Annotated in this window: 48 protein-coding genes (1 of these 48 cut by a window edge); 25 read left to right on the top strand and 23 right to left on the bottom strand. The window is 68.5% G+C overall.

Annotated features, from left to right (window positions below):
- Positions 1-180: 180 nt before the first annotated feature.
- The gene (locus WS46_RS08900) at positions 181-348 is read right to left on the bottom strand and encodes a DUF1427 family protein (RefSeq protein ID WP_059534375.1); all 168 of its coding nucleotides are present in this window, start codon (positions 346-348) and stop codon (positions 181-183) included.
- Between the two features lie 169 nt (positions 349-517).
- Positions 518-1,204 (bottom strand): hydrolase, encoded by a 687-nt coding sequence (locus tag WS46_RS08905; RefSeq protein ID WP_059534377.1) that lies wholly within the window; start codon positions 1,202-1,204, stop codon positions 518-520.
- Between the two features lie 308 nt (positions 1,205-1,512).
- Between WS46_RS08905 and WS46_RS08910 the strand changes: the two genes are divergently transcribed.
- Complete coding sequence (locus tag WS46_RS08910; protein WP_059690238.1) at positions 1,513-1,794, top strand: XapX domain-containing protein; 282 nt, start codon at positions 1,513-1,515, stop codon at positions 1,792-1,794.
- 154 nt (positions 1,795-1,948) lie between these two features.
- Positions 1,949-2,857, top strand: coding sequence for a LysR family transcriptional regulator (locus WS46_RS08915; protein WP_059690239.1), 909 nt, complete (start codon positions 1,949-1,951; stop codon positions 2,855-2,857).
- A 28-nt stretch (positions 2,858-2,885) separates the two neighbouring features.
- Here WS46_RS08915 and WS46_RS08920 read toward each other — a convergent pair whose 3' ends face one another.
- From WS46_RS08920 to WS46_RS35165, 3 genes are all read right to left on the bottom strand, one after another.
- Complete coding sequence (locus WS46_RS08920; RefSeq protein WP_059690240.1) at positions 2,886-4,349, bottom strand: mechanosensitive ion channel family protein; 1,464 nt, start codon at positions 4,347-4,349, stop codon at positions 2,886-2,888.
- Between the two features lie 173 nt (positions 4,350-4,522).
- Positions 4,523-6,316 carry a winged helix-turn-helix domain-containing protein gene (locus WS46_RS08925; RefSeq protein WP_059690241.1) on the bottom strand — a complete coding sequence of 598 codons (1,794 nt, stop codon included), beginning with the start codon at positions 6,314-6,316 and terminating at the stop codon, positions 4,523-4,525.
- Positions 6,317-6,509: 193 nt separating this feature from the next.
- A complete protein-coding gene (locus WS46_RS35165; protein WP_156443104.1) occupies positions 6,510-6,815 on the bottom strand; it encodes a hypothetical protein in 306 nt (101 codons plus the stop codon).
- On the opposite strand from WS46_RS35165, the gene WS46_RS08930 reads away from it, so the two are divergent.
- Positions 6,814-7,455, top strand: a complete 642-nt coding sequence (locus WS46_RS08930; protein WP_059690242.1) for an HD domain-containing protein — start codon at positions 6,814-6,816, stop codon at positions 7,453-7,455. The genes WS46_RS35165 and WS46_RS08930 overlap by 2 nt on opposite strands.
- 25 nt (positions 7,456-7,480) lie before the next feature.
- On the opposite strand, the gene WS46_RS08935 is transcribed toward WS46_RS08930, so the two are convergent.
- Positions 7,481-7,906 carry a DUF3331 domain-containing protein gene (locus WS46_RS08935; protein ID WP_059690243.1) on the bottom strand — a complete coding sequence of 142 codons (426 nt, stop codon included), beginning with the start codon at positions 7,904-7,906 and terminating at the stop codon, positions 7,481-7,483.
- Positions 7,907-8,463: 557 nt separating this feature from the next.
- Here WS46_RS08935 and WS46_RS08940 point away from each other — a divergent pair.
- The gene (locus WS46_RS08940) at positions 8,464-9,285 is read left to right on the top strand and encodes an alpha/beta fold hydrolase (RefSeq protein ID WP_179949138.1); all 822 of its coding nucleotides are present in this window, start codon (positions 8,464-8,466) and stop codon (positions 9,283-9,285) included.
- A gap of 132 nt (positions 9,286-9,417) precedes the next feature.
- On the opposite strand, the gene WS46_RS08945 is transcribed toward WS46_RS08940, so the two are convergent.
- Positions 9,418-10,998: an MFS transporter gene (locus WS46_RS08945; RefSeq protein ID WP_059690291.1), complete on the bottom strand. Its 1,581-nt coding sequence runs from the start codon at positions 10,996-10,998 to the stop codon at positions 9,418-9,420.
- Between the two features lie 83 nt (positions 10,999-11,081).
- Here WS46_RS08945 and WS46_RS08950 point away from each other — a divergent pair, with 83 nt between their 5' ends.
- The gene (locus WS46_RS08950) at positions 11,082-12,110 is read left to right on the top strand and encodes an HlyD family secretion protein (RefSeq protein WP_059690244.1); all 1,029 of its coding nucleotides are present in this window, start codon (positions 11,082-11,084) and stop codon (positions 12,108-12,110) included.
- Positions 12,107-13,531, top strand: coding sequence for an efflux transporter outer membrane subunit (locus tag WS46_RS08955; RefSeq protein WP_059690245.1), 1,425 nt, complete (start codon positions 12,107-12,109; stop codon positions 13,529-13,531). Before WS46_RS08950 ends, WS46_RS08955 begins: the two co-directional genes overlap by 4 nt.
- 74 nt (positions 13,532-13,605) lie before the next feature.
- On the opposite strand, the gene WS46_RS08960 is transcribed toward WS46_RS08955, so the two are convergent.
- From WS46_RS08960 to WS46_RS35170, 3 genes are all read right to left on the bottom strand, one after another.
- A complete protein-coding gene (locus WS46_RS08960; protein WP_257129939.1) occupies positions 13,606-14,262 on the bottom strand; it encodes a response regulator transcription factor in 657 nt (218 codons plus the stop codon).
- A gap of 118 nt (positions 14,263-14,380) precedes the next feature.
- Entirely contained in the window at positions 14,381-14,752 is a 372-nt protein-coding gene (locus tag WS46_RS08965; RefSeq protein ID WP_059690247.1) for a response regulator transcription factor, read from the bottom strand.
- Between the two features lie 55 nt (positions 14,753-14,807).
- Entirely contained in the window at positions 14,808-16,295 is a 1,488-nt protein-coding gene (locus WS46_RS35170; protein ID WP_059690248.1) for a winged helix-turn-helix domain-containing protein, read from the bottom strand.
- A 346-nt stretch (positions 16,296-16,641) separates the two neighbouring features.
- On the opposite strand from WS46_RS35170, the gene WS46_RS08975 reads away from it, so the two are divergent.
- On the top strand, positions 16,642-21,726 hold the full coding sequence (locus WS46_RS08975) for an ATP-binding sensor histidine kinase (protein WP_059690249.1): 5,085 nt from the start codon (positions 16,642-16,644) through the stop codon (positions 21,724-21,726).
- 32 nt (positions 21,727-21,758) lie between these two features.
- On the opposite strand, the gene WS46_RS08980 is transcribed toward WS46_RS08975, so the two are convergent.
- Positions 21,759-23,030 carry an NAD(P)/FAD-dependent oxidoreductase gene (locus WS46_RS08980; RefSeq protein WP_059690250.1) on the bottom strand — a complete coding sequence of 424 codons (1,272 nt, stop codon included), beginning with the start codon at positions 23,028-23,030 and terminating at the stop codon, positions 21,759-21,761.
- 208 nt (positions 23,031-23,238) lie between these two features.
- Here WS46_RS08980 and WS46_RS08985 point away from each other — a divergent pair, with 208 nt between their 5' ends.
- From WS46_RS08985 to WS46_RS09035, 11 genes are all read left to right on the top strand, one after another.
- The gene (locus WS46_RS08985) at positions 23,239-23,517 is read left to right on the top strand and encodes a ubiquitin carboxyl-terminal hydrolase 14 (protein WP_059690251.1); all 279 of its coding nucleotides are present in this window, start codon (positions 23,239-23,241) and stop codon (positions 23,515-23,517) included.
- Between the two features lie 134 nt (positions 23,518-23,651).
- Complete coding sequence (locus tag WS46_RS08990) at positions 23,652-24,134, top strand: VOC family protein (protein WP_059690252.1); 483 nt, start codon at positions 23,652-23,654, stop codon at positions 24,132-24,134.
- 1 nt (position 24,135) lies between these two features.
- Positions 24,136-25,362 (top strand): FAD binding domain-containing protein, encoded by a 1,227-nt coding sequence (locus tag WS46_RS08995; RefSeq protein WP_059690253.1) that lies wholly within the window; start codon positions 24,136-24,138, stop codon positions 25,360-25,362.
- 81 nt (positions 25,363-25,443) lie between these two features.
- The gene (locus tag WS46_RS09000) at positions 25,444-25,803 is read left to right on the top strand and encodes a DUF485 domain-containing protein (protein WP_059690254.1); all 360 of its coding nucleotides are present in this window, start codon (positions 25,444-25,446) and stop codon (positions 25,801-25,803) included.
- On the top strand, positions 25,800-27,479 hold the full coding sequence (gene actP / locus WS46_RS09005) for a cation/acetate symporter ActP (protein WP_059690255.1): 1,680 nt from the start codon (positions 25,800-25,802) through the stop codon (positions 27,477-27,479). The genes WS46_RS09000 and actP overlap by 4 nt, the downstream gene beginning before the upstream one ends.
- Complete coding sequence (locus WS46_RS09010; RefSeq protein ID WP_082725290.1) at positions 27,476-28,621, top strand: amidohydrolase family protein; 1,146 nt, start codon at positions 27,476-27,478, stop codon at positions 28,619-28,621. The genes actP and WS46_RS09010 overlap by 4 nt, the downstream gene beginning before the upstream one ends.
- A 167-nt stretch (positions 28,622-28,788) precedes the next feature.
- Positions 28,789-29,913, top strand: coding sequence for an FAD-dependent monooxygenase (locus tag WS46_RS09015; RefSeq protein WP_059690292.1), 1,125 nt, complete (start codon positions 28,789-28,791; stop codon positions 29,911-29,913).
- Positions 29,914-30,365: 452 nt separating this feature from the next.
- Complete coding sequence (locus WS46_RS09020; protein WP_059690257.1) at positions 30,366-31,646, top strand: c-type cytochrome; 1,281 nt, start codon at positions 30,366-30,368, stop codon at positions 31,644-31,646.
- Positions 31,643-32,143 carry a (2Fe-2S)-binding protein gene (locus WS46_RS09025; RefSeq protein WP_059690258.1) on the top strand — a complete coding sequence of 167 codons (501 nt, stop codon included), beginning with the start codon at positions 31,643-31,645 and terminating at the stop codon, positions 32,141-32,143. Before WS46_RS09020 ends, WS46_RS09025 begins: the two co-directional genes overlap by 4 nt.
- Positions 32,143-34,404, top strand: a complete 2,262-nt coding sequence (locus WS46_RS09030; RefSeq protein WP_059690259.1) for a molybdopterin cofactor-binding domain-containing protein — start codon at positions 32,143-32,145, stop codon at positions 34,402-34,404. Before WS46_RS09025 ends, WS46_RS09030 begins: the two co-directional genes overlap by 1 nt.
- 70 nt (positions 34,405-34,474) lie before the next feature.
- Positions 34,475-35,392, top strand: a complete 918-nt coding sequence (locus WS46_RS09035) for a LysR family transcriptional regulator (RefSeq protein ID WP_059690260.1) — start codon at positions 34,475-34,477, stop codon at positions 35,390-35,392.
- 130 nt (positions 35,393-35,522) lie between these two features.
- Here the strand turns inward: WS46_RS09035 and WS46_RS35175 are convergent, their stop codons facing one another.
- Positions 35,523-35,738, bottom strand: a complete 216-nt coding sequence (locus WS46_RS35175) for a hypothetical protein (protein WP_156443107.1) — start codon at positions 35,736-35,738, stop codon at positions 35,523-35,525.
- Here WS46_RS35175 and WS46_RS09040 point away from each other — a divergent pair.
- Together WS46_RS09040 and WS46_RS09045 are read left to right on the top strand one after the other, a co-directional pair.
- On the top strand, positions 35,737-36,954 hold the full coding sequence (locus WS46_RS09040) for an MFS transporter (RefSeq protein ID WP_059534411.1): 1,218 nt from the start codon (positions 35,737-35,739) through the stop codon (positions 36,952-36,954). The two genes, WS46_RS35175 and WS46_RS09040, sit on opposite strands and share 2 nt — an antisense overlap.
- A 161-nt stretch (positions 36,955-37,115) precedes the next feature.
- On the top strand, positions 37,116-38,228 hold the full coding sequence (locus tag WS46_RS09045; protein ID WP_059690261.1) for an alkene reductase: 1,113 nt from the start codon (positions 37,116-37,118) through the stop codon (positions 38,226-38,228).
- 77 nt (positions 38,229-38,305) lie between these two features.
- Here the strand turns inward: WS46_RS09045 and WS46_RS09050 are convergent, their stop codons facing one another.
- The 3 genes from WS46_RS09050 to WS46_RS09060 all read right to left on the bottom strand — a co-directional run bounded on the left by WS46_RS09050 (position 38,306) and on the right by WS46_RS09060 (position 43,974).
- Complete coding sequence (locus tag WS46_RS09050; RefSeq protein ID WP_059690262.1) at positions 38,306-38,977, bottom strand: hypothetical protein; 672 nt, start codon at positions 38,975-38,977, stop codon at positions 38,306-38,308.
- 95 nt (positions 38,978-39,072) lie between these two features.
- A complete protein-coding gene (locus tag WS46_RS09055; RefSeq protein ID WP_059690263.1) occupies positions 39,073-40,953 on the bottom strand; it encodes an amidohydrolase in 1,881 nt (626 codons plus the stop codon).
- Between the two features lie 120 nt (positions 40,954-41,073).
- Positions 41,074-43,974: a winged helix-turn-helix domain-containing protein gene (locus tag WS46_RS09060; protein ID WP_059690293.1), complete on the bottom strand. Its 2,901-nt coding sequence runs from the start codon at positions 43,972-43,974 to the stop codon at positions 41,074-41,076.
- A 417-nt stretch (positions 43,975-44,391) separates the two neighbouring features.
- On the opposite strand from WS46_RS09060, the gene WS46_RS09065 reads away from it, so the two are divergent.
- Complete coding sequence (locus WS46_RS09065) at positions 44,392-45,300, top strand: AraC family transcriptional regulator (protein ID WP_059534419.1); 909 nt, start codon at positions 44,392-44,394, stop codon at positions 45,298-45,300.
- A 272-nt stretch (positions 45,301-45,572) separates the two neighbouring features.
- Here WS46_RS09065 and WS46_RS09070 read toward each other — a convergent pair whose 3' ends face one another.
- Positions 45,573-46,223: a DsbA family oxidoreductase gene (locus tag WS46_RS09070; protein WP_059690264.1), complete on the bottom strand. Its 651-nt coding sequence runs from the start codon at positions 46,221-46,223 to the stop codon at positions 45,573-45,575.
- 104 nt (positions 46,224-46,327) lie between these two features.
- On the opposite strand from WS46_RS09070, the gene WS46_RS09075 reads away from it, so the two are divergent.
- Positions 46,328-47,233, top strand: a complete 906-nt coding sequence (locus WS46_RS09075; RefSeq protein WP_059534422.1) for a LysR family transcriptional regulator — start codon at positions 46,328-46,330, stop codon at positions 47,231-47,233.
- A gap of 18 nt (positions 47,234-47,251) precedes the next feature.
- On the opposite strand, the gene WS46_RS09080 is transcribed toward WS46_RS09075, so the two are convergent.
- Genes WS46_RS09080 through WS46_RS09090 form a run of 3 tightly spaced genes read right to left on the bottom strand, consistent with a single transcriptional unit; the run spans position 47,252 to position 50,425 of the window.
- On the bottom strand, positions 47,252-48,694 hold the full coding sequence (locus WS46_RS09080) for an alginate export family protein (RefSeq protein ID WP_059690294.1): 1,443 nt from the start codon (positions 48,692-48,694) through the stop codon (positions 47,252-47,254).
- 14 nt (positions 48,695-48,708) lie between these two features.
- Complete coding sequence (locus tag WS46_RS09085; RefSeq protein ID WP_059534424.1) at positions 48,709-49,650, bottom strand: hypothetical protein; 942 nt, start codon at positions 49,648-49,650, stop codon at positions 48,709-48,711.
- 49 nt (positions 49,651-49,699) lie between these two features.
- Positions 49,700-50,425, bottom strand: a complete 726-nt coding sequence (locus WS46_RS09090) for a YoaK family protein (RefSeq protein ID WP_059534426.1) — start codon at positions 50,423-50,425, stop codon at positions 49,700-49,702.
- Positions 50,426-50,791: 366 nt separating this feature from the next.
- Between WS46_RS09090 and WS46_RS09095 the strand changes: the two genes are divergently transcribed.
- The 3 genes from WS46_RS09095 to WS46_RS09100 all read left to right on the top strand — a co-directional run bounded on the left by WS46_RS09095 (position 50,792) and on the right by WS46_RS09100 (position 52,942).
- The gene (locus tag WS46_RS09095) at positions 50,792-51,511 is read left to right on the top strand and encodes a TetR/AcrR family transcriptional regulator (RefSeq protein ID WP_059690265.1); all 720 of its coding nucleotides are present in this window, start codon (positions 50,792-50,794) and stop codon (positions 51,509-51,511) included.
- Between the two features lie 128 nt (positions 51,512-51,639).
- Positions 51,640-51,762, top strand: a complete 123-nt coding sequence (locus WS46_RS36395; protein WP_257129940.1) for a hypothetical protein — start codon at positions 51,640-51,642, stop codon at positions 51,760-51,762.
- Positions 51,763-51,799: 37 nt separating this feature from the next.
- Positions 51,800-52,942, top strand: a complete 1,143-nt coding sequence (locus tag WS46_RS09100; RefSeq protein WP_059690266.1) for an FAD binding domain-containing protein — start codon at positions 51,800-51,802, stop codon at positions 52,940-52,942.
- Positions 52,943-52,965: 23 nt separating this feature from the next.
- Here WS46_RS09100 and WS46_RS09105 read toward each other — a convergent pair whose 3' ends face one another.
- The 4 genes from WS46_RS09105 to cblC all read right to left on the bottom strand — a co-directional run.
- Entirely contained in the window at positions 52,966-54,135 is a 1,170-nt protein-coding gene (locus WS46_RS09105; RefSeq protein ID WP_059690267.1) for a CfaE/CblD family pilus tip adhesin, read from the bottom strand.
- 276 nt (positions 54,136-54,411) lie between these two features.
- A complete protein-coding gene (locus WS46_RS36400; RefSeq protein WP_059690268.1) occupies positions 54,412-54,594 on the bottom strand; it encodes a CS1 type fimbrial major subunit in 183 nt (60 codons plus the stop codon).
- Complete coding sequence (locus WS46_RS09115) at positions 54,594-55,760, bottom strand: CfaE/CblD family pilus tip adhesin (protein ID WP_059690269.1); 1,167 nt, start codon at positions 55,758-55,760, stop codon at positions 54,594-54,596. Before WS46_RS09115 ends, WS46_RS36400 begins: the two co-directional genes overlap by 1 nt.
- Before the next feature lie 75 nt (positions 55,761-55,835).
- Positions 55,836-57,454: the 3' portion of a cable pilus usher protein CblC gene (gene cblC, locus WS46_RS09120; RefSeq protein WP_059690270.1), read on the bottom strand. 1,084 nt of this gene lie beyond the right edge of the window; the window shows 1,619 of its 2,703 coding nt (coding positions 1,085-2,703); the start codon falls outside the window, past its right edge; the stop codon is at positions 55,836-55,838.

Here is a 57,454-nt window from a genome sequence, read left to right on the forward strand (position 1 = left end):
GTCGCGCGGCCCGCGAGCGGCATCACGTCCGCGTCGTGGCCGACCGCGACGAAGCGGCCATCCTTGATCGCGACGGAAGTCGCGACGGGGTTCGTGCGGTCGAGGGTCGTGAATCTTCCGTTATGGAGGATCAGATCCGGTTGGGTCCCGGTTGCGGTCATGTGCATCACCTCGCTTCGATCAGAAGCCAAAGAGCTGTTTGAGGGTGGGGATGGCCTGCACGCCGATCACCATGCCGAGCAACCCGACCAGTGCAATCAGCGGCGGCGCGGGAGAGCGGACCTTGATTGCGCTGTAGATGACACCAATCAGCACGCCCGCACCAAGGGAAACCAGATAAGGTTCCATACGATCAATCTCCCGGACAAGTTGAAATGCAGGCCCTATGTCCTGGCAAACGCCGGGCGGACGGCATCGTGAATCATCACGGTTCGCCGTCCGCGTCGACGTATCGCCGAAGCGGCGCGTCCGGATCGGACACGCCGCTTCGGCATCGACAGTCGTGGACTGTCCGCGCTTACTTCGCCGGGACGGCCGGGATCGACTCGTGCGGCGTCGCGGTGCGCTGCGCGGCCTTGTGGACCATCGTGTACGCGTAGTCGACGCCCATGCCGTACGCGCCCGAATGCTCCTTCGCGATCGCCATCACGGCGTCGTACGTCTCGCGGTGCGCCCAGTCGCGCTGCCATTCGAGCAGCACTTGCTGCCAGGTGACCGGCACGACGCCCGCCTGCACCATCCGCTGCATCGCGAAGTCGTGCGCGGCCTGCGTCGTGCCGCCCGATGCGTCGGCGACCATGTAGATCTCGTAGTCGCCTTCGAGCATCGCGCAGAGCGCGAACGTCGTGTTGCAGACTTCCGTCCACAGGCCCGACACGACCACCTTCTTGCGGCCGTTCGCGGCCAGCGCGTCGCGCACCTTCTGGTCGTCCCACGAGTTCATCGACGTGCGTTCGAGCGTCTTCTGGTTCGGGAACACGTCGAGCAGTTCGGGATAGGTGTGACCCGAGAAGCTGTCGCTTTCGACGGTCGTGATCGTGGTCGGGATGTTGAATACCTTCGCGGCCTTCGCGAGACCGACGACGTTGTTCTTCAGCGTCTGGCGATCGATCGACTGAACGCCGAACGCCATCTGCGGCTGCTGGTCGATGAAGATCAGCTGGCTGTTGTGCGGAGTGAGTACTTCAAGCTTCGGGTTGCTCATGGCGGTGATGTCCTTTGACGCGGAGAAAAATGAGGCTCGCCTCGCCGACGAATCCGCGAGGCGTCCGATGCGCTGTGTCGGGAGGTTCGACAGCCGGCCCGCATCATTCAATACGCAAATTCGCGATCGCGCCAATTAATCGTTCTGATCATCGCGATCCTCGAAATTCAGGCTTAAGAGATCTGAATCTGGTTGAATCGACACGCGACGAACGCACAGACCTGCTAGGCTGAACCGAGACTTTCGGATCGACGCCAGATCGGTAGTTATCCAGATTTTTCACCCGGTCGTCACTCCATTCCAATTCCATGAAACCGTACACTGCTTCGCTTTTCGCCGGCATGCTCGCCGGCATCGTCTACGCGCTGATCGGCGTGCAATCGCCGGCGCCGCCGACCGTCGCCCTGATTGGCCTGCTCGGCATTCTGGTCGGCGAACAGATTCTTCCCGTCGCGCGGCGGATGGTCGGCGGAATCCGCCTCGGAACCGCGTGGAGCGACGCGAAGTGCAGCCAGCACATGTTCGGCGCGCTGCCCGGCGCGCACGCGTCCGACGCTGGCGCGAAGCGCCGCGAATCGACGCCGACCTGACCGGCATGCGTTGACCGGATGCGGCAACGCGCGTCGGCGCGCACGCGTGCGCGTTCCCGGCACGCCGTGCGATGCCTCGCCCCGATCCGTATTGGATTCGGTGCCGCTTGACGCTAACATGACAGCCCGATGCCCTTCCCCCGTGGAATTCGCCATGAAGCTGTCCTTCGAAGCGCTCGAAGCACTGGACGCGATCGACCGCACCGGTACGTTCGCCGAAGCCGCGGAACTGCTGCACCGCGTACCGTCCGCGCTGACTTACCTCGTACAAAAGCTCGAGAGCGACCTCGACGTCGCCTTGTTCGACCGCAGCGGACGCCGGGCGCGGCTCACGCACGCGGGCCGCGTCGTCGTCGAGGAAGGCCGTCGGCTTCTGCATGCCGCCGAGCAGCTCGAACGCAAGGCGCAGCGCGCGCAGCAAGGCTGGGAAACCGAGGTCCGCATCTGCGTCGACGAGATCCTGCCCTTCGACGCGATGTGGCCGTACGTGCATGCGTTCTACGGTCTCGAGATGGACACGCGGCTGCGACTCTCCACCGAAGTGCTCGGCGGCACCTGGGACGCGCTGATTTCGCGCCGCGCCGATCTGGTCGTCGGCGCGTCGGGCGAACCGCCGGAGCTGCCCGACATCGTGACGCGGCCGATCGGCACGCTCAGGCACGTGTTCGCGGTCGCCCCCGACCATCCGCTCGCAGCGCTGCCGGAACCGTTGTCGATGGCGTCGGTCGTCGAGCATCGCGGCGCGGTGATCTCCGATACCTCCCGCGAACTGCAGCCGCGTTCGGTCGCCGTCGATGCCGGGCAACCGTATCTCGCGGTGCCGACGCTCGCCGCGAAACTGGCCGCGCAATGCGAGGGACTCGCGGTGGGCACGCTCCCGGACTGCATCGCGGCACGCGCGATCGCCCAAGGCAGACTCGTCGCGCGCCAGGTGACCGGCATGCGCGACACGACCCATTGCTACATCGCGTGGCGCGGCGACGAAGCCGGACGCGCGCTGCACTGGTGGGTCGAGCAACTCGATCGCCCCGACCTCGTCGACCGGTTCACCGCGCTTGCCTGATTAGCCGGCCGCACGCCATGAAACCGCGTCAACCGAACGCATCGTGCAGGCGCTTCATCTCCTTCTCGAGCCACTCGATCAGATTGAACGACGCGTGAGCCTTCGCGGCCGGCGGGATCAGCATCCTTTCCTCGGTCGCGATGTGCTCGGTCAGCGATTCGCACATCAGCCTTCCCAGTTCAGGCTTCCTGGCGATCAGCGGCGACAGATCGCGGCTGCTCAATTGATAGGCCGTCACGGCGGTCACCGCGTAGACGCTCGCATGAAGCCGCGTGCCGGCGAGCACGACGGACTGGCCGATCGCATCGCCCGGCGCCATGCGCCTGACTTCGATGTCGCCGGCCGCGCCCGGCACGAACACCGACGCGACGCCGCTGCCGACGATGGTCAGCAGCCGCGCATCGGCATTCGACGCGTAGATCACCTCGCCCTTGTGGAACACGCGTGACGCCAGCGCGTCGGCCAGCACCGCCAGATCCGCGTCGTCGAGCTGCCGGAAGAGTTCGACCGCGCGCAACAGGCGCTGCCCCCGCGAAACCGCGCGATGCTCCGCGACGGTCCCGGCAAGCGGGCGCAACGCGACGTCCGCGGCGGCCAGGTGCCGATGGGTCAGATCGTAGAGGCGGTTGCGGACCTCGATCTTCTTCTGCAACGTGTCGACGTAACAGATGAGCTCGTATTCGATCGAGTTGGTCCTGAACGCCTTGACGACCGAAACCGGCGCGGGGCGCGTCAGCACGTCGAGCGAACTGGCGGCGGCGCGATCGAGCGCATCGACGACCACGGCGGGCCGCACGCCGGGATCGATCTCGATCGTCAGCGTCACGCCGTGCACGCTCGCGGGCTCGCTCAGGTTGACGATCGTCGCCTTGGCCGCCGCGCTGTTCGGCACGACGACCAGATTGCCGAGACCGTTGATCATCTTGGTCGCGCGCCAGTTGCTTTCGACGATGCGACCTTCGAGCTCGCCGATCGATACCGTGTCGCCGAGGCGAAACGGCTGCGTGGTGTTCAGGACCAGGCCCGAGAACACGTCGTTCAGCGTGTTCTGGAGCGCGAGGCCGAGGATGACCGCCACGGCGCCCGACGTCGCGACCACCCCGCTCAGCGGCAACCCGAGGACGTAGCCCAGCGCCGCGACGGCCGCGGCACCGAACACGGCGCCCGCCGCGATGTCGTGAAACAGCCGCTGGTTGCGCCACGCACGCGGCAGCAGCAGATGATCGAGCATCAGACTGAACACCAGCGCGCACTGCAGCCACCACGCGACGGCGATCGCCTGGATCGCAAGGCGATCGAGGCGGTCGGGCGACGACGGCACCGCGAGCGGGCTCACGCCGGTCGAGAACAGCGCATAAGTCAACGCGGCGAACGACGCGCAGCGCCAGATCGCCTTCGTCGTCGAACGGCCGGCCCCAAGCAGCCGCCAGGCAATCAGATCGGCAAGAACGATCGGCGCGCCGTAGGCGACCGTGTCGGACAGGTTCGGCATGCTGGAATGGGCTGAGGGCGCGCTTCGCGACGGGCGGGGACCCTGCGCCGGCAGTCAGTGGCGTCGCGACAGCGATGAGCGGACAGTCCCCGCGCATGCAATGTAGACGCGCCGGCCGGCCAGGTCCTGTATTCGGTCTGAAATGTTCTGAATGTGCCGTCGGCACACGGGCGCTACGCGTCGCGCGGCGACACCTCGGCCTCGCCCGCCTCGAACCCGAGCGCATGCACGGCCGACCATGCGTCGTGCGCGACCTGCGTCGGCCGCGACGTATGGGCGAGCGCGGCCGCATACGCGGCCAGCAGCCGCACGCGCGCGTCGGCGTGCTCCGGCGTGTCGTCGAGATCGCGCATCGCGTCGAGCGCCGTGCGCGCCCGTTCGCGACATTCGTCCACGAGCGACAGGTCGAACAGGCACGGAACCGCGACCGCCGCCAGCGCGATGCCGACCCGCACGTCGCCGTTCGGAGAAAACGCCCAGTCGAGCGCCGCGCGCAGATTGCCGAGCTCGCGCCGGATCACGTCGAGCCGCGATTCGGCGAGCTGCCCGCCATCGTCGATGGGCGCGAGCCTGAACAGCGTGTGGAAGTAGTTCGCATGCGCAAGCGCCGCGGCCGCGCATTCGCCGTTGTTCTCGAGTTGCTGCAGCGCATAGGCGCGCGTCGTCGTCAGCAGCCGGTAGCGCGGCGTGCCGTGCGCGCCCTCCAGGCTCAGCAGCGATTTCGACACCAGGCCGGCGATCGTGTCGAGCAGGTCTGCGCCGGCCAGTCCCTTCGTGCCGACGATCTCCCGCACCGCGTCGATCGAGAAGCCGTCCCGGAACACGCCGAGCCAGCGCAACAGCAGACGTTCCGCGTCGCCGAGCAGGCGGTAGCTCCAGTCATACATCGCCTGCAACGTCTGATGACGCGGCAACGCCGTGCGAAAACCGCCGGTCAGCAACCGGAAATGATCGTCGAGATGCGCGGCGAGCACGTCGATGCCGAGCACGGCCGCGCGGGCCGCGGCCAGTTCGATCGCGAGCGGCAGGCCGTCGAGACGCCGGCAGACCGACGCCATCAGCGTCAGGCTGCGTTCGTCGAGCGGAAAGCGCGGGTCGGCGGCGCGGGCGCGCGCCGAAAACAGCTGCACGGCGCTCGCGCCCACGATCGCGCGTTCGTCCGCGCCCTCGTCGGGCACCTCGAGCGGCAAAACCGGACACAGTCGCTCGCCCTGGATGCGCAGCGCCTCGCGGCTCGTCGCGAGCACGCGAAGGCCGGCATCCGCCTCGGTCAGCGCGGTCGCGATCCGCGCCGCGGCGTCGAGCAGATGTTCGCAATTGTCGAGCACCAGCAACATCCGCCGATGTGCGACGCTGGCGAGCACCGCCTCGAGCGTCAGCGATCCCGCCGGCTGCGCGAGCTCGAATGCGCCGGCCAGCGCGTCGGGCACGAACTGCGGGCACGCCACCGTGGCGAGCGACACGAACGCGGCGCCGTCCGGAAAGCTCGCCTCGGCGCGCATGGCCGCTTCCAGCGCAACCCGCGTCTTGCCGATGCCGCCGGCGCCGACCAGCGTCACGACGCGTGCGGTGTCGAGCGCGGCCAGGACCTCGGCGACCGTCTGTTCCCGGCCGATGAGTTCCGTCGGCGCCTGCGCGAGCCGCGACGTCGCGGGACGCACGGGCGCCGCGCGCTCGGCTTGCCCGCCCACCAGCCGGTAGCCGCGCCCCGGCACCGTGACGATCAGGTTCCGGTCGCCGCCCAGCGCCTTGCGCAACGCGGCGACATGCACCTGCAGGTTGTTTTCCTCCACGACCGTGTGCGGCCACACGCGCTGCATGATCTCGTCCTTCGACACCAATGCGCCGTTCGCCCGAATCAGGAGTTCGAGAATTTCGAATGCGCGACTGCCGATTCTCAGCAGTTTGCCGTTCGAGCGAATTTCACGTCTGTCGAGAAAGACGTGAAGCGTTCCAATCCGGATCATGTGAATTCTTAATCGTTTCCATTCGTCGATGCCCTGTCGGAAATGACACCGCTACCGTGCCAATGCTACGGCATTCGCTTCGAACAATGATTCAAATTATCAGAACACAATGAACAAATTTTTTGAATCGATGAAATTCGCGAACGCCGCCGACGGGACGGCCTTTGTTCTCGCACCCGCGCAGGGTCGCGCATCACGGCGTCCGGCGGCACCGCCGATACGCGAAATAGTGATTTACCGATGAATTCTTTTCGGGCAGCAAAACCCGGTTATTCCGGCTTCGCTTTGGCAACCCGTCGTTTGCCGTGGCGAATCGAATGAATTGCGTTAATGTTCCGGAAAAGATGACTCGCGGCATTTTGGTGAAACCGATTCCCATCCCGCCGGTCGGGCGATTTTTCCTTTCAGAATGATTCAGGCCGCGCTCAAGACAATCGGCGGCGCGGCGCGAGACGATGGGCACCGGACAACCACCGTCACGCCGCGAGGAGGCGACCATGGGCCACCGTATCGCCGGCATCCTGATTCCCGACAGCGCGATCGCGCGCGAAGCCGCCGCGATCGTGCGGGCCGGCGAGCCTGAACTCCTGTTCCGGCATGCGATGCGCGTGTTTGCCTTTGCATCGGTCATCGGCACGCGTCGCGGCATCGCCTTCGATGCCGAGCTCCTGTACGTCGCCGCGCTATTCCACGACATCGGACTGACCGAAGGCCACCGCGACTCGCACCGGCGCTACGAAATCGACAGCGCGAACGTCGCGCGCGCCTTCCTCGACGGATACGGCGTTGCCGCCGAAGACGCGGCCGAGGTATGGCGCGCGATCGCGCTGCACACGTCCTTCGGCCTTCATCCTCACATGACGCCGCTGACCGCATTGCTCGGCGCCGGCATCGAGACGGATCTCTTCGCGCGCCATCTCGACGAGGTGAGCTGCGCCGAACGCAACGAGATCGTGAACGCCTGGCCGCGCGGCCCGTGCTTCAAGGAGCTGTTCCTCGAAGCGCTCGCCGCGGGCACTGCGCATCGCCCCGAGACCGCATTCGGCAACGTATGCGCCGACGCGCTCGAGCGTTGCGACCCGGACTATCGTCGGACGAATTTCTGCGGCCTGGTGCTCGGGTCGAAATGGGCGGACTGAGCACGGCCGGCCGTGCCCGCCGCGGTCATGAACGGGGCAGCCTGACGATGAACCGGTCCAGCTCGGACGCGAGGATCGCCTCCCGATAGTTCGCGGGACGCTTGGCGCCGCGCCATTGCGGCTTGTAGATCGCGTCGCCGGTGCGAATCGTCGTGCCGGTCAGCGCGCAGCGTCCGGCGCTGCGCGACTTGGCGCTGATCCAGCGCTGCTCGTCGTAGCGACAGCGCGTCGGATCGCTCCACGATATCAACACCGACGAATCGGTCTGCCGCTCGACCGCGACGATCGCGCACCGGCGGCGCGCATCGCCGCTCGACGCAGGCGGCGCCTCGTCGCGATGGCGGCGGCGCGCGGCGTCCGCGTCGCGAAGCTGCGACAACGCACTGCGACTCACTGCGGGCGACGGGTCGAGCAGTGTCATCACGTGTTCCCAGCGATTGAAGGCGTTCATGGCAACGTATCCAGGCAAATGGCGACGGGCCGGACGCATCACACCCGGGCACATCGCGGTCGTCATCCGCCGCCGCGAACTGGCACGATCCGCGACACGATGACCTGACCTTGACGATAGCGGGCCGCCGCTAAAGAGTCTTGATGCCGGGCTTAATTTTTCTGACCGGTGCATTCATGCGTCGCGCGACACGCGCCGCGGCCGCGTTCATGACAATTCAGCGCGATTTCAGTACAGGACGCGCGGTCGCGCGATAGGCTCCTGTCCGCATTCGTTCGCTACGTTGCGCGCCCGCGGGCGCGAACGCGAACGCATGCCGGCTGCCGGCGCGATCGCCGCAGGCGGGCAGATCCGACCCAACCAACCAGCGCGGCACCGTTCCACCGCACGTTCAAGGAGTTCCCATGCGTCCCGCAGATATCGACGCCGTTCCCTCGGCGCGTCGCCGAGACATGTTGCTGGCCGGCGCGACTGCCGTTGCCGCCGCCACGCTGCCGGCCGCCGCTGCCGCCGCCGCGCCCAAACACGCCGCTTCCGCCCATCAAGGAGCCCATGCGATGAACACGATCACCACGAAAGACGGTACGCAGATTTACTTCAAGGACTGGGGCAGCGGCCGCCCGGTCGTCTTCTCGCACGGCTGGCCGCTGTGCGCCGATGCGTGGGATGCTCAGATGCTGTTCCTCGTGCAGCACGGCTTCCGCGTGATCGCGCACGACCGGCGCGGTCACGGCCGCTCGAGCCAGCCGTCGCAAGGCAACGACATGGACACGTATGCGGACGATCTGGCGGCGCTGATGAATGCGCTGGACCTGCGCGAAGCCACGCTCGTCGGCCACTCCACCGGCGGCGGCGAAGTCGCGCACTACATCGGGCGCCATGGCACGAAGCGCGTGTCGAAGGCCGTGCTGATCGGCGCGGTGCCGCCGCAGATGGTGAAATCGGCCTCCAATCCGGGCGGCCTGCCGATGGAGGTATTCGACGGCATCCGCAAGAACGTCGCCGAGAACCGTTCGCAGTTCTACAAGGATCTCGCCGTGCCGTTCTTCGGCTACAACCGCCCGAACGCCAAGGCGTCGCAAGGCACGATCGACGCATTCTGGGCGCAGGGCATGATGGGCGGCGTGCACGGCCAGTATCTGTGCGTCAAGGAATTCTCCGAGGTCGACTACACCGAGGACCTGAAGAAGATCGACGTCCCGACGCTGATCCTGCACGGCGACGACGACCAGATCGTGCCGATCGACGATTCGGCGCGGTTGTCCGCGAAGATCGTGAAGCACGCGCAACTGAAGGTGATTCCCGGCGGATCGCACGGGATGTGCGTCGTCAATGCCGACCTGATCAATGCCGAACTGCTCGCGTTCCTGAAGGCGTAAGCGTCGCGGCACGGCGCGCCCGGCCATTGCGCCGGCGCGCGCTTCAGCAAGATTCAGGATTTTTCAGGCCGGCACCATCTCGTTGCGGCGAGCGCGATCGCCAAGATCGTCGCTGCGCGATGTGGCGGGTGCTTACGGCGCGCGCGCCGGCCTGAGCAGCATGCCGATCATCACCCCTGCAACCGCGACCGCCATCGCGACCCGGAAATTGTCGGCCAGCGCGAGCGTGGTCGCCTGGACCCGGACCGCCCGGTCGAGCAGCGCATAGGCCGCCTGGTCGCCTGCCGCGAAGGTGGCGCCGTGCGACACGAGCGACGCCGCGCCGGCCCGCAGGCGGTCGAGCGTTTGCGGATCCGACAGCGTGACATGCAGACCGACGAGATTCGAATGGGTAGCTTCCATGATGCGCTGGATCACCGAGATCGACGTCGTGCCGAGCTGCCCGCTCAGCAGGCGCGTCGTCTGCACGACGGCGCCGAACGTCAGCGCGTGCTCAGCCGTCACGTGCTTGCCGAAGAAGTAGATGACGGACGTGAGCGCCATCGTCTGCCCGAGCGCCTGGAGCAACTGCGACGGGATGAAGTCGGGTTCGGCCCAGGCGGACGTGAGACGCGCGCCGAGCGCGAACGCAACCGCCACCATCAGGAAGCCGGCCACGATCATCCGGCGCGGATCGACACGCTGCAGCAGCCACGCGACGCACGGCGCGAACAGCAGTTGCGGAATCGCGATCCAGCGCAGCGTATCGCCGATCTGCAGCGGACGCAGCCCGTAGGTGCTCGCGAGAAACACCGACGGGATGAAGCTCGTATTGAGCACGGTGAAGCGTACGAGGCCGACGAGCACGATCAGCCATGCGATGTTGGGCCGCGCGAGGTAGCCGAGATCGATCCCGGCGCGCCGGGACGTGAGCTCGTGAATCAGGAATGCGGCAACCATCAGGATACCGATGCACAGCAGCGCGACGATCAACGGCGACTGGAACCAGAACAGCCGTTCGCCCTGATCAAGCGCGATGCACAGGCACGTGAATCCGCTGGCGCCGAGCAGCATGCCGCGCGTGTCCATACCGGATGCGAAACGCTTGATCGGCTCGTTCGACAGCGACAGCAGCAGGCAGACGATGAACGGAAGCGTCAGCAGCGCGTTCTGCCAGAACAGCCAGCGCCAGCTCAAATGTTCGCTGTACCAACCTTCGAGCGTCGCGGACAGGTTCAGCGACATCTCGAGGTTCATCGCATACGCGGCGATGCCGAACGGAATGAGCCGCGGCGGCAGCGTGCGGACGACGAAGCCGACGGTCAGCGGCACGAACACGCCGGACGCGAAGCCGGCGAGGCTCTGGAACACGATGAACGTGCCGAAGTTCGTGCACAGCGGCAGCACGCTTTCGACGACGAGAAACACCGACGCGCCCGCCAGCAGCACGCGCCGCGTGCCGAACACGAAGGCCGCCGCGATCGCGAGCGGGCCAACGAACATCTGCGATGCGGTGAACGCCGTGTTGATCCACGCGCCTTCGTCGAACCCGACGCCGAGCGCGCCGCGCACGTCGGCGAGCCCGAGCGACGTGATGCGCGACGTCAGCGTCGCGATGATCGCGCCGAGCAGCACGGACGCGATCGCGGCGATCGAGCGAAACGTCGGTATGTCGGTGGCCGGCGCGGCGGCCGGCCCCGGTGTCGCGCCGCCGGGGGCGAACGTGGTGTTCATCGTCGAGTGGTTTCCACACATGAGGCTCGCGCAAGCATAGCGCGATGCGAAAAAAATCGTCTGTTCGATGGAGTATCCCGACCGTGACCCCGAACCCGCCGGACGCACCGTCCCCGCCCGCCGCGCGCTCACGCACGTGGCCGATCATCCTGATCGCCGGTTGCGCGCTGCTGCTCGTCGCGCTGCTCGTCTACGAATTCGATGCGCATGAGCGCGGCACCGACGACGCCTACGTGACAGGGCACCTGCACGTGATCTCGCCGCGCGTGGCGGGCACGGTCGAGCGCGTGCTGGTGGACGACAACCGCTTCGTGCACGCGGGCGAGCCGCTCGTCCGCCTCGACCCGCGCGACTTCGACGTGCGCGTCGCGCTGCAGCGGGCGCGCGTCGCGCAGGCACACGCCGATGCGAGCCGCGCGAAGGCGCTGGTCGAACAAGCCGAGGCGACGCGCGTGTCGGCGCATGCGGACGCCGAGAAGGCCGAACTCGATTACGCACGCGCACGCGAGCTGACCCGCGAAACTCCGCGCGGGTTGTCGCAGCAGGAATTCGATGCCGCCAACGCGGCGCGCACGTCCGCCCGCGCGCGCGTCGACGCCGCCGACGCGCAGCAGCGCGGCGCGCAGGCCGCGTGGCAGGCCGCCGCCGCCGTGTCGGACCAGAACGACGCCGAGCTGCGCGACGCGGAGCTTCAGTTGCAATACACGACGGTCGTCGCGCCGTCGGACGGCTACGTCGGCAAGAAGACCGTCGAGACCGGCGAACACGTCGCGCCCGGCCAGGCGCTGCTGACGCTCGTCGAGCCGCACCCGTGGGTGGTCGCGAATTTCCGCGAGACCCAGCTGCGGCACGTGCGCACCGGCGACGTCGTGCAGTTGCGCTTCGACGCGCTGCCGGACCGGACCTTCAGCGGACACGTCGACAGCCTGTCGCCGGCGACCGGCGGGCAGTTTGCCCTGTTGCCGCCCGACAATGCGACCGGCAACTTCACGAAGGTCACGCAGCGGGTGCCCGTCAAGATCCTGCTCGACGGCCAGGCATCGAGCGAGCCGCGCATCCGGCCCGGCCTGTCGGTCGTCGTCACGCTGCAGCGCGAGCGCACGCGGCCATGATCCGCATCGCCGCCTTGTTCGCCGCCGGCCTGCTGAGCGCGTGCACGATCGCGCCTCGGCCGCTCGCGCCCGTGCCGGTCGGATCCGACCGGTTTCGCCACGCGGATGCGGCGCGCGAACCCGCAACGCCGCTCGCCGAATGGCCCGCGTGGTTCGACGCACCGCCGCTCGTCGCGCTCGTCGATGCCGCGCTCGCCGGCAATCCCGACATCCGCGCCGCCGCGGCGCGCGTCGATCAGGCGCAGGCGCTGCTCGGCGTGCGCGAAGCCGCGTTGGCGCCCACCGTCGGCGTCGCGCCGTCGTTCAGCCGCGCGCGCGTGTCGGGCACGGTCGACAACGCATTGCCGAAACGCACGATGCACAACTGGTCGGTGCCGTTCAACGCAAGCTACGAAGTCGATCTGTGGGGGCGCCTGCGCGGCGACGCCGAGATCGGCCGGCAGAATGTGCTGCAGGCGGACGCGGATCGCGCGGCGGTGCGCCTGCGCGTCGCGACCGACGTCGCGGCCGACTACCTGACGCTCCATTTCGTCGAACAGGATCTCGCGACGCTCGCGCGCGCGATCGAGCTGCGGCGCACCGCGCTCGACGTGATCGCCGCGCGCGTGCGGGCCGGCGCGGCGAGCGATCTCGACGCGCTGCGCGCATCGGCCGATCTCGATACGGCACGCGCCGATCTCGCGGACAGCAGGCGGCTGCGCGAAAACCTCGTCGACGCGCTCGCCGTGCTGACCGGCGTGTCGCCGACCGCATTCGCCGTCGCGCCGACCGCATCGGCCGTTCGCGTACCGGACGTGCCGCCCGGCCTGCCGTCGACCCTGCTCGCGCAACGGCCGGACGTCTACGCGGCCGCGCGCCGTGTCGACGCGGCATCGCTCAACATCGGCGTCGCCCGCACCGCGTGGCTGCCAACGTTGACGCTGACCGCGCAGGGCGGTTTCGCCAGCCGCGATCTCGGCACGTTTCTCGATCGCAACAGTTCGCTGTGGGGACTCGGCGCGAGTGTCGCCGAAACGCTGTTCGACGGCGGCAAGCGCGACGCCGCGGTAGCCGGCGCGACGGCGGGCGCCGACGTCGCCGACGCGAACTATCGCGCGACCGCGCTCGGCGCGCTGCGCGAGGTTCAGGATGCGCTCAACGACATCGCCGCGCAGAAGGAGCGGATCGTGCGCTACGACGGCGCGGCGCGCGCCACCGAGGCGGCGGCGCGGTTGTCGCTGAGCCGTTACGCGCACGGCTACGTCAGCTATCTGGAAGTCATCGACGCGGACCGCGATGCATTGAGCGCGCAACGCCAGCTGATTCACAGCCGCCAGGCGCTGGCCATCGCGACGGTCGGTCTCGTGCGCGCGCTGGGCGGTGGGTGGACGCCGCCGGCGTCGGCGCCGACGGGCGACGCGCATCGCGCCGGGCCGTTCTGAAAATGCCTGAACATGCGTTCCGCCGTCGCTGGCGCACGCCGATGCCGTCGCGTCGAACGCCCCGGCGCGCCCGCTCAGTCGCCCGCGCCGGCCGGACGCACGCCGAGCGCCTCGGCCTGGCGCACGAGATCCGGCAGCGTGCGGACCTGCATCTTCTTCATCACCTGCGCACGATGCACCTTCACCGTGATTTCCTGCAACCCGAGATTCGACGCGATCTGCTTGTTCATCAGGCCCGCGATCACCTGGCTCATGACTTCGCGTTCGCGCGGCGTCAACGATGCATAAGCCTGCCGCACCGCATCCAGCGCGCGCTCGCGCGCGAGGCGTTCGCCGTCGCGGGCCAGCGCGCGGCCGACCGCATCGAGCATCGTCTCGTCGTCGAACGGCTTCGTCAGGAAATCGAGCGCGCCGCCCTTCATGGCCTTCACGGTGGTGGGTACGTCGCCGTAACCCGTCATGAACAGGATCGGCACGTTCAGGCCCGCGCGCACCGCTTCCTCCTGAACGGCGAGCCCGCTCTCGTCGGCAAGGCGCACGTCGAGGATCAGGCAGCTCGGCACGTCGGGCCGCTCGAAGGCGAGGAACGCGCGCGACGTCGCGAACGTCTCGACGCGAAATCCCGCCGAGCGCAACAGCGCGCTCAGTGCGCGCCGCAGCGTGTCGTCGTCGTCGACCACATAGACGATGGGCGCGGGATCGCCCGCGCCCTGGTTGCGGTTCGAAGTCATATCCGGCGTGCTCGCCATCGCATTCCCTGTGTAGTCATCCGCTTCATTATCGAATGATAAACCGAGAAAAATCCGGGCGGTTACGCCTGAACGCGCGACGTGACGGCCGGCGGGCCGCTCACGCGGGCGGTGCGCCGGATGCGACCTGATCGATCAGGTTGAGCATGTCGTCAGACGGAAACGGCTTGCGCAGGAACGCGACCGCGCCTTGCGCGAGCGCCCGGCGGACCGACTCGTCGTCGCCGTGCGCCGACATCAGGATGATCGGAAGCGCCGCGTTGCGCTGTGCCAGCAGGCGCTGGACGTCGAGACCGCCCATCCCTTTCATCTTCAGGTCGAGCAGCACGCACGCCGCGTCGTCCAGCGGGCCGGCCGCGAGGAATTCCTCGCCCGACGCGAACGGCAATGCGGTATGGCCCGCCGATTTCAGCAGGCTGGCAAGACTCTTTCGGACCGACGCATCGTCATCGATGATGCAAACAAGGGCCATGAAATAAGAACCGGAAAATTGTGTCTATCGAGAACATCGCCGTGCGCCCCGGAGGTCACGCCCACGCCCCGGCAAGCAGCATGGGTTGCGCCGACGCGTCGGCCGGCGCGGGGTGCGGCGTGTCCGCGATCGTGTCGGCCGCGAACGACGCGCACCGCGCATGGAGGCGCCCGGCCTCGCCCGACTCCGCCAGCTTCTCGAGCGCGTATGCGCGCACGACCTCGAGCAGCGAGTAACGCTTCGACAGCCCGACGGAATGGACGACCAGAAGCGATTTCGATGCCAGGCCGACGAGCGCGTCGAGCACCTCCTCCGCACCCAGTTCGTCGCAGGCGGCGAGCGCGCAGGCCGCGTCGAGCCGGAACGCATCCGGAAACACCGCGAGACGGCACAGCACCGTGCGCTCCATGTCGTCGAGCAACCGATAACTCCACTCGATGGTGGCCCTGAGGGTCTGCTGCCGCGGGTGGGCCGTGCGCAGGCCGCCGGACAGCGACAGCACGGACTTGTCGAGATCCGCCGCCAGCCCCTGGATGCCGAGCGACGCGACACGGGCCGCCCCGAGCTCGAGCGCGAGCGGCAGGCCGCTCAGGCGGCGGCAGATGGTCGCGATCGCGTCGAGGGTCTTCGCATCGCACGGAAGGTCCGTCCCCATCGCACGCGCGCGCGCCAGGAACATCCGGACCGCGCCGCTCGCGACGATATCGCCGGCGTTCGCGCCGGCCGGCGGCACCGACAGCGGACCGACGCGATAGACCCGCTCGCCCGCGACACGCAACGGCTCCCGGCTCGTCACGACGAGTATCGCGCCAGGATTCGCGTCCGCGATCGCTTCGCTCAGATCCGCCAGATCGTCGACGTACGGCTCGGCGTTGTCGAACACCAGCACGACGCGCTGCTCGCCGATCGCCCGCACGACATCGGCGGGCCCCGCGGTCGCGCCGCCCGGCAGGTCGAGCGCGCCCAGCACCGCGGATGCCGGCGTCGCGCCGGCCTGCAGGCCGGCCAGATCGACCCGGGCCATCTCGATCCCGCGCGCCGCCGACCAGGCTGTCGCGACCTCCAGCGCCAGATGCGTCTTGCCGACGCCGCCGGGGCCGACCAGCGTGACGAGCGCCTCGCGCTCGAGCAGCTCGTGCAGCTCGGCCGCTTCCGTCTCACGACCAATCATCGGACATTTGCGCGGCGCGGCGCTCGTGCGGGCCGCGCCCGCCGATTCGAACGCGATCGGCCGACGATCGTCATGCGTCCGGTCGGCCGGCGGCGCGAGCCGGTAGCCGCGACCCGATTCGGTCCGGATCCACCCGTGCTTGCCGCCGAACAGCTTGCGCAGCGTCGAGATGTGGACCTGGATGTTGTTCTCGACCACGATCGTGTGCGGCCACACGGTCTGCATGATCTCGTCCTTCGACACGAGCCGGCCCGCCGCCTTCACCAGCAGCTCGAGGATCTCGAATGCCCGGGCGCCGATATACCGGGGCTGCCCGTCGACGCAGACCTCGCGGCATTCAAGGGAAACCGTCACCTGCCCGAACGTGTACATGATCCGCACTCGCTTATGCTGCGTGGCACCTTGCGCCGTCTCGCGAGACGACGCGCTTCTGAGTTGCCCGTCCGGCCGTGCCAAGGCAGGCCGGAAGGCTCGACCGTATCGTAGGTCGCAACCGGCGCCGCGAACATTATCCATAGGTTTAGTCCGGCATGGGCCGGTCGCCGGGGCGCAGGGGGCCTGCAAAATCCGCCGGGCTGTCGGACAATGCACGGGTCGCCGCCCGGACGTGCGCGACCGAGCCCGGCCGATCCCGCATCGCGAGCCGTTTCCGACCTGCTCCACCCAGCCTGCCCCAACCGTGAATCAGCCCTTGCGTGACCCGGACGACTTGAATCGAATGGATGCCGACTGGCTCGCGCGCGCCCGCCTGTCGAACGTGGTGCGCTCGGGCGACGTCCTGACGTTCGACCTGACCGACGCCGCAACGGGGGATGTGTGGTCGGCATGCCAGACCGGCTGGGTATCCGATCAGCGCTGCCGGCAGTTCGAGCAGGAATACGCATTGGCCGGGCTCCTGGACCCGGCGCGGGCGCTCACGCCGACGGCGCTGATCCGCGCGGCCGACGGCCCGGTGCTCGTCTATCCGCGCCTGGACGTGCGTGCGTTCGACACGCTGACGGACGGGCGGCTGCCGCTCGACGTCTTCCTCGAAACCGCGATCGGCGCCGCACGCGCGCTCGGCGAACTGCATCGACACGGCTGGCTGCACGGCGATCTCCAGCCGGCCAGTTTCGTCGTCGCACCGGACGGCACGGTCATGCTCCGCGCGTTCGCCCATGCCCGGGAGCGCGGCACGAAAAAAGCGGCGGCGGGCACGATGCGCACGGATTTCGCCGCATACGCGGCGCCGGAAATCTCGGAAGGCGCATCCGTCGACGAGCGCGCCGACCTGTACGCGTTCGGCATCACGCTGTTCCGCCTGCTGACCCGCGCGATGCCTTACAAGGCCGCGTCGACGTCCGATTGGGTCCACGCGCACGTCGCGATACAGCCGTCGCCGCCCGCGGCGTTTCGCGGCGACGTGCCCGGCATCCTGAACGATCTGATCCTGAAGCTGATCGCCAAGGAGCCCGCCGATCGCTACCCGTCCTGTGAAACGGTGCAGCACGATCTCGAGCGGATCCTGCACGACTGGCGGGCAGCGGGCCGCGTCGAGCCCTTCGCGCTCGGCGGCCGCGATCCGTTCGCGGGTCTGCACGCGCCCGACCTGCCGGTCGGCCGCGACGCTGAAATTCACCTGCTCGAGGGGAGTCTGGACGCCGTCATGCGCACCGGCGAGACGGCCGTCGTCCTGATCGACGGGCCGGCCGGCGTCGGCAAGACCGCGCTCGCCGAACACTTCATCCGCCATGCGCGCGCGGCATCCGGCACGGCTTGGTGCACGTCGGCCAAGATCGATCAGTTCCAGCCCGCGCGGCCGTATGCGCCCGTGCTGCAGGCGTTGCGCGCGCTGTTCGGCAGCGCGCTGGCCAGGCGCGACGACGAAATCGCGGTGATCGCCGCGCGGCTGCGCGACTGCGTGGGCCGTCAGGCCAGCGTCCTTTCCGCGATCTTTCCGGAAACCGCGTGGCTCCTCGATGTCGAGCCCGTCGCGTTCGACCACACCGATGCAATTCCGGCATTTCATCTGTGCCAGATCGTCGTGAATGCATTCCGCGCGTTCGCGGCGCCGGCCGAACCGCTCGTCATGACGCTGGACGACATCCAGTGGGCCGATGACGCGACGCTCGCGTTTCTCGCATCGATCGTGCTCGATCCGCCGGCGCATTTCTGCATCGTCGCCGGTTACCGGAGCGGGCCGTCGCACGACTACCCGCCGGCGTTCCGTCGCTTCCTCCAGCAGATCGATCGCGGCCGGCTGTCGTCGTTGACGCTCGCGCCGCTCGGCGCGCCCGACGTCACGCGCATGCTGTCCGGCATGCTCGGGGAAGCGCCGGACCGTTTGGCCGGGCTCGGCGACATCGTGCATCGCAGGACGGGCGGCAATCCCTTCCACATCCAGCAGCTGCTGCGCACGCTGATCGACGAGCAACTGCTCGGCTACGATCCGGTGCGGCAAACGTGGCAATGGAACGCAGGCGAAATCGACGCGCACCACCAGACCGAGAATGTCGTGAGCCTGCTCGCGATCCGGATGCAGCGCTTGCCGCATGAATCGAGAACGCTGCTGGCGCTGATGGCCTGTATCGGCATCGACACCGACGAAGCGCTGTTGCGCGCCGCCGCCGGCAAAACGCTGGCCGAACTGCGCTTCTGGCTGGACCCGGCGCGCCAGATGGGCCTCGTGTCGCTCTCCGGCGACCGCTGGCGCTTCACGCACGACCGCATCCTCGAGGCCGTCTACGCGCTCACGGAGAGCCCGGTGCGCGCGCTGCGCCACGCACGGATCGCCGCCGCGATGCTGGCACGCGCGAACGCGCCGTCGCCCGAATCCTTGCTGGCGCTCGCTGCCCAGATCGAACTGGCGAAAGACGTGCCGCTCGACGACGCGCTCGCGCTCGCGTTCGCGGGCGCGCTGACCGACGCCGCGGCGGCCGCCGCCACGGCCGCCGCGCGCGATCGCGCGTTGTCGTTTCTGGCGCTGGCGCAATCGTTGCTCGGCCCGCATGCGTGGTCGCGACACTACGGTCTCGCAAGCCGGATCGGCATACTGCGCGGCGGCCTGCTGCTCGCGATCGGCGAAACCGCGCAGGCGTCCGACGCGATCGACATGCTCATGGCGCGGACGCGCACGCCCGCCGACCGGGCCGAGGCGCATCGGCTGAAGGCCGCGCAGCTCACGGTCGAGTCGCATTACCGGCAAGCCATCGACGTCGCGCTGGCCGGGCTGGCGCTCCTCGGCGTCGAGCTGCCCGCCGAGCCGGCCGAGGCCGATCTCGCGGCGGCCTGCGAGGCCGTGCACACGGCGCTCGACGGCCGCGCCATCGCCGATCTGATCGACCTGCCCGTGATGACCGACACGCGCGTCGAAGCCGCGATGGCGCTGCTGACCGCGCTCGAAGCCGCGATGTTCTATCCGAGCGGCGGGCTGATGCTGCTGCATTTCGCGACGATGGTGCGGCTGACGCTGCACCACGGTGTCACCGCCGCGTCGGTGCAGGGGCTCGCGTGGTATGGCGTCAGCATCGCCGAGCATCACGACGCGTATGAAGACGGCTTCGAATTCGCCAAGGTCGCGCTCGCGCTGGTCGATCGCCACGGCTTCGAGCGCTATCGCTCCGCCACGCTGATCGCGCTCGACCAGGTGAGCGTCTGGACGCAGCCGCTGTCCTACGCACTCGAACGCGCACGCGATGCGAAAGCGGCGGGCAATGCAAGCGCCGAGCTGCGCTGGATGTGCTACAGCTGCAACCACATCGTCAGCGATCTGCTGTCGATGGGTGAAGCGCTGCCCACGATCCGCGACGAAATCGACCCGCTACTGGAAATCGCGCGCGGCACGCACTACGACGACATCGTCGACCTCGTCTCCACCCAATCGGAATTCATCGACGCGCTGCAGTTCGGCCAGGACCGGCGGATCGGCACGTGGCGGGCCCGCGCGTCGACCCGGACCCCGATGTCGGTCCTCGCGTTCTGGACCGACGTGCTCGTCGGTCAGGCGGCGTTCATCTTCGGCGATGCGGCGACGGCACGCGCATCGCTCGATGCGGCCGCATCGAGTGCGTGGTCGACGCCCGCGCACATCATGCTTGCCGATTTCCACCTGTTCAGCGTGCTGGCCGGCATCGCGGCCGACGACGGCGCAACGCCGCCCGATCGCCTGATCGAGCGCTTCGCGCCGCAGCGTGCCAGGTTCGCGGCGTGGAGCGAGCGAAATCCGGGTACGTTTCTCAACAAGCTTGCGCTGATCGACGCCGAATTCGCGCGCGTGCGCGGCGAGCAAGTCATCGCAATGCAGCAGTACGAAACATCGGCCGGCCTCGCGGCGGAACGCGGTTTCGTGCACGAACAGGCGCTCGCGCACGAACGGGCCGCGGAGCATGCCGCGTCGCTCGGGCTCGCCGGCCACGCCCGCCATCAGTTGCGGCTCGCCCATGCGTGCTACCGGCGCTGGGGCGCGACCGGCAAGACCCTGGCGATGGAAGCGCAGCATCCGTTCCTCGTGATGGATCCGTCGCCGGGCGGCCCGGCCGCGCCCGCGTGCGAGGATCTCGATTTCGCGCTCGCGATGCGCGTGGCCCACTCGCTGTCCGAGGAAATCGTGCTGGAGCGCCTGATCCAGACGCTGATGCGCAACATGCTCGTGTACGCCGGCGCACGTCATGGCCTGCTGCTGCTCGCGCGGCGCGACCGGCTGACCATCGAGGCGGTGGCGCGCATCGCGGGCAGCGACGTGATCGTCGACATCGCCCGCGGCGAACCGACCGAACAGGACGTGCCGCTGTCGATCCTGAACACCGTCGCGCGGACCCGCAAACCGATCGTGCTCGCGAATGCGCAGCGCGACGGCGTTCCCGACCACGTCGACAGCCTGCGCGCGCACCCGACGCGCTCGTTGTTCTGCCTGCCGTTATTGAAACAGGGCGCGCTGATCGGCGTGCTGTATCTCGAGAATGCACTGAGCAACGGCGTGTTCTCGCCGCGGCGCATCGCGATGCTGGAAGTGCTCGCGCCGCAGGCCGCCAACGCGCTCGAATCCGCGCGGCTCTACGCGGAACTGATCGACGAGAACGCCCGCCGGGTCGAGACCGAGGCCGAGCTGCGGCACGCGCGCACCGAACTCGCGCGCACCGCGCACATGACGGTGATGGGCGAACTGGCCGCATCGATCGCGCACGAGATCAATCAGCCGCTGACGAGCATCGTGTCGAGCGTCGGCGCGTGCCTGCGCTGGTTGCGCGGCCCGCAACCCGACCTCGGCGAGGCGCTCGCGAGTCTCGAGGACATCCGTGCGTCCGGCGTGCGTGCGGCCGACATCGTCCGCGCGTTGCGATCGCTCGCGCGCCAGGCGCCGCCCGCGCTTGCGCCCGTCGCGATCGACGACCTGATTCGCGACATGCTGCGTCTCACCGAGACGGAAATCGACGCGAAGCATGTGGTGCTGCGCGTCGACCTGCACTGCGACGGCGTGCACGCGATGGCCGACCGCACCCAGATCCAGCAGGTGATCCTGAACCTCGTCACCAATGCACTCGACGCGATGGACGGACTCATCGCGCCGCGCGAACTCGAAATCACATCGCAGGTCGGCGACGGCCACGCGGTCGTCCGCATCGCCGATCGCGGCGCCGGCATCGACGCGGACATCGCGAACCAGATCTTCGACCCGTTCTTCACGACGAAATCGCGCGGCATGGGGATGGGCCTCGCGATCTGCCGCTCGATCATCGAAGCGCATGGCGGCACGCTCGAGGCCGCGCCACGCGACGGGCACGGCACCGTCATGACGTTCCGGCTGCCGGTGTCGACGCCTGGCTGATATCGGCGGCAGATACACCGGCACCGCGCGGTTCAGGTTCCGCCCTGGCGGTGTGCGTCCTCGCTCAGGAATCGATGGACGAAGGTCACGGCCATCGCCCCCTCGCCGACCGCCGACGCCACCCGCTTGACCGAACCCGACCGGACGTCGCCCGCCGCGAACGAACCCGGCACGCTCGTTTCCAGAAAGTACGGCCGGCGCTCGAGCGGCCACACGCGCTCGAATGCCGGACAGTCGTAAAGATCGCTGCCGGTGACCAGATAACCGCCCTCGTTGCGGATGATGTTCGTATCCCGTGCCCATTCGGTGTTCGGCGCACCGCCGATGCAGACGAACAGGCGCGTGGCCGGCAGCACTTCACGCGCGCCGTCTTCCGTGCGCAGCACGATCGCCTCGAGCCGATCGTCGCCCTGCAGCGCGTCGACGGTCGCGCCATAGCGGATGGTCACGTTCGGCATGCGCTCGATCCGGTCGATCAGATAGCGCGACAGCGTCGCCGCGAGCGACGCACCGCGGACGATCATCGTGACTTCGCGTGCGTGCCGTGCGAAGTTCATCACGGCCTGGCCGGCCGAATTTCCGCCGCCGACGATGAACACGTGCTTGCCCTCGCACATCGACGCTTCGCTCGATCCCGCGCCGTAGAACAGGCCTGCGTTGAGAAACCGCTGTTCGTCCGGCAAACCGAGGCTGCGGTATTCGATGCCGGTCGCACAGATATTCGCGCGCGCGGTCAGAATCGAGCCGTCGGCCAGGTCGACGCGAATCTTGCCGTCGACGAACGTCGCATGCACGCCCTCGCGCATCATCAGCAGCTCGACGCCGAACTTGACCGCCTGCTGGCGCGCGCGCTCGGTCAGTTCGGCGCCCGGTATGCCGTCCGGGAAGCCCATGTAGTTCTCGATCAGCGAACTGGTCCCCGCCTGTCCGCCGACCGCATCGCGCTCGATCACGACGGCCCGCAGCCCTTCCGACGCCGCATAGACAGCGGCCGACAAGCCCGCCGGGCCGGCGCCGTAGATCGACACGTCGTACTCGACGAAGCGCGGCCGGGCGACCCAGCCGAGCTTGGCGGCGATCTCCGGCAGCGTCGGCTGGTAGAGGCACGTGCCGTCCGGAAATACGACGGCCGGCAGCCGGATGTCGCGCAGCGGCGCGATGCCCAGCTCGCGCATGCAGTCGGTGTCGGACGTCAGTTCGCACCACGCGTATTCGACCACGCCGCGCTTCAGGAAGTCGCGAATTGCGTAGGCCTCCTTGCTGTTCGGCAAACCGATGACCTTGACCTGCTGAGACTGCGTCATGAGACCCTCCCGGTGACCGCGTTGCCGCATTCCTGTCGGCGGCCGCACTTGCGACTGTACGTCGTCATCGCCTTCACGCCGCCGCGCTTCATAAGAATTAAGGTCCGCTCGCACCGCGACCGTCCACAATGAAGTCTGTCCACCTCCGCTTGCAGCTTCGTGCCGGCCGCGCTGCGAGCGCTCTGCGGCGCCGGCATCGGAGCGAAAGATGGCCACGACCTGCACTCACCTCGACGAAGCACGCGTGCTGAACACCGACAAGGACTACTGCGAGGAGTGCGTGAAGTCCGGCAGCCGGTGGGTGCATCTGCGCCTGCGCCTGTGCTTGAGCTGCGGGCAGGTCGGTTGTTGCGACTCGTCGCCGAATCGCCATGCGAGCCGGCATTTCCACGAAACCGGCCATCCGCTCGCCCGTTCGATCGAGCCGGGCGAGCGCTGGGTGTGGTGCTACGCGGACGACGTCATGGCCGGCGAGATCGCGTCGTAGCGCATCGCGCGCCGGCATCCGGCACCTTTTCCGACCACGGGTAAACACCGCTCGATCGCGGCTTTGTCCTGCCGATCTTTTCCACTAGAATTTATCGAACGATAACTTATCGCCCGATAAACACGGAGTGTCCCATGCCTGTATCCAGACTCGCGCACTACTCGATCCGCACGCTCGATCTCGAAAAATCGTGCCGGTTCTATGAACGCGTGCTCGGCTTCAAACGCGGCTATCGCCCGCCGTTCGACTTTCCGGGCGCGTGGCTCTACAAGGGCGGCGACGAAGCCGACTACGGAATCGTTCACATCATCGGCGTCGATCCGGCCAACCCGGACGGGCTCACGGCCTATCTCGGCGACAAGGCGCTGCCGGCCACCGGCACGGGCACCGTCGATCACATCGCGTTCCTCGCGACCGGCGTCGAAGCGACGTGGCATACGCTGCGCGCCGAGAACATCCCGTGGCGCGACCGCACGGTGCCGAGCCTCGGGCTGCACCAGGTCTTCATCGAGGATCCGTCCGGCGTGACGATCGAACTCAACTTCCCTGCCGCCGAGGTCGAGGGCCTGGCGCTTCCCGACGCGGCCGCAGCGGCCCGCGCATCCATCGGAGACTGACATGAACGACGTCACTTCAACCCACCGCAAGGCCGTCATCGTCGGCGGCTCGCTGGGCGGCCTGTTCGCCGCGAACCTCCTGCTGCGCAACGGCTGGGACGTGGACGTGTACGAGCGGGTGCCCGAGGCGCTGTCGGGCCGCGGCGCCGGCATCGTCACGCATCCGGAACTGTTCGACGTGATGCGCGCCGCGGGCGTGCGCATCGACGAATCGATCGGCGTCAAGGTCGAGTCGCGCATCACGCTGTCGCAGGACGGCGCCGTGGCGTCGGCGCGCCGGCTGCCGCAGACGCTCACCGCGTGGAGCAAGATGTATCACGTGCTGCGCGCGGCGCTGCCCGATCAGCACTACCACCCGGGCGCCGTCGTGACCGACGTCTCGGACGGCCCGGCGCACGCGTCCGTCACGCTGTCCGACGGCTCGGTCGTGCGCGCCGACCTCGTCGTTGCGGCCGACGGATTCCGCTCCGCGATTCGCGAACGGCTCGTGCCGGACGCACGGCTTCAATACGCGGGCTACGTCGCGTGGCGCGGGCTGGTCGACGAAGCCGCGCTGTCGGACGCGACCCACGCGACCCTGTTCGACAAGTTCGCATTCGGCCTGCCGCCGCACGAACAGATCCTCGGCTATCCGGTCGCCGGCCAGGGCAACAGCACGCTGCCCGGCGAGCGCCGCTACAACTTCGTCTGGTATCGCGCGACGAGCGAGGACACCGACCTCCCGAACCTGCTGACCGACGAGACCGGCAAGCTGTGGGCGGGCGGCATTCCGCCGACGCTGATCCGGCGCGACGTCCTCGCCGATCTCGAGGACGCGGCCCACGCGCTGCTCGCGCCGCAGTTCGCGGAAGTCGTGTCGCGCGCGACGCAGCCGCTGTTCCAGCCGATCTACGACCTCGAAGTGCCACGCATGGCGTTCGGCCGGATCGCGCTGCTCGGCGATGCCGCGTTCGTCGCGCGGCCGCATTGCGGAATGGGCGTCACGAAGGCCGCCGGCGATGCGCTCGCGCTCGTCGCGTCACTCGCCACGCGCGCCGACACGCTCGACGCGTTGAGCGAATACAGCGAAACGCGCACGGCATTCGGCGTCGCGATCGTGCAGCACGCGCGCCATCTCGGCGCCTACATGCAGGCGCAACTGAAAAACGACACCGAGCGCGAAATGGCCGAGCGCTATCGAACGCCGGAAGTCGTGATGCGGGAAACCGCCGTGCCGCCGCACGTCTGAGCCCGGCAACGGCGGACGCCGCGCACAACACGCGCGACGCCCGCACCGCCGCCACGACATTCGACCCATCGAGGAGACACCGTGAACCACACGCTTCCGGCCGCCGCCGGCATCGCGCCCGATCCGGACTCGCCGGCGCAGGCCCCGCATCCGCTGCTGCGCGATGCCCGTTTTCGCACGCTCGTCAGGCGCAGAAGGCTGCTCGCCTGGTCGCTGACGCTCGTCATGCTCGCCCTCTATTTCGCGTTCATCCTGACGTTGGCGTTTTCGCCGACGCTGCTCGGCCGGCCGATCGTGCCGGGCCGGCCGACGCCGTGGGGCATCCCGGTCGGCTTCGGCATGTTCGTCGTCACGTTCGCGCTGGTCGCGCTGTACGTGTTCCAGGCCAACTCGGTCCACGACGCGCTCGTCGCGTCCATTCGCGACGGAGACGCACAATGAAACGCCTGCTCCTCGCATCGATCGCCTGCATCGGCACGGCGCCGGCGTTCGCGGCCGGCCCCGCGGCGCTCGCGCACGGGCACAATCCGGTCGCGATCGGCATGTTCCTGCTGTTCGTCGCGTCGACGCTCGTCATCACGCGCTGGGCCGCGCGCCAGAACCACAGCGTGGCCGACCACTACGCGGCAGGCGGCCGGATCACCGCGCTGCAGAACGGCTGGGCGATCGCCGGCGACTACATGTCGGCGGCGTCGCTGCTCGGCATCTCCGCGCTGGTGTTCACGAGCGGCTACGACGGCCTGATCTATTCGGTCGGCTTTCTCGCGAGCTGGCCGATCATCCTGTTCCTGATCGCCGAGCCGCTGCGCAATCTCGGCAAGTACACGCTCGCCGACGTCGTGTCCTATCGCCTGCGGCAACGGCCGATCCGCGCCTTCGCGGCGTCGAGCTCGATCGTCATCGTGCTGCTGTATCTGGTGTCGCAGATGGTCGGCGCGGGCAAGCTGGTCGAGCTGCTGTTCGGTCTCGACTACACGGTCGCGGTGCTGGTCGTCGGCGTGCTGATGGTCGTCTACGTCTTCTTCGGCGGGATGCTCGCGACCACCTGGATCCAGATCGTCAAGGCCGTGCTGCTGCTCGCCGGCGCGGCGTTCATGGCGTTCATGGTGCTCGGCCGTTTCGGCTTCAGTCTCGACGCGCTGTTCGCGCAGGCCGTGAGCGTGCATCCGAAGCATGCGGCGATCCTGCGTCCGGGCGGCCTGGTCTCCGATCCGGTCTCGGCCGTGTCGCTCGGCCTCGCGCTGATCTTCGGCACGGCGGGCCTGCCGCACATCCTGATGCGCTTCTTCACGGTCGGCGACGTCAAGGCGGCCCGCAAGAGCATCCTGCATGCGACCGGCATCGTCGGCGTCGGCTACATGCTGATCGTCATCATCGGCTTCGGCACCATCGCGCTGGTCGCGCCGGACCGGCAGTACCACGATGCGTCCGGCGCCGTGACGGGCGGCGCCAACATGGTGGCGATCCACCTCGCGCATGCGGTCGGCGGCAACGTGTTCCTCGGCTTCATCTGCGCAGTCGCGTTCTCGACCATCCTGGCCGTGGTCGCCGGACTCACGCTCGCGGGTTCATCGGCGATCTCGCACGACCTCTACGCGAACGTGCTGCGCCGCGGGCGCGCGTCCGACCGCGAGGAAATGCGCGTGGCGCGTGCGACGACCGTGGTGCTCGGCGTGCTCGCGATCCTGCTCGGCATCGCGTTCGAGAAGCAGAACATCGCGTTCATCGTCAGCCTCACGTTCTCGATCGCGGCGAGCTCGAACTTCCCGGTGCTGCTGCTCTCGATCTACTGGCGCGGGCTGACGACGCGCGGCGCGGTACTGGGCGGCCTGCTCGGGCTCGCCACCGCCGTCACGCTCACGGTGCTGAGCCCGACCGTGTGGGTGACGGTGCTCGGTCATGCGCATGCGGTCTATCCGTACGAATACCCGGCACTGTTCTCGATGGCGGCGGCGTTCGCCGGCGTCGTCCTGTTCTCCGTCACCGATCGCTCGGCCCGTGCGCGGCACGAGCGCGCGCAGTTCGACACCCAGCTCGTCGCGTGCGAAACGGGCATCACAACGGGCATCACGCAACGCGGCGGAGCCGCACGATTCGAGGAGTCGATATCCGCATGAGACACGCCACGTTGACCTGCACCTGCTGCCCGTCGCCGGTCCGGCGACGCCTGCTCGGCACGTTTGCCGCGCTCGCCGGCACGGCCGTGGCCGGCCGCCCGGCATCGGCCGCCGAAACCGCGAACGCCCCGGCCGCATCGACCGCCCCGTCGCTGCCGAGGCCGCGCGCGATCGACATTCACGCGCACTACTACCCCGAAAGCTTTTGCGATCTGGTCGGCGGCGAGGGCAAGCGCTTCGGCGGGTCGTTCACGTGCGACGACGCATCGTTCACGTTCCGCACGCCCGCCGGCGGCCTCGGGCCGCTGCCGATGAAGTTCATCGACGTCGACGCGCGGCTCAGGGACATGGATGCGTCCGGCGTCGCCGTTCAGGCGCTGTCGCTCAGCGTGCCGATGGCGTATTGGGGCGACCGGCCGTTCAATGCGAAGCTCGCGCGCGACTGGAATTCGGCCGCGTCGCGCGTCTATCAGCGGCATCCGGCGCGATTCGTCGTGCTCGCGACGCTGCCGATGCTGAACGCGACCGACGCGATCGACGAACTCGAACGCGCCGCGCAGTTGCCGGGCGTGCGCGGCGTGTACATGGGCACCAACATCGACAACCGCGATCTCGACGATCCGTTGTTCGCGCCGGTCTTCGCGCGCATCGCGCAACTGAACCTGCCCGTGTTCCTGCATCCGCAGCAAACGGTCGGCGGCGCGCGGCTCGGCGATTTCTACCTGAGCAACCTGCTCGGCAATCCGTTCGATACGGCGATCGCGGCTGCGCATCTGATCCTCGGCGGCGTGCTCGATCGTCATCCGGACCTGCACTTCACGTTGCCGCATGCGGGCGGTGCGTTGCCGATCGTCGCGGGACGCCTCGACGCGGGCTGGACCGTGCGCCCCGAAACGCGCCGGCTCGCGCAAAAGCCGAGCAGCTATCTGCGGCGCTTCAGCTACGACACGGTGTCCCATTCCGGGCCGGTGCTGGACTTCCTGATCGCGAACGTCGGCGTCGATCGGCTCGTGCTCGGCAGCGACTACTGCTTCGACATGGGCTACGAACAACCGGTCCGCTTTCTCGATCGCGTCGACCTGACGGCGGAACAGCGTTCGATGATCCTCGGCGGCAATGCGGGCAGGCTGCTGCACATCTAGCGCGCGGGCCGGCCGGCGAAAACGCATGCGACCGGCCGCGCCTGCACGGTCGGCGCAGCCCGCCGACGCACATGGCATCATCCGGCGAGCCGTCGGCACCACGCGCGTCGGCACGCGGGCGGGCAAGCGGCCGACGGTGCCGTCTTTCGAACATGGAGTCACGCACGATGAAAATAATCATTGCCGGCGGGTCGATCGCCGGTCTCGCGGCCGCGCTGACGCTCGACTGCATCGGGCACGACGTAACGGTCTACGAGCGCTCGCCGTCGCCGCTACGCGGTCAGGGCGGCGGCGTGGCCGTGCTGCGCCGGATGATGGCGTTCCTCGAACAGCATGGCCGTCATTGCCGGCAGATGATCAGCGTGCCGACGCATCGGCGGCGCTGGATCGATCGCGACGGCAGCGTCACGCGGGACGAACCCGAAATGCTGCCGTTCTCGTCGTGGGACGCCGTGTACCGCTCGCTGTGCGAGACGCTGCCGCCCGGACGCATCCGTTACGGCCGCGCGGTCAGCGGCTTCGAGCAGGACGCCGACGGCGTCGACGTACACCTGGGCGACGAACGCATCCGCGCGGACGTGCTGATTGCGGCCGACGGAGCGGGTTCGACCCTGCGCACGCACCTGTTTCCCGGCTACGCGCCGTCGTTCGCGGGCTATCTCGCGTGGCGCGGCATCGTCGACGAAGCCGAGTTCGACGCCGCCGCGATTGCGCCATTGGTCGAGAACATGACGCTTCACAAGGCGCCGGGCGAGTTGTTCATGGCGTTCCTGATTCCCGCGCTCGACGGCTCGCTCGCGCCGGGCGCGCGCCGTTTCAACTGGCTGTGGTATCGCAACGAAGCCGACCGCACGGCGCTGCGCCGCCACCTGACCGATCGTGACGGCAACGTCCATCATGCATCCGTGCATCCGGGGATGCTTGCGGACGAGACCGTCGGCGCGCTGCGGCAACTGGCGGAAGAACGATTGCCGGCATCGTTGTCGCAACTGGTGCTCGCGACGCGCGCGCCGTTCAACCAGGCGATCGTCGACGCGCTGAGCCCCGGCTTCGTCGACGGCCGCGTGGCACTGATCGGCGATGCGGCCTGCACCGTGCGCCCGCATACGGCCTCCGGCACGTCGAAAGCGGCGAGCGATGCGGTGTCGCTCGCCGAGGCGCTGCCGGCCGACGCGGCCGACGTCGTCGAACGTCTCGCGCGATGGTCGGTGCGACGGCGCGAGGAAGTGACCGCGTTGCTCGAGAAGGGGCCGCAACTCGCGGCCGCGTTCGGCCTCGGCACACCGCTTTGACATGCTGGCCGGCGATGACGGAATCGATGTCGCCAACGCCGACACGATGGTCCGCCATGCGCCGAGGCGCACGACGGAACCGCACGCGGTGCCTGGCGCCTGCGTTCAGAACGTTTCAGCGCGGTTTCAGGTAACGGCGCCGCCCGCCGCGTAGACTGCCCCCATCATCCGCCGCACGGGCCACGGCCCGCGCGCAATCCCACCTTCTGGAACGACGACATGAACTCCGCCGCGAATCGCCATCGCCGGCCCGGCTCGTCATGGCCGAACCGGTCGGCCATGCGCCATCGCCATCCGTCGGCCCCGGCCGCAACCTCCGTTGCCGGCACGCGCCGGCCCGCCTGTCACGGCAAGCAGATCCGCGCCGCATCGCGCGTACCGCACGGCCGACGCCCTTTCCATTGCCTCGCCAACTGCACGACGCCGAATGAACCGGCTCGCCGGGAGCGCGCATGAAGCACAAACGTCTCTGGTTCGGCGCGGCAGGTGTCGCGGTCGTTGGCCTCGCGGTCGCGATCGGCATCATGTTCCGGCCGTCGATCGCGCCGATCGATCCGCCCGCGCGCGCGTCGTTCGATCCGCAGCTCATTCGCGCAGGCGCGCGCGTCGTCGCGCTCGGCGACTGCGTCGTCTGTCACACCGCGAAGGACGGCAAGCCGTTCGCCGGCGGCCTGCCGCTCGCGACGCCGTTCGGCACGATCTACGCGACCAACATCACGCCGGATGCCGACACGGGCATCGGCCGCTGGTCGCAGGCGGCATTCGCGCGCGCGCTGCGCAGCGGCATCGCCCGCGACGGCCATCCGCTGTACCCGGCCTTTCCGTATATCCATTTCACGCGAATGTCCGACCAGGACATCGCGGCCGCGTACGCGTATCTGATGACGCGCGAACCGGTCCAGACGAAGACGCCGGCGAACGACCTGATCTTCCCGCTCAACTTCCGGCCGCTGGTCGCGTTCTGGAACGTGCTGTTCCTGCGCGAGGGCGCGTACCAGCCCGACGCGTCGCAATCCGCGCAATGGAATCGCGGCAAGGCGCTCGTCGACGGCCTCGGGCACTGCGCGTCGTGCCATTCGCCGCTCAATGCGATCGGCGGCGAACAGGCCGGCAAGGCGTTCGACGGCGGCATCGTCGACGGCTGGGAAGCGCCGCCGCTCAATGCGCTCGGTCACGCGGTCCGGCCGTGGACGCAGGCGCAACTGGTCACGTACCTGCGCACCGGCCGCGCGAGCGAGCATGGCGCGGCCGCCGGACCGATGCTGCCGGTCACGCGCGATCTCGCGACGGTGCCGGTGGAGGACGTCGAGGCGATCGCCGCGTACATCCTGTCCATCCAGAAGCCGGCCGCCGCGCGTCCCGCGACGGCCGGCACGGCACCCGGCCCGACGACGCCCGCCGGACAGCGCGGCGCGGTGCTGTTCCAGGCGTCGTGCGCGCAGTGCCACGGGCCGGCGTCGCCGATGCAGTCGATCGGCGAGCGGCCGACGCTCGCGTTCAGCACGGCGATCGCCGCCGACACGCCGCGCAACGCGATCCAGATGATGTTCAACGGCATCGGCTGGCACGGCGAGGACACGCTGAACTACATGCCGTCCTATATCGACCAGTACGACGACGGGCAGATCGCGGATCTCGCCGCCTATCTCCGCGAAACATATTCCGATCGCGCCGCATGGACCGGCGTCGACACCCTCGCCGCGAAGCTCAGAAAGGAGGACCGCGCGCAATGATCGCCCTCACCGTGAATGGCGTGCGACACACGCTCGACATCGATCCCTCGACGCCGCTCCTGTACGCGCTGCGCAACGACCTGCACCTGCACGGCGCGAAGTTCGGCTGCGGCCTCGGGCAATGCGGCGCGTGCACCGTGATCGTCGACGACAAGCCGATGTTCTCGTGCCTGATCCCGGTCGCCGCGCTCGGCGAGCGTCGCGTCAGGACCCTGGAAAGCCTCGGCACCGCCGAGCATCCCGGCAAGCTGCAGCAGGCGTTCATCGATCATCAGGCGGCGCAATGCGGTTACTGCATCGCGGGCATGATCATGCGCGCGCAGGCGCTGCTCGAACGCAACCCGAAGCCGACCGAACGCGAGCTGCGCACCCACATGGAACCGAACCTGTGCCGTTGCGGCACCCACATGCGGATCCTGGCGGCCGTACGCCAGGTCGCGGGGATGCCGGAGCCGGAACCGTCCGCCGCGCCCGTCATGATCAACAAGGAAATCTGATGAACGCACCCGACGACATCGACGAAGGCCGCCGGCACTTCATGGTTTCCGGCGCGCTCTTCGTCGCGTTCACCCTCGCGCCCGCCGCGCGCGCGCTCGCCGAGGTCGTGATCGCGGACGAAGGCGCCGCCGTCCACGTCGCCAAGGCCACCGAAACGCTGGCCGGCAGCCTGAAGACCAACCCGCTGCTGGACGCGTGGATCAAGATCGCGCCCGACGGCAAGGTCACCGTGTTCACCGGCAAGGTCGAACTCGGCACCGGCGTGCGCACCGCCTTGCTGCAGGTGGCCGCCGAGGAGCTGAACATGAAGCCCTCGCTGATCACGTTCCTGACCGCCGACACCGGCGCGTCGCCCGACGAAGGCCTGACGGCCGGCAGCCACACGATGGCGGACAGCGGCTCCGCGCTGCTGAACGCCGCCGCGCAGGTGCGCGGCCTGCTGGTCGACGGCGCGGCGAAGCAGTTCGGCGTCGATCCGCGCACGCTGACCGTCGCCGACGCCGTCATCAAGGCGCCGGACGGCCGCACGATGCGCTACGCCGACGCGGTGCGCACCGTCGACCTGCACCGCAACGCGACGCCGACGTCGCCGCTGAAACCGCCGGCCACGTTCGCCGTGATCGGCACGTCGCTGCCGCGCGTGGACATTCCGAACAAGGTCACGGGCGGCGTCAGCTACGTGCAGGACATGACGCTGCCCGGCATGCTGCATGCGCGGGTCGTGATGCCGCCGGTGTACGACGCGAAACTGCTGTCGTTCGACGAAGCCGCGATCCTGAAGATGCCGGGCGTCGTGCGGATCGTGCGCAACGGCAGCATGCTCGCCGTCGTCGCCCAGGGCGAATGGCAGGCGGTGCTCGCGCAGCGCGCGCTGGCCGCCGGTTGTCGCTGGTCCGGCGGCCGGGCGCTGCCCGACCGCGAGACGGTCCACGCGGACCTGAAGCGGATCGCGACCCAACGCATCGAGATCGCCAACACGCATGCGCCGAGCGCGCCGGCGACGAAGACGCTCTCCGCCACGTTCCTGAAGAACTATCTGCTGCACGGCTCGATCGGGCCATCGTGTTCGGTCGCCCATCTCGAGAACGGCACGCTGACCGTGTGGACCCACTCGCAGGGCGTTTATCCGCTGCGCGACGCGCTCGCGGAAATGCTGTCGATGCCGAAGGCGAACGTGCGCTGCATCCACACCGAGGGCTCCGGCTGCTACGGGCACAACGGCGCGGACGACGCGGCCGCGCATGCGGCGCTGATCGCGGCCGCGATGCCCGGCAAGCCGATCCGCGTGCAGTGGATGCGCGAGCAGGAACATACGTGGGACCACTTCACGCCGGCGATGGTCACCGAGCTCAGCGCATCGCTCGATGCGGGCGGCCGCATCGTCGACTGGAACTACGCGCTGTGGAGCAGTTCGCACAACGAGCGCATCGTCAACGCCGGCCGGCTTCTGCCCGCCCGCATGCTCGAGCCGCCGTTCGTGTCCGCGCCGTCGACGCCGATGCTGCAGCCCGAGGGCGGCGGCGATCGCAATGCGATCCCGCTGTACGCGCTGCCGAACATGCACATCGTCAACAACTTCTCGCCGACGATGCCGCTGCAGACTTCCGCGATGCGCTCGCTCGGCGCGCACACGAACGTCTGGGCCATCGAAAGCTTCATGGACGAACTGGCGCACGCCGCCGGCGTCGATCCGGTCGAATTCCGCCTGCGCCACATGGAGGATCACCGCGCGCGCCAGGTGATCCAGCTCGCCGCGACCAGATTCGGCTGGCCGCGGCCGCCACGTGCACGCAATCGCGGCGTCGGCTTCGCGTTCGGCAAATACAAGAACCTGATGGGCTACGTCGCGATCGCGGTCGAGGTCACGGTCGTGCCGGAGACGGGCCACGTGACGCTCGACCGCGCGGAAGTCGCCGTCGACGCCGGCCAGATCGTGTCGCCCGACGGCATCCGCAACCAGATCGAGGGCGGCATCGTGCAGGCCGCGAGCTGGACGCTGTACGAGGCGTTGAAATACGATACGCAGCGCATTCGCAGTTTCGACTGGAGCAGCTATCCGATCCTGCGTTTCCCGGCCGCGCCGCAAAGCGTGAAGGTGCACCTGATCAATCGTCCCGGCGCGCCGTTTCTCGGCGCGGCCGAGGCGTCGATGGGGCCGACCGCCGGCGCGCTGGCCAACGCGATCTTCGACGCGACCGGGCAGCGCATGCGCGAAATGCCGTTCGCCGGCGATTCGCTCAGGAAACGCATCGACGCATAGCCGCGGATCACAACCGATCGCGCCGGCACGCACCGGCGCCGACAATCGACAGGCTGGAGATTTCTGAACGATGGATACCTTGCTTTCGATGCGCGTGTTCACGCGCATCGTCGAGACGGGCAGCTTCACGCGCGCGTCGGACACGACCGGACTCACGACGCCGCGCGTGTCCGCGCTGCTGAGCACGCTCGAACGGCATCTCGGCTGCCGGCTGCTGAACCGCACGACGCGCCGCATCTCGCTGACCGAGGACGGGCAGGCCTATTACGAACGCTGCGTCGGCGTGCTGCGCGAGATCGACGACATGGAAGCGGCCGTCTCGCAGGCGCGCAACGTGCCGCGCGGCCGCCTGAAGGTGAACCTGCCGCCGGCCATGGCGAAGCAGATCATGGTGCCCGCGCTGCCGGAGTTTCTCGCCGCCAATCCGGGCATCTCGGTCGAACTCGGCGTGACCGACCGGCAGATCGACCTGATCGGCGAAGGCGTCGATTGCGTCGTGCGCATCGGCGCGCTCGACGATTCGGGCATGGTCGCGAAACGGATCGGCAGCCTCACCACCTGCACCTGCGCGGCGCCCGCCTATCTCGAACGATGCGGCGCCCCCGAAACGGTGGACGACCTGGCGCAGCACGTCGCGGTCAGCCACATCTCGGCCGATACGGGCCGGCCGCGTCCGTGGGATTTCGTCGTCGACGGCGAACCGCGCATCGTGCAGATGTGCGGCACGGTCGCGGTGAACGACGCCGACACCTACATCGAATGCGGCCTCGCGGGGATCGGCCTGATCAAGACGTCGCTGTACCTGGTCGAGCCGTACCTGAAATCGGGGCGCCTGCGCGAGGTGCTGACCGATTTCAACCCGCCGCCCCGGCCGATCTCGATCCTGTATCCGCCCAACCGGCATACGCCGGTCAAGCTCAAGCTCTTCGTCGAATGGCTCGCGGGCCTGTTCGCGGAGATTCCGACGCTGCAGGGCAAGCGCGGCTGACAGCGCCCGCCTCGTCGCCCGCCGCATGAATCAAATGATTTAAAGCGGCGTTTCAGGACAATTCAGTCCGCGCGATCCAGACTGGTTTCATGGGCTTCGCGAGCCGCGATATCCGCGCCGGAGGCCCGCTTCACGCTCGCGCGGCGCCGTCCGCGCGTGATTCCACGCGCGATCCGCCCCCTTTGCGCGTCACGCAATGCTCGATTGCGCAGCGGGTGTATTCCCTTGTTATCGATCGATCAATAATCTTGACGGCAATGCGGCGGCTGTCGTTTCGCCGCATCGGCAATCGCACCGCCCGCCCGAAGAACGGGCTCCCGACATCTCTTTTCAAGGAGTCGATCATGTCAGCAGAATCCACCCCGCTCGCTGCCCACGGGCACGCGACCAAGCTCACGCAGGGCCTCATCCTGCTGTTCGCGTTCAGTTGCGGCGCGATCGTCGCGAACCTGTACTACGCGCAGCCGATCACCGAACTCATCGCGCCCAGCCTGCACATGTCCGGCGAAACCGCGAGCCTCATCGTGTCGCTGACGCAGATCGGCTACGCATTCGGCCTGTTCTTCATCGTGCCGCTCGGCGACCTGCTCGAGAACCGCAAGCTGATGATCACGACCGCCGTCGTGTCGATCGCGAGCCTCGCGGCCGCGGCGATGGTGCATACGCCCGGGCCGTTCCTCGCGATCTCGCTGCTGATCGGCTTCAGCTCGGTCGCCGTGCAGATCCTCGTGCCGCTCGCCGCGCACCTGGCGCCCGATCATTCGCGCGGCCGCGTGGTCGGCACGATCATGAGCGGGCTGCTGCTCGGCATCCTGCTCGCGCGTCCGCTGTCGAGCGTGGTGGCCGACGCGTTCGGCTGGCGCTTCGTGTTCGCGGCCGCCGCCGTGCTGATGACGCTCGTGACGGCCGTGCTCGCGCTGACGATCCCGTCGCGCCAACCCGATCATCGCGCGACCTATTTCGAACTGATCGGCTCGCTGCTGCATCTCGTGCGCACGATGCCGGTGCTGCGCCATCGCGCGTTCTACCAGGGCCTGATGTTCGCGTCGTTCAGCCTGTTCTGGACCGCCGTGCCGGTCGAGCTCACGCGTCACTACGGCCTGTCGCAATCGGCCATCGGCCTGTTCGCGCTGGTCGGCGCGATCGGCGCGACGTCGGCGCCCGTCGCCGGCCGCCTCGCGGATGCCGGCCACACGGTGCGGGCCACGCTGATCGCACTGGTCGCAGGCGCCTTGTCGTATGCGGTCGCGCTCGTCCATGGCGCCGGGCTGTACGGCCTCGTCGTCACCGGCATCGTGCTCGACTTCGCGGTGCAGATGAACATGGTGCTCGGCCAGCGCGAGATCTATGCGCTGCATGCGGCGAGCCGCAACCGCCTGAACGCGCTGTACATGACGAGCATCTTCGTCGGCGGCGCCATCGGCTCCGCGCTCGCCAGCCCGCTGTACGAGCATGGCGGCTGGCCGCTCGTCGCCGCCGTCGCCGGCGTGTTCCCGATCGTCGCGCTCGCCCACTACCTCGTGATCGGGCGACCGCACGCGGAACGCCACGCACAGGCCTGAACCGGCGCCGGCACCGGTTCGCGCGCGAATGGCGCTCGGGCCTCTCGCGCAACGGAACGCTGCCGGCACGTCATCTCCGACTTCCCGCAGGGCCAGCCGCCGCACCGGCCGCAGCCGGACGATTCGCGGCGGCGCCCTGCCCCACGCACAAGGAATCCATCATGTCCACCTTGCTCAGCCACTACGATCTGCGCGGCCTGCCGCTTCCCAACCGTATCGTGATGGGCCCGATGACGCGTTCTCGCGCGCCGTCGCGCGGCCTGCCGACCGCGCTCATGACCGAGTACTACGCCCAGCGCGCGTCCGCCGGCCTGATCGTCACCGAAGCGACCAACGTCAGCCCGGCCTCCGCGGCATTCGAACTCACGCCGGGGCTCGTCACCGACGAGCAGGCGGCCGGCTGGAAGCAGGTCACCGACGCGGTCCATGCCAACGGCGGTCGCATCTTCGCGCAGCTGTGGCACGGCGGCCGGGTCAGTTCGCTGACGCTGCTCGGCGGCGCGGCGCCGCTGTCGCCATCCGGCGTCAACGACGATCTCGAACAGTTGCAGGTGTGGGCGCAGTTGCAGAACGGCTACTACACGAAGATTCATGCGACGCCGTCGCGCGCGATGACGACCGACGAGGTCGCCGCGACGGTCGAGGAATTCCGCCAGGCGGCGCTTCGGGCGAAGGCGGCCGGCTTCGACGGCGTCGAGATTCACGCGGCCAACGGCTACCTGCCGCACCAGTTCCTGTCGTCGACGCTGAACCGCCGCGACGACCGCTACGGCGGCTCGCTCGCGAACCGCGCGCGCTTCCTCGAGGAAATCGTCGACGCCGTCGGCGGCGTGCTGCCGCTCGATCGCGTGGGCGTGCGCATCTCGCCGTACGCGAAGTACAACAACGTGCGCGACGCGGATCCGGATGCGACCTACGCCTACGTCGGGCGCATGCTCGACGAAGCCGGCGTCGCCTACGTGCACGCGGCGGACACCAACGGCTGGAGCGGCGAGCCCGACCTGCCGCGCATCGTCGCCAACACGCGCGACGCGTACCGCGGCACGCTGATCGTCAACGGCGGCATCGCGCCGGACGCCGCGAATGCGCTGATCGATGCGGGCGATGCCGATCTCGTCGCGTTCGCGCGCGCATACATCGCGAACCCCGACCTCGTCGAGCGGATCGCGGCGAATGCGCCGCTCGCCGCACCGAAGACGGTCGGCTGGTACGGCGGCGACCGCGCGGGATACGTCGACTACGCGCGTCACGACGCGGCGGGCCTGACCGCCTGACCGTCAGCGCACTGCGCCGGCGGCAGCCTCCGCCGCCGCCGCGACCGGCCAGAACATCAGGATCGCGAAGAATGTGCTCAGGCGTCCTGCCAGCGCGAACCGAGCACACGGCCGCAGAAATTCGGCCGGCGAAAATCCGGATCGGCCCGATCGAGCACGTCCGCGCTCCACGTGCCGAACGTCGACGCCGGCCGATGCGCGACACCGCGCGCGAGCGCGTCGAGGAACGCATCGCCGAATCCTTCGCCGCGCGGGTAGGCGGCGAGCAGCGCGCGGCGCTCGTCCGCCGAATACGCGTCGAAGCCGGTTGCCATCAGGTCGGTCGACACGGCGAACGCCAGCGCCCGCGCGAGCGGCGACATGCGCGCGGCCACGCCGGGCGTCGTATGCAGCGCGATCGCGCACCACACCTCGTCGCGCACCTGCTGCGAAATCTGGTGGCGCGACAGGAACGCCTGCGCGGCATCGGCGCTGTCGATCTCGTAGCGTTCGGTCGAGCGGGAGTAGGCCGGGCTCAAGCCCATGTTCGCGTACATCGCGGCCACGTACAGCGCATCGGCATCGAGCGTCTCGCCGGCACGGCACGCGGCGAGCGACGCGAGGACGAACACCCGGCATGCATGATCGGCGATCACGCGCGGCAGCGACGCGCATGCGGCCTCGACGGCTTCGATCGTCATCGGCGTCCGGGGAATGCGAACGCCGGCAACTTCGTCGTCGGCCCGTGCACACGTGTGCGCAGCACTCATCTCGTCTCCTTCTGCCCGTTGCCGGGGCACAAAATTATCCATTCGCCGCGCGGTACGCACCGGCACCGCCATTCCGCCCGCCGACCCATGCCGTCCTAAAAGGCGGCACCGTGGCAGACCAATCCTTCGCACTGCTCGACGACCTCCCGCGCGGCCGCCTGCAGGCGCTGCGCGAAACGGCCCGCATGACCGCGCGCGGCGCGCGCATCCGGGTGGCCGTCGGCCGCCGCGCGCTTCGGCATCGCGGCCGTCCAGCCACGCCGCGCGAAGCCGCCGAACTCGACCACCGGCGACCACGCGGGGCTGACCGGCAGCGGCGGCGGCGCCAGCGTTTCGAACTCGTCGTCGGCGTGCACGACCTTGCCGTCGACGACCGTCAGCACCGACGCCAGCGACTTGATCTGCGACTCGTCGATCGTGAAATAGTCGTCCGTCAGCACCGCGAAATCCGCATACTGGCCCGGCACGAGCGCGCCCTTGCGATCGTCTTCGTTCGAGAACCACGCGCTGCCCACCGTGTAGCGGCGCAGCGCCTCCATGCGGCTGAGCCGGTTGCATTCGGGATAGAGCGCCGTGCCGCCGACGGTGCGCCCGGACACCATCCAGTACAGCGACAGGAACGGGTTGTAGCTCGCGATGCGCGTCGCATCGGTGCCCGCGCCGACCGGCAGCCCGGCCGCCAGCATCGCGCGGATCGGCGGCGTGCGCGCGGCCGCTTCTGCGCCGTAGCGCGCGATGAAATACTCGCCCTGGTACGCCATCCGGTGCTGAACGGTCACGCCGCCGCCCAGCGCGGCGATGCGCGCGATGTTCGCATCCGAGATCGTCTCGCAGTGGTCGAGGAACCAGCGCAGTCCGTCGAACGGCACCTCGCGGTGCACGGCTTCGAGCACGTTCAGGAAACGGCCGATCGACTCGTCGTACGTCGCGTGCAGCCGGAACGGCCAGCGGTGCCGCACCAGCAGCCGCACCACGGCGGCCAGTTCCGTCTCGAGCGCTTCCGGCAGATCGGGGCGCGGCTCGAGAAAATTGCCGAAATCGGCCGCGGAATACACGAGCAGTTCACCCGCGCCGTTCATGCGCAGGAACGCGTCGCCGTCGCCGGGTTTCGCCAGCGTCACCCACTGCGCGTAGTCGTCGATCTCGCTCCCGGCGTGCTGCACGAACAGGCTGTACGCGATGCGCACCGTCATTTCACCGCGCTGCGCGAGCGCCATGATCGCGCCGTAGTCGTCCGGATAGGACTGGAAATCGCCGCCGGCATCGATCGCGCTCGTCACGCCGAGGCGGTTCAGTTCGCGCATGAACTGCCGCATCGAATTCATCTGCTCCTCGTGGTCCAGTTTCGGGCCGCGCTCGAGCGCCGCATGCAGGACGCCCATGTCCGGGCGCGCGATCAGCATGCCGGTCGGCCTGCCGAGGCGATCGCGCTGGATCTCGCCGCCGGGCGGATCGCCCGTGTCGCGGCCGTAGCCGATCGCACGCAGCGCGGCCGCGTTCAGCAGCGCGCTGTCACCGAGGTGCAGGATGAAGACCGGCGTGTCGGGCGCGATCGCGTTGAGCTCGGCCACCGTCGGCCCGCGCTTTTCCGCGAACTGGAATTCGGTCCAGCCGCCGACCACGCGCACCCAGTGCGGCGCCGGCGTGCGCAGCACCTGGCGACGCAGCATGCACAGCGCGTCGGCGAGCGTCGGCACGCCGTCCCAGCGCAGTTCCAGGTTGAAGTTCAGGCCGCCGCGAATCGCGTGCAGGTGCGAATCGTTCAGCCCCGGGATCACGGTGCGGCCGTTCAGGTCGATGCGCAGCGTGCCGTCGCGCGCATGGCGCATCACGTCGTGCCCGCTGCCCGTTGCGAGAATCCGGCCGTCCTTGACCGCGAGCGCGGTCACGAACGACTGTCGCGCGTCCTGCGTCGCGATCTTGCCGTTGTATACGATGAGGTCCGCCGCTTCGGCGGATGCCGTCGTCTCGAGCACCGTCAGGCCCCCCCGTGTGCGCCGAAAGCCGGCATGCGGCCGCACGCGGCGTGCATCCGGTTTGACGATCCACCGACCATCCCTTCCTCCTTGAACATTGAACGATCGGCCCGCGCGCCGTCACGCCGCCGACTGCATCGCATCCGCCGCCTCGCGTCGCGCGCGCGTCGAGCCGGTCGACGCGCTGGTCTCCTGGCGAACGAAGTTCTGCAGACGCGCCAGCCGCCGGACGTCGAACGCGCGCGACTGCGGGTCGATCTGCCCCGACAGGTCGGCCACCAGCGACGATGCCTGCGCGATGCGCCCGCGCTCGATCAGGTGATCGGCCAGGTCCAGCGTGCCGCGCAGCGCCCACATCGCGGCGCCTTGCGCGTTCGCCGTCTGGATCGCCGTCAACAGATGATGCTGCCCGTCCGCTTCGCACGCGGCCGCGCGATCCGGATCGGCGGCGCGGGCCTGTTCGAGCGTCGCCAGCCCGCGCGCGCGCAGCAATTCGGGCACGAACAGATGCTCGCCGTGCGCGCGGCAGCGCGCGAGCGTCGCGTCGAGCTTCGTGCATGCGTCGGCCGCGCGGCCGGTGCGCGTGAGCCCTTCCGCGTAGGCGACGACCAGCGGCGCGAGCAGCCGCCGGAACCCGCTCGCTTCGATGCGCCGCAGCGCGGGCTCGAGCCGCGCGAGGCCGGCGCCCGGATGGCCTGCCTGCATGTCGAACCGCCCGGCGAGACATTCGGCATGGCTGCGCCAGATGTCGAAGCCGTTCGCGTCGGCGGTCGCGCGCAGCGTCGCGAGATAGTCGGAGATCGCATCGTGATCGCCGTAGCGCAACGCAATCGGCACGGCTGCGGCACCGAGCACGACGCACAACGCCAGCCCCGAGCCGCTGCGGCGCGCACATTCGACCGCCTGCGCCGACAGCCGCATCGCGTAATCCGGATCGCCCTGGATCCAGACGAGCCGCATCAGCATCGTCCGGCCGAGCGTCGCGACATCGATGCCCAGCGCGGTTTCGGCGCACGGCGGTTCACCGGCGTCGGCCAGCTCGGCCGTCGCCGCCTCGAGCCGCTCGCGCGCCTGCGCATGCTCGCCGAAGTAATGCAGCGAGGTCGCGACCATCGCACTCGCCAGCAGCCGTTGCGACGGGTCGCCCCGCCGCTGCGCGGCCCGCTCGAAGCGCGTCGCATAGCGCAGCGATTCATGAATGTCGGAGCGCGTCAGCATGGTGTTCCACAACCCGACCAGCGCGCGTGCGTCGAACGCGTCGTCGCCGACCCGGCCCGCGAGGCCGAGCGTCCTGTCCCACATCGCGGCGGCCGTGTGCGTATCGCCGTCGGTATGCAGCAGTGCAGCCGCATAGGCCGCGCGCAGGCACATCTCGCGCGCGGCGTCGACAGCCTCCGGCGCGCCGGCGTCGAGCGCGTCGAGTGCGTCGAGTGCGCGTCGCGCGGGTAGCGAACATTCGCGCATGCGCGCTGGATCGAGCAACGCCTGCGCCAGCCCGTCGATTTCCGCGGCCTGCGGCCCGGCCGCCGCGCGTTCGCGAAGCGGCGCCACATCTGCGTCGGGACGCAGGCCCGCGGCGTGCGCGGGCTGTGCCTGGGCCAGTATTCGCGCTTCCGCCTGCTCGTGTTCGTAACGCGCATGACGTGCGGCGACCGCGTCGAATTCGCCTTCGTTGTGCAGTTTCTCGAGCGCGTACGCGCGGGTCGATTCGGTCAGCCGGTAGCGCGCCTGCGCGCCGTTGAATTCGACGGCGACCAGCGACTTCGCAACCAGCTCGCCGAGCAGCGCGACCATCTCGGCGGCCGGCATGCCCGGGTCCATCGCGACGTCGCGCGCGGCATCGAACGTAAACGGGCCGATGAAGCAGGCCATGCGGCGAAACAGCGACCGGGCGGCCGCGTCCAGCAGCACGTAGCTCCAGTCGAACGTGGCCCGCAACGTCTGGTGGCGCGGCAAGGCCGACCGCAGCCCGCCCGTCAGCAGGTTCAGCCTGTCGTCGAGACGCGCCGCGACGACCTCGAGCCCGAGCGTCGCCACGCGCGCGGCCGCGAGCTCGATGGCGAGCGGCAACCCGTCGAGGCGCCGGCAGATATCGCCGATCAACCTAAGGCCGGCCGCATCGACCACGCAATCGGGCGTGGCGGCGCGAATCCGCGCCAAAAACAGCTCGACGGCGGAATGGCGCACGATCTCGTCGACGGATGCGCGCCCGTCCGGCACCGCCAGCGGGCTCACGCGAAACACTGCTTCGACCGAAATATGAAGCGGCTCGCGACTCGTCACGAGCACGCGCAGCGCCGCGCTGTGCGACGTCAGCGTTTCGACCAGGTCGGCCACCAGATCGACGACGTGCTCCGCGTTGTCGAGCACGAGCAGGCCGCGCGACGCGGCGAATGCATCGCCGATCCGCTCGACGGCCGGCACGCCGTCCGCGTCGAGCCCGAGTTCGGTGGCAATCGCGCGCAGCACGTCGTCGCGCGTCGTCGCACACGCCAGTTCGACGAACAGCACGCGCTCGCCCGAGCGCGCGCGCAATTCATGCGCGACGCGCGCGGCGAGGCTCGTCTTGCCGATGCCGCCCGCGCCGACGAGCGTGACGACCGGCACCCGTTCGAGCATGTCGACGATCTGCCCGATCTCGGTTTGACGCCCGACGAGCGGCACCGGATGGGAGGTTGCTTCGGTTTCGTGCGCCACGTCGGGCGCGGGCGGCGCCACGGTGTGCGCGACCGGCGGATGCGCGATCAGCAGGTAGCCTCGGCCCGGCACGGTCTTGATCAGGTCGCGGTTCGGGCCCAGCGCCTTGCGCAGCGTCGCGACGTGCACCTGCAGCCGGTTCTCCTCGACGATCAGGCCCGGCCATACCGCGTCCATGATGTCGTCCTTCGACACGAGGGATCCGTTCGCGCGATGCAGTACTTCCAGTATGTCGAGCGCGCGCGCGCCAATCCGCAGCGACGCGCCGTGATGGCGAATGTCGCGCTGCTCGAAATCCACCGACAAATTCCCGATCTGGATCATGGCCGCCTCCAGGTTCCCCACGATGACCGCCATGTGAACGCACGGTTCACCGGGGCGGAAGCCCGCACCGGGCCTGCGCGGCACGCGGGGCACGAAATGTCAAAAAGTGGGCCGAGTCTAAACGCCGCATAAAGAAAAATCTTGAATGAAAATGCACTCGCGCCCGCCGCGACGGCACGCGGCTGGCACCCGTGCGGCGGGAACCCGAATGGGGCAGTATCATTCGGCCCACGGTCTCCGCAGGCCGTTCGCGCGACGGCGAAATCGTTCGCGTGCTGGCACAATGAACCGGCCCGGCCGGCGCATTTTTCATCAGCAAGCGGACATTTATTCAAGTTACAGTGGGCCTGTCGGGCGCGCCGTATAAACTGCGCGCAAGAATGCTCGCGCGCCGTACCCCTCGAAGGACGCTCCAACATGTCAGATGCCCTCGTCGCGCCCGCCGCGGCGCCACCGAAAGACACGCTCGGATGCATGTCGAGCCTGCTTTCCAAGGATATTGAAAGGTCGGCCGGCGGCCTGACGCTCCATCGCAAATGCATGCGCGACGAACAATTCGAGCGCATCGAGATGGCCGCCAGCGATCGCGGCTTCCTGATCGGCGTATCGCTGAACGGCGGGCATCGGCGCACGATCTATGGCGGCACGGGCAAATCCGAGCGACGGTTTCAGCACAACTCCATCTACATTCGCGACTTTTCCCGGAATTTCCGCGCCGACCTGTACGGCAAGTTCGACTTCATGCTGATCGAGCTGTCGCACAGCTACCTCGACCGTCTCGGCCGCGAGCACGACGGCACCGAAATCGCCGGCCTGACCTGCGCGCCCGACGTGCAGGACGCGGTGCTCGGCCACCTCGCGCACGCGGTCGCCGACAGCCTCGACGTGCCGGGCGCGCTGAACACGCTGTTCGTCGAGCAGATGGGCGTCGCGATCGGCACGCATCTTGCGTGCCAGTACGGCAGTGCGCATGCGCGCGACCTGCAGCGCAAGGGCCTGCTGTCGCCGGCCAAGACGGCGCTCGCCAAGGAACTGCTGATGGAGAAGGCGAACCTCGGCGTATCGATCGAGGAAGTCGCGAACGAATGCGATCTGTCGCGCGGATATTTCATCCGCGCGTTCTCGCGCACGACGGGGCGCACGCCGCATCAATGGCTGCTGGAGCAGCGCGTGATGCGCGCCCGCGAGCTGATCGAGACGACCGACATGACGCTCGCGGAAATCGCGGCCGCGTGCGGCTTCGCCGACCAGAGTCACCTGAACCGCCTCTTCGCGCGCATCGTCGGCCATCCGCCCGGCGCGTGGCGGCGCGGCATATCGCGCTGACGCCGTCGGCCGACCCGGCGGCCGACCCGCCCAAGGCAACCAGGCCGACACACCATGCGGCGAGCATGCATGGCGCCGGAGCGCAACGCGCGCATGCGCCGATTCAGTGTGTTCATGTCCGAGTTCCACGGTTGCGTGTCGACGTCGCGCGGCGCCTGCCACTCCGGCAGACGAAATGCGCGCGACATGGAGCGTACCGTTCGGTTTCGCAATAATCCTGAGCCGAATATGAAACGTTCTGAAAATCGACGCGCCGCGGCTGCGGGCCGGATTCATACGACCGGATGATGCGCGCGATGCGCGGCGAGCAACGCATCGCGAAACACGGCGGCCGGCTGCGCGCCGCTGACGACCGTGGATCCGATCCGCGTCGACGGCACCGACGCGACGCCTGCGCGCACCGCATCGGCCTCGAGCGCGATCACCGCATCGAGCCCTTCGTCAGAGGCGAGGAACGCCCGCACCGCGTCGCCGGGCAGACCGGCACCCGCCGCAAGCTCCACCAGCACGTCCGCATCGCCGATGTCGCGGCCGTCGCGGAAGTACGCGGCGAACAGCGCATCGACGAGCGCGGCCGCGCCGCCGCGCTGCTGCGCGAACCAGACGAGCCGGTGCGCGAGCCGGGTGTTCGGCGTGCGCGCGATCCGCGCATGATCGAACACGAGGCCCGCCGCGCGGCCGGCGTCGGCCACCTGCGCGTCGAGTGCCTGCGAGCGCGCCCAGCTGCCGAACTTCGCGCTGCGGTACGCCTTGCGGTCCATGCCCGCGGCCGGCATCGTCGGGTTCAGTTCGAACGGCACGAACCGGACCTTCACGTCGCCGGCGAGCCCGGCTTCGTCGATCGCCTCCGCGAGCCTGCGCTCGGCGATCCAGCACCACGGGCAGATGAGGTCGTAGGTGATCGTGACTTCGACGGAATTCATTGCGCTCTCCTGTTGATTGCAGTCTCGAAGATAGCGCTTGCCGACCGGCGATAGAATGCGAGCGGCACGCAACGCATCGTTGCGGCATGCACAAAGGCAACGACATGGACAAATTCTCCGCGCTGCGCGCGTTCGTCGAAGTAGCGGAAGCCGGCGGCTTCTCGAGCGCGGGGCGGCGTCTCGATCTCGCGGCCTCGTCGGTGGTGCGCGCGGTGGATGCGCTCGAGGCATCGCTCGGCACCGTGCTGCTGAACCGCACGACGCGCCAGGTCACGCTGTCCGATGCCGGCTCCGTGTACTACGCGCGGGCCAAGCGGCTGCTGGAGGAACTCGCGGAAGCCGACGCGCTCGTCTCCGATCGCGGCGACGAACCGTCCGGACCGCTGCGCGTGTCGGTGCCCGTCGCGTACGGCGTGCGCCGCATCGCGCCGCACATCGGGGCCTTCCTCGCGCGCTACCCGAAGCTCGACCTCGACCTGCAGCTCACCGACGAACGCGTCGATCTCGTCGCCGGCCGGATCGACGTCGCGATCCGGCTCGGCGAGGCGGCGCCGTCCGCGGAGGTCGTCGCGCGGCAGCTCGGCACCTTCCAGCGCTTCGTCGTCGCGAGCCACGACTACCTCGATGCGCACGGTGCGCCGGGTAGCCCGGCCGAACTGGTCGACCATCAATGCCTGCGCTTTCACTTCGGCGGCGACCAGCAGGCGTGGTCGTTCGCCGATGCGCACGGCACGACGAAAGTGCTGGTCGCCGGACGGCTGAAGTCGAACCACAGCGAAGTGTTGCGCGATGCCGCGCTCGACGGCGCCGGCATCGCGCTGCTGCCCGACTGGCTGGTCGACGGCGACGTCCAGTCGGGCCGTCTGCGCAGGCTGTTCGAAGCGTACGACGTCATGCCCGATGCGGCGCGCTCGGTCGTCACCGCGCTGTATCTGCCGAATCAGCGCGGCTCGAAGCGCGTCACGGCGTTCATCGACTTCGTCGAGACGCTCGCCGGCGCGCAGCACTGAGCCGCTCGGCGCGCCGCGTCACCAGCCGAACTTCGCCTCCACGCCGACATAGTCGGCATTGCGCGCGCCCAGCGCGCGAATCGAATCGGCGAGCTGGAAGTGCACCGCCTCGACCGCCAGCGCCGTGTTCGCGTTGACGAGCCAGTCCACGCGGGCCTGCGCGTACATGCCGGTCCACGCGCCGCCCTTGCCGGCCGTGCCGGGCACGGCCTGCATCCCTTGCCCGTAGATCGCGTCGGCCGTCGTCGCGCGCCACTGGAAGCCGACCGCGGTCAGCACCGTCACGTTGCCGGCCGGCTTGAACGTCAGCGACGGCTTCACGTGAATCAGGTTGCTGTAGCCCGTGTAGCCGGCCAGCGTGAAGTAATAGCCGTTCGGGAACAGCGGGTTGAAGGTGCCCATGCGTCCGTCGCCGGGATGCTTGTCGCCCGACGCGCCGTCGACCTGGATGCCGATGCGCGGCGTGCCCGGCGTCTTCGCGAACGTGTAGCCGCCCAGCGCGCCGAACGCCCATGCACCGATCGTGTCCTGGCCGATGTGCCCGGTCTGCAGCATTGCTTCGGCATCCCAATCGAATCCGGAGGACTTGCCCGCGTAGCGCATGTCGAACACGTCGCGCCGCTCGGTGCCGGCCCCCGCGACGTAGCGCGCGTTGTCGCGCGTATAACGCGACCAGTAGCCCGACAGTTCGCCCGGCCCCACCGCGTTGTGCTCGATCCGCACGCCGTCGAATCTGAGGTGCCGGTTCGACACGTCGTCGAACACCGCGTCGTTGCGATACTGCACGGGGCGCGTCACATAGCCGATCAGCCGCCAGTTGCCGACTTCATAATCCGCCCACAGCGCGTCGAACGCCTGGCGCACGTTGGGCCCGTCGCGCACCGACACGAACCGCTGCAAGTCGTACGCCATTTCCTGCCGGCCGACGCGCGCCTTGAACGTGCCGCCGCCCAACTGGTCGACGTACGCGACGAACGCCTGCTCGATGTCGAGCTGATCCTTGTCGACCGGGCCGACCGTGTCCTTGCCGTACGGCCGCGCATCGACGAACTGGACGAACGCCTGGAAATGCCCGGCATAGCGCAGATCCGCGTGCACCGTCGCGCGCTGGATCACGTAGTTGTCGTCGTGGGCGGCGCCGAGCCCGAACAGCGGCGCGTTGTTCAGCTCGAAGCGCTCGCGCAGGTTCGCGCCGAGCGACAGGTAAGTCGACGGGTCGCCGCCCAGCGGGATGTACTTCAGCCCGTCGAGCGGCTTGCGCGGCACGCACGGATTCGCGAGCACCGACCAGTCTTCCTGCCAGCGGTTGAACAGCACCGCGGGACGCTTCGCGGTGCACGTCGCGGCGGCGGTCGAGGCCGGCGCCGCGGTTTCCTCGGCGCCGGCCGCCGTCCCGGCGTACGTCGCGACGCCGCCCGCCAGCACGGCGGCCGGCAACACGCCCCGCCACGTCCGCCTCATCGACCGCCGTTCCATCACTTCGACCGCGCGTGGATCTCGGCGACGTAGCCGCCCGGGAACTGCACGAGCGCCGCATCGCGCCCGTCCGACGTGAAGGTCGGCACCAGCACCGTCACGCCGGCGGCCTTCGCCTTCTCCAGCGTGGCCGCAAGGTCCGCCACTTCGTAGCCCGTCATTTCGCGCCCGAACGGATAAGGCAGATGGCCGTCGGTGGCCAGCACGGTCATCTTGCCGAAGCCCGACTCGATGCGGATGCGGCGGTACGTGTCGTTCGGCCGGCCGATCTCGATGCCCGGCGCCTTGCGCACGTCGGACACGACCTTGCCGCGCGAGAACGCGACGAAGTCGTGCACCAGCTTGCTCGCGCTTTCCGGCGACACGTACACGCGGTTTTCCGGCACGGTCTGCAGCGGATCGTAGTGCGGCGCCTGGGTGTGCCAGTACAGCTGCATGTTCACGCCGCCCGGCCAGCGGATGATCGCGTCGCGGCCGATCGGATCGGGGAACGTGTCGACGACCACGTCCGCGCCGTGCGCGCGCGCCGACTTCATCGCGACGTCCATGTCGGTGACGAGGTAGCCGGTGCGCTCCTCGCAGAACGGATACGGGATCGGCGTCTTGAAGCCGAACACCGAGATCGTGCCCGACGGCGTGAACACGAGCTGCGACATCGTCTGGCTCGGCGTCGGCGTGACCTGGAACACGCCCTGCTGCGACTTCTTGCCGCCGAACGTGGCGACGAAGCTGTCGGTGAAGCGGTCGAAGTCTTCCGGCGCGACGCACACGTGCGTCGTGTCGTATTGCGGGCCGACCGAGACGGCCGGCACCTTCGCCGACGAGGTCTCGAGCAGACGCGTCTCGTCCGCGTGGGCCGGCGCGGTCGCCAGCAATGCGCCGAGCACGGCCGTCGACGCGGCCGTCATCCGCAATACCTGTCGCAACTTCAGTGCAATCATCGAAATTCTCCTTGAAAGTGGCAAGCGCTGCCGTGCGGCGCGCGTGGATTCAGCGTGATGCCGGCCCGTCGTCGGGCCGGCCGGATCGATAGGCGAGGAAGCACAAGGTCGCGAGCGGCAGCGCCAGCGCCCAGAAGGCGGCGAATACGTACGCGGCAGCCCCCGCGCCCGCGCCGATCGCGAAGGCCGCGACCGGCGGCAGCGTGCGCCGCAGCCGTACGCGCGCGGCGTCGCGTTCGGCCGGCGCGGCAAGCGGCACGAGCCAGTCGAACGCGTCGATCACCGCCTGCGTGACGTTGCCCGTCATCACCGTGTTGGCGACGACCGAGCGGGCCGTCAGCCGGCCGTGCGCGTTCTGGACACCCATTGCCGCGGCGCCGAGCAGACCGCACAGGATCGTGCGCGGCGCATCGGCGTCGGCGATCGGCGACGCCATCACGCCGGCCAGCATGAACCCGGCCAGCAGCACGGCCTGAAGCGCATAGAGCGAACGCGCGCGCGGGCCGTGGCCCAGCGAACGCATCCGGTGGTCGAGCACGCGCGCGCCGACGATGCCGGCGATGAAGGCCGGAAACGCGAGCCATTTGATCGCGAGCCCTTGCCCGACGCCGGCCAGCCCCGAGCCGATCAGGATGAAGTTGCCGGTGACGTGCGCGGTAAACAGGCCGAACAGCGCGACGAAGCCGAGCGTGTCGACGTAGCCGGCGATCGACGCGAGAAACACGTCCTCGCCGCGCACGTGATCGGGCGCCGCGGCCGCGGTTACCGTCGGCATGACTCGGCCTCCTGGATGGCGACGGTGGCGCCGGCGCACGCGATGCGTGCGTCCGGCGAGATCAGATCACGCATGTTCCGCTCCGGTTGTGCCGAACGGCCCGGCGGTGCCGACTGGCGTCCGGTCCAAACGGCTGTTCGGAAGCAAGACTAGTTAAGGCGCGTCTTAATGTCATGGCGATGGGCCTGAATTTTCCTGAACAGGACGCCCGGACGCCCGGCCGGATGGCGCGCTCGACGTGACGCGAGGCGCTTGCGCGACGGGTCCCGCATCGCATCGACAGGCATGCCGCGAGCGGTCCTCGCGGTCCGATCGTGTTATTTTTCGATCGATAGCTTAAGCGCGCACGCGATCAGGAGCCGATGCATGACCGAAAGAAAACGCAGCACGCCAGCCCGCGAGCGCGGGACGGACGCCGAAGGCAACGCCGTCACGCCGGGCCGGCGCCTCGCGCCGGAAGCGCGCGAGCGGCAGATCGTCGAGAAGGCGATCGAGCACTTCGCGACGCACGGCTTTTCCGGCAGCACGCGCGAGCTCGCGCGGCAGATCGGCGTCACCCAGCCGCTGCTGTACCGGTATTTCCCGAGCAAGGAAGCGCTGATCGATCGCGTGTACGACGAGGTCTACACGTGGAGCCCCGACTGGGAAAAAATGATCGCGGATCGCACGGTCCCGCTGCAGGAGCGGCTCGTCGCGTTCTACCGCGCGTACGCGCAAACCATCCTGCGGCGCGAATGGATCCGCACCTTCATCTTCGCGGGGCTCAGCCGCGAGGGCTTCAACACGCGCTATCTGTCGCGGCTGCGCGAACGCGTGTTCCTGCCGGTGCTGCGCGAGCTGCGTCACGAATACGACATCGCCACGCCGGCGACGGAGGCCCAGCGCAACGCGGAAATCGAGCTCGTCTGGAGCCTGCACGCGAGCATCTTCTATTTCGGCGTTCGCAAGTGGGTCTACGGGCTGCCGGTGCCCGACGATCTCGACACCGAAATCGAACGGCTGGTCGACGCATTTCTCCACGGCACGCCTGCTACGCTGAAGCAACTCGCGTCCGGCGCGAGCGCGCGGCGACGCCGCCGCGTGTAGCGCGGCCCCGCGCGCCGCCCGACGAATTCAGAACAATTCAACCGGCGTGCCGGTCGCTTCGCCTATCCTCGAAAGGCATTTGCGCCCGCGTCCGGGCGCGTGCGGCCGGACCGCATGGTGACCGTCACATGACCGCCGACGCCGGCAGCGGGCCGGCCGTCGGCCAAGACACGCGCAACATGGCGCGCGAAGAACAGCCGGCGCGCGTGAACGCGTTGCCGGCGTGTTTCCTGAAGCACTGGGAAGGTTGAGTCGCCGCGCGCGACAAATCAGCGAGGGAAGGGAATCATGAGCGACGTTTCGGGGCCGTCGGCGATCGTCATCGGCGGATCGGTGGGCGGGCTGTTCACGGCGACCGCGCTGCGCGCGGCCGGATGGCGCGTCAAGGTATTCGAGCAATCGCCGAACGACCTCGACAGCCGCGGCGGCGGCATCGTGCTGCAACCGCCGATCGAGCGCGCGTTCGCATTCGGCGGCGTGCCGGTGCCGCGCGATGCGGGCGTCGATTCGGTCGACCGGATCTATCTCGACGAGCACGACCGGATCGTGCAGCGCCTTTACATGCCGCAAACGCAGACCGCGTGGAACGTGATCTACACCGCGCTGAAGCGTGCGCTGCCCGCCGGCGTCGTGCGCGCCGGCGTATCGTTCGAGCGGTTCGAACAGGACGGCGCGCGCGTGATTGCGCATTTCGCGGACGGCCGCGTCGAGCATGCCGACCTGCTGGTCGGCGCGGACGGCGGCCGCTCGGCCGTGCGCGCCCAGCTGCTGCCCGACGCGCGGCCCGCGTATGCGGGCTACGTCGCATGGCGCGGGCTCGTCGACGAGCACACGCTTCCCGACACGGTGTTGCGGGTGCTGCGCGATCGGTTCACGTTCCAGCAAGGCAACGCGCATCTGTTCCTGACTTACCTGGTGCCCGGCCGCGACGGCGCGATCGAGCCGGGCAAGCGGCGCGTGAACTGGGTCTGGTACCGGCGGCTCGAGCAGGATCGCGTGCCGTCGCTGTTTCTCGCGCACGACGGCACGCAGCGCGACGGCTCACTGCCGCCCGGCGCGATGCGCGACGACAACCGGCTCGAACTCGTGGACGCCGGCCGCCGGTTGCTCGCGCCGACGCTCGCCGCGCTCGTCGACGCGACCCGGGCACCGTTCGCGCAGGCGATCCTCGATCTCGCGGTCGAGCGCATGGCGTTCGGCCGCGCGGTGCTGCTCGGCGACGCGGCCTGCCTCGTGCGACCGCATACGGCTGCCGGGGTCGCGAAGGCGGCGGAGAACGCGGTCGGTCTTGCCGAAGCGCTGCGCGGCGGCGTGCACGCAAGCGCATTCGACGCCGCGCTGTCGCGCTGGGAAGCCGCCCAGCTCGCGACCAATGCTTCGCTGTCCGAACTCGGCATCTCGCTCGGCACGCGGATCATGAGACGGGTGTGATCGGCGGCAGAATACGGCCGCGCTTACAGACTCGCCGACGACGGCGTGAACGTGATCGTCAGCTTGTTGCGATACTTTCCGGGGTGCTTCGACACCGACTGGAATTCGGGCGTCGCCAATGTCAGCGGCGTCGGCATGCAGACGACCGGAACCGAAATGCCGGGCAGCGAGACCGTCCGCCCCGCGCTGTTGTTCACACCCTGAAGCCGAACAGTCTCATTGTTCGGCAGCACGATTTTCTTGCCGGCATACGTGAGACTCGCGTTGTAATCGATGCGCGACGCATATGCGCCGCTCTTGTCCGACTCCAGCAGCACGGAATAGCTGCCCTTATCGCGCCGGTCAATCGTGAGGCCGTCGCTCGCGGTAACGTCAAACCATGTGCTCTGCGAGTTGTAACCGTCGTACAGGCACATGTCGACGTTGGACGTGCCGCTCAGCCGGCTGCCGTTCGGCAGCGCGCGCAGCTTGAGGTCGACGACGGGCGTCGCATTCGCAAACTCCGGCAGGTAGACCTGGATGTTGTTCTTGTCGGTGACGTTCAGCTTGATTGACGCCGTGAACGTGGCGATCTTCGGATCGACTCCCCCGACGTCCCACTGTCTCAGATTCAATCGAAGGTTCGCCGTCCAGAATCCGCCCGTGGGGATTTTCTTGAGTTCTTCAGCGGGGATCGTGACAGAAAGCGCCCTTCCGTCCCAGGTGATTGTGGTGGAACAATCCTTTACGTAGGCGCTTGCAGCGACCTGGATGGGCACTGGCGAGATTGAAACGATTTCGGAGACAGCTTTGCCGCTGCAATCAAGGTGGCGAGTGTGATGGTTCGCTCCGCGAAGATTCAGCTCCGCCGTGGCGCCGGTCTTTTTTTCCCTGAACTTCAGCTTGATAGCGGTCGACTCTCCCGACGCAAACCATACAGGGGCGGTCGGACAAGCGCCGGTAGCTGAATCGGTAGCGGACTCGCATGTCCACGAATTTCGTCCCCATTTTGGGGCGTCGTTCGTATCGTAGCCGCCTGATGCCTTGTCGAAGATCTTTACCGCCGCCTGCGCCGTCCCTCGATCCAGCGTGGCGTCCACCGTATCATTGCGGTCCGCTGGCGCCTGGAGCGCCGCCGATGCATCGACCGGGATCGCCCCTGCCGCAGCGGCGAGCACAACGGCTCGCCAGTGAAATTTGTTCGCTCGTGTCATTTGAATCGCAGTCTCCTCGTGTCCGGGGTGTCCGTCAGCGCCCCTGCGCGACGGCCACTACCGTGGCTGCACTTCATGCGACGAGAAGCAATGCATCGCGCGCTTGCTCCTCGAAAAGCGATGCCGTTTCAGCGGCACCTCGATCATCGAAGCGGATCAACGTCCAACATGACGCAGGAGGATCAGTCCGCCCGCACCGACGACATTAGACAGCGCTGCTGCGGCAACTTCTGCACGCGCGCCTGTCAGGCACGCCCGCCAGCGAAACGATCGGGTTTAGCCACCCGATGCAGAGCCTTGCGTGACGATCACGCTGACGACGCCCCGGTAGTTGCCGGAAGCCGCGACGGTCTCGACAGTCTTCTGAGCGACCGACAACGGCAGCACGTTCGAACCCTGCACCAGTTCACCCGGGAACGGATCGGCTGCCTTCAGCGTCGCCGTGGGCGCAGAGCGCACTAGAGACTCGCCGACGACGGCGTAAACGTGATCGTCAGCTTGTTGCTGTACTTGCCCGGACGCTTCCACACCGACTGGAATTCCGGCGTCTCGAGTGTCAGCGGCGTCGGCGTGCAGACGACCGGCACCGAAATGCCCGGCAGCGATACCGAGCGACCCGCGCTGTTGTTCACACCTTGAAGTCGCACCGTCTCGTTGTTCGGCAGCACGATTTTCTTGCCCGCGTACGTCAGGCTCACGTTGTAATCGATGCGCGATTCGTACGCGCCGCTCTTGTCCTTATCGAGCAGCACCGAATACTGGCCCTTGTCGCGGCGATCGACCGTGAGACCGTCGCTCGCCGACACGTCGAACCACGTGCTCTGCGAGTTGTAGCCGTCGTACAGGCACATGTCGACGTTCGACGTGCCCGACATCCGGCTGCCGTTCGGCAGCTTGCGCAGCTTGAGGTCCACGGTGGGTGTCGCGCTCGTGAATTCCGGCAGATAGACCTGGATGTTGTTCTTGTCGGTCACGTCCAGCCTGATTGATGCCTTGAACGTGGCGATCTTCGGGTTGACTCCCCCGACGTCCCACTGTCGCAGGTTCAACTGAAGGTTCGCCTTCCAGGTTCCGCCGGACGGGAGCTTCTTCAGTTCCGCGGAGGGAATCTTGACGAAGAGCTTGCGACCGTCCCAGCCTATGGTGTTGCAAATGCCCACGGTAGCGGCCTGCGCCATCTCGATCGGCTCTCTGGAGATCGACACGACTTCGGGACCAGGGTTGCCGCTGCAATCCAAGTGACGGCTATACCCATTTTGTCCATGCAGATTCAGTACGGCCGTGGCGCCGGTTGTTTCTTCCTTGAAGGAAAGCCGGATCGAGGTCGAATCGCCCTCCACGATCCAAATCGGCTCGGTCGCGCACGCACCGGTCGCCGTGTCGGTAGACGACTGGCACGTCCACGAATTTCGCCCCCACTTCATGTAGTTGGTCGTGTCGTAGCCGCCCGACGCGCCGTTGAATACCACGACGTCCGCCGTCGGCGCGCCGCGATCCAGCGTGGCTCCCACAGTATCGTTGCGATTGGCGGGCGCCTCGGAGGCCGCCGACGCATCGAGCGAGATTGCGCCCAGCATGGCCGCCAAGACGATTTCCCAATAGCGAATTCGATTGATCAGAAGCATTTGAGTAGCTGTTTCCTTATCGTTTCGGCAAAGCAAGCGGCAGCGTGAGGTGCCTGCCGGCACAGGTCGTGCGCGTCATTGCTCCGCGTCGGTCACGCCTGTCGTCCGCGCCCGCATCGACATCACATAGCGATGCTCCAGCAGCTTGCGCACGCGGGCCTGCTTGCGCAGCGATTCCGGCAGTGCATCCGGCCCGGCCACTTCGCACCGCACCTTGCCCACCATCATCAGCACGTCCTGCTTGCGCTTCACGTGCAGCGGGCATCGCATCAGCGTCGGCCCGTCCACGACGAACAGTTCGCTTTCCTTATGGTCGAGTTCGGCAATGAATCCGCCCTGACTGTCGATCAACGGCATCGCGCCGTTGAGAATCACGCTGTCCGACAGCGGCATGCCACCCTTCGAGAAGGCCTGGCCGACGTACGTGTACGTCACCTTTGCGTCGACGTTGCGCAGCGCGAGCTGCCCCGGCACCATGAACAGCGTGCGCTTGCCGAGCCCCTCGGTCACGCTCGTCGCACCCGCGGACGCATGCGCGCCCGCGTCGTTCACTTCGGTCGTCACCGGCGTGAAGGCCGACACCGGCAACAGCGCGCGCTGCCCGAAACCCACCTTGATCCGCGCGCTCGAATCGCTGCGCACCTCGGCTGCCATGCCGCTCGCATCGTCGCGCTTGCCGACCCTGACGGCGAACCCCGCCAGCGGATCCGACTGCGACGCGGATGCGCCGAGGAACACGCCCTGGCGCGCCACCGCGAACGACGACGAATAGCTCGCCGTCACCGACGGATTATTGCCGCCGCTGTCACGGCTGTAGCTGTTCGCGACCGACGCGGCGACGTCGCCGTAGCGCCCCTTCCAGCGGCCCTGCACGGTGCCGGTCAGGCTGTCGGTGCCGTAGCCCGACACGCCGAGCGCGACTTCCCGGTAGGCGTCGCCCTGCCAGTTCCAGTTGCGGTCGAGCGTGTAGTTCGTCGTCGTGCTGTTGCGATCCGCGCGAACGTCGACACCCGCCGACGTGTAAGCGGACGCGCGCCCGGGCTGCCTCGCGGGTTCGGCCATCGACAGCGTCACACCGACGTAGCCGCCGTACTCGCTGCGGGCACCGGTGTTGCGGTTGGCGTACGCGCCGACGCGCAGGTTCGTGCTGACCTTGCGCCATGTGAAGGATCGCGACAGCGACGCCTGGAGCGCACGCGACACCTGATCGCCCTCACGGAAGACAGGCGTCGCCCACGGACGGTCCGATGTGTCGGGCTGCCAGTTCCGCGACCGCCCGACGCTCTTGTTGTACGTATAGCCGAGCATTGCCGACCAGTTGCCCATCGGAAACGACACGGTCGCATTCAGCATGTCGTAGCAGCCGATGTCGCGATATGACACGGCCGGACCATTGCATGCCGCGCCGCGCATCTGGTAACGGTACACGCTCCACGACACGCCGTCGGCGAACGAAATCTGCTGGGTGTTGCCGCGCGAGCCGTCGTTCCCGACGAAGAACGAACCGCCGGCCGAGAGCACGCCGAGCGGGAACGCATGGCGCCACTCCAGCGCCGTTTCGTTGTACACGTGCCGGCCGACGCTCGCGATACCGCTCGTCAGTGCCATTTCACGCAACAGCGGAATCCGCACGCCGGCTGCCGCCGCCATGCCGTCCGGCGCGTCCCGGTCGGACGGGCGGCCGGCCTGCGCGA

The organism is Burkholderia sp. RF4-BP95, assembly GCF_001521985.1.
GTDB lineage: Bacteria > Pseudomonadota > Gammaproteobacteria > Burkholderiales > Burkholderiaceae > Burkholderia > Burkholderia diffusa.

What these genes read in the sequence shown, in the direction of transcription:
- WS46_RS09015 (WP_059690292.1), top strand. Translation starts at nt 28,789, where the DNA reads ATGAAAATAATCATTGCCGGCGGGTCGATCGCCGGTCTCGCGGCCGCG.
- WS46_RS08945 (WP_059690291.1), bottom strand. Translation starts at nt 10,998, where the DNA reads ATGAACACCACGTTCGCCCCCGGCGGCGCGACACCGGGGCCGGCCGCC.
- WS46_RS35175 (WP_156443107.1), bottom strand. Translation starts at nt 35,738, where the DNA reads ATGATCGACTCCTTGAAAAGAGATGTCGGGAGCCCGTTCTTCGGGCGG.
- WS46_RS09090 (WP_059534426.1), bottom strand. Translation starts at nt 50,425, where the DNA reads ATGCCGACGGTAACCGCGGCCGCGGCGCCCGATCACGTGCGCGGCGAG.
- WS46_RS35170 (WP_059690248.1), bottom strand. Translation starts at nt 16,295, where the DNA reads ATGTACACGTTCGGGCAGGTGACGGTTTCCCTTGAATGCCGCGAGGTC.
- WS46_RS08990 (WP_059690252.1), top strand. Translation starts at nt 23,652, where the DNA reads ATGCCTGTATCCAGACTCGCGCACTACTCGATCCGCACGCTCGATCTC.
- WS46_RS09085 (WP_059534424.1), bottom strand. Translation starts at nt 49,650, where the DNA reads ATGATTGCACTGAAGTTGCGACAGGTATTGCGGATGACGGCCGCGTCG.
- WS46_RS09030 (WP_059690259.1), top strand. Translation starts at nt 32,143, where the DNA reads ATGAACGCACCCGACGACATCGACGAAGGCCGCCGGCACTTCATGGTT.
- WS46_RS08900 (WP_059534375.1), bottom strand. Translation starts at nt 348, where the DNA reads ATGGAACCTTATCTGGTTTCCCTTGGTGCGGGCGTGCTGATTGGTGTC.
- WS46_RS09100 (WP_059690266.1), top strand. Translation starts at nt 51,800, where the DNA reads ATGAGCGACGTTTCGGGGCCGTCGGCGATCGTCATCGGCGGATCGGTG.
- WS46_RS08915 (WP_059690239.1), top strand. Translation starts at nt 1,949, where the DNA reads ATGAAGCTGTCCTTCGAAGCGCTCGAAGCACTGGACGCGATCGACCGC.
- WS46_RS08985 (WP_059690251.1), top strand. Translation starts at nt 23,239, where the DNA reads ATGGCCACGACCTGCACTCACCTCGACGAAGCACGCGTGCTGAACACC.
- WS46_RS09045 (WP_059690261.1), top strand. Translation starts at nt 37,116, where the DNA reads ATGTCCACCTTGCTCAGCCACTACGATCTGCGCGGCCTGCCGCTTCCC.
- actP (WP_059690255.1), top strand. Translation starts at nt 25,800, where the DNA reads ATGAAACGCCTGCTCCTCGCATCGATCGCCTGCATCGGCACGGCGCCG.
- WS46_RS08910 (WP_059690238.1), top strand. Translation starts at nt 1,513, where the DNA reads ATGAAACCGTACACTGCTTCGCTTTTCGCCGGCATGCTCGCCGGCATC.
- WS46_RS09050 (WP_059690262.1), bottom strand. Translation starts at nt 38,977, where the DNA reads ATGAGTGCTGCGCACACGTGTGCACGGGCCGACGACGAAGTTGCCGGC.
- WS46_RS08920 (WP_059690240.1), bottom strand. Translation starts at nt 4,349, where the DNA reads ATGCCGAACCTGTCCGACACGGTCGCCTACGGCGCGCCGATCGTTCTT.
- WS46_RS08980 (WP_059690250.1), bottom strand. Translation starts at nt 23,030, where the DNA reads ATGACGCAGTCTCAGCAGGTCAAGGTCATCGGTTTGCCGAACAGCAAG.
- WS46_RS08955 (WP_059690245.1), top strand. Translation starts at nt 12,107, where the DNA reads ATGATCCGCATCGCCGCCTTGTTCGCCGCCGGCCTGCTGAGCGCGTGC.
- WS46_RS09075 (WP_059534422.1), top strand. Translation starts at nt 46,328, where the DNA reads ATGGACAAATTCTCCGCGCTGCGCGCGTTCGTCGAAGTAGCGGAAGCC.
- WS46_RS09025 (WP_059690258.1), top strand. Translation starts at nt 31,643, where the DNA reads ATGATCGCCCTCACCGTGAATGGCGTGCGACACACGCTCGACATCGAT.
- WS46_RS08960 (WP_257129939.1), bottom strand. Translation starts at nt 14,262, where the DNA reads ATGACTTCGAACCGCAACCAGGGCGCGGGCGATCCCGCGCCCATCGTC.
- WS46_RS09080 (WP_059690294.1), bottom strand. Translation starts at nt 48,694, where the DNA reads ATGAGGCGGACGTGGCGGGGCGTGTTGCCGGCCGCCGTGCTGGCGGGC.
- WS46_RS08930 (WP_059690242.1), top strand. Translation starts at nt 6,814, where the DNA reads ATGGGCCACCGTATCGCCGGCATCCTGATTCCCGACAGCGCGATCGCG.
- WS46_RS08940 (WP_179949138.1), top strand. Translation starts at nt 8,464, where the DNA reads ATGAACACGATCACCACGAAAGACGGTACGCAGATTTACTTCAAGGAC.
- WS46_RS08925 (WP_059690241.1), bottom strand. Translation starts at nt 6,316, where the DNA reads ATGATCCGGATTGGAACGCTTCACGTCTTTCTCGACAGACGTGAAATT.
- WS46_RS09035 (WP_059690260.1), top strand. Translation starts at nt 34,475, where the DNA reads ATGGATACCTTGCTTTCGATGCGCGTGTTCACGCGCATCGTCGAGACG.
- WS46_RS08905 (WP_059534377.1), bottom strand. Translation starts at nt 1,204, where the DNA reads ATGAGCAACCCGAAGCTTGAAGTACTCACTCCGCACAACAGCCAGCTG.
- WS46_RS08995 (WP_059690253.1), top strand. Translation starts at nt 24,136, where the DNA reads ATGAACGACGTCACTTCAACCCACCGCAAGGCCGTCATCGTCGGCGGC.
- WS46_RS08935 (WP_059690243.1), bottom strand. Translation starts at nt 7,906, where the DNA reads ATGAACGCCTTCAATCGCTGGGAACACGTGATGACACTGCTCGACCCG.
- WS46_RS09115 (WP_059690269.1), bottom strand. Translation starts at nt 55,760, where the DNA reads ATGCTTCTGATCAATCGAATTCGCTATTGGGAAATCGTCTTGGCGGCC.
- WS46_RS09020 (WP_059690257.1), top strand. Translation starts at nt 30,366, where the DNA reads ATGAAGCACAAACGTCTCTGGTTCGGCGCGGCAGGTGTCGCGGTCGTT.
- WS46_RS09095 (WP_059690265.1), top strand. Translation starts at nt 50,792, where the DNA reads ATGACCGAAAGAAAACGCAGCACGCCAGCCCGCGAGCGCGGGACGGAC.
- WS46_RS09070 (WP_059690264.1), bottom strand. Translation starts at nt 46,223, where the DNA reads ATGAATTCCGTCGAAGTCACGATCACCTACGACCTCATCTGCCCGTGG.
- WS46_RS09040 (WP_059534411.1), top strand. Translation starts at nt 35,737, where the DNA reads ATGTCAGCAGAATCCACCCCGCTCGCTGCCCACGGGCACGCGACCAAG.
- WS46_RS09105 (WP_059690267.1), bottom strand. Translation starts at nt 54,135, where the DNA reads ATGACACGAGCGAACAAATTTCACTGGCGAGCCGTTGTGCTCGCCGCT.
- WS46_RS09060 (WP_059690293.1), bottom strand. Translation starts at nt 43,974, where the DNA reads ATGATCCAGATCGGGAATTTGTCGGTGGATTTCGAGCAGCGCGACATT.
- WS46_RS08975 (WP_059690249.1), top strand. Translation starts at nt 16,642, where the DNA reads ATGGATGCCGACTGGCTCGCGCGCGCCCGCCTGTCGAACGTGGTGCGC.
- WS46_RS36395 (WP_257129940.1), top strand. Translation starts at nt 51,640, where the DNA reads ATGACCGCCGACGCCGGCAGCGGGCCGGCCGTCGGCCAAGACACGCGC.
- WS46_RS08965 (WP_059690247.1), bottom strand. Translation starts at nt 14,752, where the DNA reads ATGGCCCTTGTTTGCATCATCGATGACGATGCGTCGGTCCGAAAGAGT.
- WS46_RS09010 (WP_082725290.1), top strand. Translation starts at nt 27,476, where the DNA reads ATGAGACACGCCACGTTGACCTGCACCTGCTGCCCGTCGCCGGTCCGG.
- WS46_RS35165 (WP_156443104.1), bottom strand. Translation starts at nt 6,815, where the DNA reads ATGGTCGCCTCCTCGCGGCGTGACGGTGGTTGTCCGGTGCCCATCGTC.
- WS46_RS09065 (WP_059534419.1), top strand. Translation starts at nt 44,392, where the DNA reads ATGTCAGATGCCCTCGTCGCGCCCGCCGCGGCGCCACCGAAAGACACG.